This is a genomic window from Stenotrophomonas sp. EMP41 (genome assembly GCF_047495535.1).
Lineage (GTDB): Bacteria > Pseudomonadota > Gammaproteobacteria > Xanthomonadales > Xanthomonadaceae > Stenotrophomonas > Stenotrophomonas sepilia.
This window is the reverse complement of sequence record NZ_CP179923.1, coordinates 4,260,087-4,316,013: the sequence shown is the minus strand read 5'-3', so window position 1 is coordinate 4,316,013 and position 55,927 is coordinate 4,260,087. Positions and strand designations below refer to the sequence as shown.

Below are 55,927 nucleotides of genomic sequence, written 5' to 3'. Positions count from 1 at the left end.
CGGGAATCCTTGTAGCCACGCGTTTCCCATTCGTAATAGGCCAACAAATAGCCACGCACCACTGAGGCGGGTTCACCTTCGGCGTCTGGTTCGGGCCACTCAAGCGCCGGCGCCTCTATCAACGGCGGCGGCAACTGCGCCCCCGCCAACTGCAAACGCGCCACTACGTCTTCGTGCTTGCGGGCATCGGCCATTGCCAGTGCGTTTGTCCCCTCGAAGTTCAACGGTGCGACGGCAGCTCCACTATCCAGCAACAGTTCGACCATCGCGAGATGGCCGCCCGAAGACGCCAACATCAGCGGCGTGTACCTCGATTCCGGCGAAGCAGCATCCAGCAATGCGCCGCGAGCAATCAGCACACGTCCGATTTCCGTATCGCCTGCGTTGGCAGCCCAACCCAGCGCGGTGTAACCCAGTGCAGTGCAGGCGTGCTGGATGTTGGCGCCACGATCCAGTAACCGCTCCACCGAGTCAGCCTTCCCGGCGATCACAGCCGATAGCAGCGGCGTGCGCCCCGTGCCTTTGTGCCGCCACTCGATATCGGCACCCTCATCCAGCAGCGCGTCGATTCGGGCGAGATCCTGCTTCTCAGCTGCTTTGGCCAGAAGATGGGACATGGAGGTGCCACCAGACGGGTGTATGGGCGGTCACCATAAGGCCGCTGGCGCGATGAACTCAACCGCCGCGGCGGCGAACCGGCGTCAGGCTCTGCACCTGGCCGCTGTTGCGCATCATGCACAGGAAACGGCCATCGGGATAATCGATGATCAGTTCCTGGTAATCGCTGCCCACCGGCATCTGGGTCACCAGCGTGCCCTGCGCGCCCTTGCGCATGTTGCAGGCGCGCAACGCGGTATCGCCTGCCGGCGCCGGAGTGGTCACCGAAGACACATTGCGGAACACCGCGCGGCAGCCGCCATTGACCCACACCGAGTGCCGCGACAGGCCCCAGTTCTTGCCTTCCTCGCAGCGGGTGTGGCTGAGCTGGCGCACGATTTCCACATTGCCGCGGGTATTCAGATCGCACGACACCTGCTGCTGCCCGGTGGATTCGCAGGTGACTTCGCGGGGTAGCGCGGCATCCCCGGCGGCAGCGTCGCGAGGGCGAACGCTGTTTGCGGCGGGCGCAGGCGCACCACTGCTACTGACTTGGCAGATGCCATTGGCGCCGCCACGGCCGGTGTAGCTGATCTGCGGCGTGCCGTCATCGCTGCGGCTGATCGACAGGGTGATGCCGCTGTTGGCGTCGCGGGCTTCGAAATAGCGGTCGTTGAAGCGTTTCAGCGTGGCCTCGCGGCCCTGCACGTAGACCGGCCCGCCTTCGTCAGCGTGCACATCGATGCCGCCCGGGCAGCTGGCGTTGAAGAACGGCACGGCGGCCATGGCCGGGGCCACGAACGCGGTGGACAACAGTGCGACGGTGAGCGACAGGGCATGGCGACGCATGTGCGGATCCCGAAGGGGCCCCAGGGTGGGCGTTAGCGGCAGTATGCGGTGGGCGCTGCGGGCGGTCCGTGAGGAATATCAAGATCCGGGCGGTGCGCGTGGGGATTCATGTCTGGTAGCGTGTTCTGGAAGCCCTGCCGGGGAAGTTAAGCCAGCTTTACTTCCTGGGCCATGAAGGGCTATGCGACAGCAATGACGCACCAGGATTCGTCGTTGGTTGCAGCCCCGCGCGATATGTCGCTTCTGGCATTGCGATGCTCGAAACGGGCCAAACGCGATAATTCATTTTTCCTTTCAGATCACCCGATGCCATCGAAACAAACGACTGGCAGGCGGGGATTTCGCGTGCGCATGATGAATCGCCACCTGCACAGGTGGTCGGGTCTTCCAAGCCCGTTTGATTGAAGCTGTATACGCTTGCCAGCCGGCGTCGTCCTCCCAAGAGCGGCGCCGGCTGGCAATCCGTTCGCCGATCGACGGCGGGCGGTGCGTGGGGGCCCTGTGCCCGCCGGCTCATCGATCTCCGGTCTTGGAAGCCACGCATCGCCCGCCACCCTTCTCCGGTGGCATCTCTGTTCCTGCCGAGGATGCCCGCATGTCCAGAACCCGCCACCCGTACCTGACCGCCACTCTCGGCGAGGCGGCTCTACGCCTGCCACCTGAACTGGCGCAGCCATTGGAAGCCGCTTTCGCCGCTGCGAACGAAGCGCCTGCGTCCATCAACCTGCCCAGCTGCCTGCAGCGCATCCGCGCCGGTGATGCCGCCGATGGACAGCCGTGGCAGGGACCGGCAGGCACACCTGGCGACGCCGTGGCTGCTGCACGCAGGGACCGCGCCGCAGTGGGCCTGGTGTCACTGCTGGAGCTGTACCACGCCGCCGAGCGCGTGCGCGTGGACGGGGAAGAGAAGGACGACATCGGCGACGGCACGCGCGAGGGGCTGATGCTGGCCTGCCGGGGGCTGGCGGAGTATGTGGCGTTGCAGGTGGGTGGGAGGTAGCTGGCGAGAGCATCTGCACAACCGCTTGGATTCTACTTCGTTGTGGAATGTTTCCTTGCACTCGCACACGCGCGACTCATTACCGAGGGTGATACTCGACGACATCGACAGATACTCAATACCAAGACCGAAGTCACATCCACCCCTGTCGATCTCATGTCAACTGCTCCGCGTGGTTTCGAAACCACGATGCACCACGCATCCTTCTAGACCAAGGAGAGATCTAGCATGAGAATGAATTCCTAGAGCATATTGGCCGCCTCCACTATCGCATTGGGAAGCGCACTCCTGTTCACAGGTTGCACCCTGAAGAGTGTTCGAGCTTATGGCGAGTGCAGTGGAAAACAAGCAGGTGGCGGAGAGTGCAAGGCGGGTATGGAAGTTATCTGGGAAGGGGACGGTGGTGGGAAGAGGAGCATCTACAACTCCCTGCTGTCGTCTCTCAGCGCACTCCCAGATGCCGCGACGTTTGAGCTGGATACATCCGGATCAACCATACCGTATCCTGCCACGGGCAATGCGGTACTTCGGGTAAAGAACGTCGCTACGGGCGCAATCAGCGCGTCCCAGATGTTTTCATGGGTCAGGACAGGCACAGTGATCCGAGTTGCAGACCCAAACGCCGTGAATGCCTGGATATACGCCAATGTGGGTAATGGTGATGCCTTGAGCTACGACCTGCTCCCCTTCCATTCGGCATACGGTAGTGGCCCGCAGGTTATCGCTGGGCAAGCCAAACAGGAGGGCATTATCAAGGCGAGCTACTACCTGGAGTTCGAAGGACGGGATTGCGTCAACCACCCGTCGCCGCACTTGTGCATGGAGATGTAGTAAACAACAGGAGATGCGGGTGCACCTTGAGCACCCGCACCTTTGGGAGAAGCGATGAAAGGAGTCGTACTCGCCGCATTCGCAACCTCCCTCCTGGCAGGCTGTGCCACACCGATCGGATTGCCACAAGGCATCCCGCCGGATGGCTACACCGAGCTGGTGTCCACGCCTCTCGGGCCATTCCGCTACTTCCGGTCCCTGTCCATTGTTCCGGGGCACAGAAGCTTGCCGCCTCTGGATTCGTTTCAGTGCACGCATACCCAGCACGAAATCGTGCTCATGATGGCTGCAGGATCACAGGTTGATGCTGCAGATACCTGCAAGCGCATTGATGCAGCAGCAAGGTTCTCCGAATCATGGATAGAAGCAAAGGCGAACAGATACAGGATCCTTCTCGCGCCAACGGATACCGCCGCGACTATACAGTCGCGCACTTTTGGATCGTTCTCGGGTGGGAAGACGTTGGCACTTGCGGCTTCGATACATGACGACCGCGAACGGACTGTTGCGAACCTTGTCGATCTGGTCGCACACGAGACATTCCATGCGCTAGGTCATGCCACAAGACACCCTCAGGCGCTTGATGAACGCATCGCCTACTACGCCGGCATCTGCGCACAGCTTCAGGTGAATGGCGTTGTTCGAGAAGATTCGCTGCCTGGAGCCGCCATCGGCACGGACGACGATGCAGTGCAGCTGTCTTCGCAAGCGGCCTATCGCGTCCGTCTCGAGACCTATCCCCTTCTCGCAGATGGCCGCATTCAAATGAATGAGCAATCTGGCGAACGTATGCTCCAGCGTTGCAGCCAACTCAGAAGGGGTCTTACGAGGTCGCGTTGAACATGCCTCCAGACTCACATTATTTCCAGAACAGCAGCGCACAAAAAAACCCGCCATTGCAGCGGGTTGATTGTTCTCCATGGACATGCGCGGATGCCACGAGATCGAAGATGGTGCCGCTTATCCGAATCGAACGGATGACCTACTGTTTACAAGACAGTTGCTCTACCAACTGAGCTAAAGCGGCATGGGTGGTGCACCGGCGGCAGTGCCGCGGTCCGGGGATTCTAGCGCAACCTTGCGCATTCCAGCGACCGGCTCTGTGCTGCCCCGCTGCGCTGCTGGGCCTGGGCCGGCTGCGTACCCGCTGCCAGCTGCCCTTCCAGCCACCACTGGCCGGCGTCGCCGCTGGCGACCAGGCGCGGCTGGAACCCGGCGGCCTGCACCGCCGCCATGCGCCGTTCGGCGCCTTCGCGGTTGCGGTACTGGCCCAGCGCCACGGCGTTGGCCTCCTCGCCCTGGCTGATGATGTAGTAGTCGCTCAGGCCGGCGGCGATGATGCGCTTCACGGTGGCCTGGGCCTCGTCGCGGTTGGCGGCGGCCGGCAGCAGCACCCGGTAACGGGCGCTGCCGCTGGCAGCGGGCTGTTCGCGCAGGCGCACCTGGCTGAGCAGCGCGCCGGCCTTGCCCTGCGCGCTGCTCGCGGCGGCGCGGTCGGCGAACGGGCCCAGCGCGACGCAGCGCGGCGGCTCGGCGGCCGAGGGCGGGGTTATGGGTTTTTCAGGTGCCGGCACGGCTGCGGGCGGTGTTCCCGGCTTGGCAGCGGCAGCAACCGGCGCAGCCTCAGCCACCTGCGGCTTGGGAACTTCCGGCTGGGCCGGCACGGCCGGCGCGGGCGCGGGCGCGGGCGTCGCAGCCACCGCGGTCTTCGCGGCCGGTTCGCGCTCCATCAGCGGTGCGGTCGGGGCGGTGGCAGTGGCCTCGGCTGCGGCATTGGCATCCACGCCACCGGGCACCCAGCGCAGCTCGGCCACGCCAGCGGGTTGCGGTGGCGGCGCAGGCTTCTGTGGTGCATCGCGCAGCAGCCACCAGCAGGCGACGCCAAGGTTGAGGATGGCCAGTACGACGATCAGGGCACGGGTCAGCATGCGCGGATACTAGCGCGCGGGCTGGTGCACCGCCCAGCGGGCGAGGCCATCCAGCACCAGCGAGGGGTGGTAGTCGGCACCGGGCAGCAACGGCATCAGCGCCGGTGCGCCGCCACCGTGCACCAGCAGCGACGGTGCCACACCCAGCAGCGTGTGCGCCTGCTGTGCGCTGCGTTCAATCAACGCCACCGCGGCGCCATCGCAGCCGGAGGCCAACGCATCGGCGGTGTCGTTGGCGAACTCGCTGTAGTCGCCGCCAGTGGCCGGCAGCTGCACCGCACGCGCGTGCAATGCCTCGCGCATGGTGGTGGGCGATGCGGAGATGCGGCCACCGTGGTGCTGGCCGTCGGCGTCGAGCAGATCGATCGTCAATGCGGTACCCACGCCGACCACCAGCACCGGGCGCTGTGCCTTTGCGGCAGCCAGCAGGGCCAGGAAGCGGTCGACGCCGAACTTTTCCGGCTTGGCATAGGCGATGCGCACACCGGCGCATTCGGCGCTGGTGCGCACCACGTGCACATGCTCGAAGCGGCGCTGCAGCTGGTCCAGCATGGCGCTGGTCAGCGACGGTGCCGCTACGCTGGCCACGAACGCGGTGCGGCCGCTGGGCAGGCTGTGCGGCGGCTGCCCGGCCATGCCTTCGGCGCCATGCGCCCAGGCCTGTACGTCACCGGCACGGTCACCCTGCAACGGCGCGAACTTGAAGCGCGAGTTGCCGAGGTCGAACAACCAATCGCTCATGCGGCCCTCACGCTGACTTCGCCGGCGTGCAGCAGGCGTTCCTGGCCATCGATGCGCACGCGCAATGCGCCGTCATCGGCCAGGCCGAGCGCGGTACCGTGCTGCCACTGTCCTTCCAGTTCCACGCGCACTTCGCGGCCGGCCAGCATGTCGAAGGCGGCGTAGCGCGGCAGGAACGGAGCGAGGCCTTCGCGATCGAATTCTTCCAGCGCCGGCAGCAACCGCGCCAGCACGGCAGCAACCACCCCATTGCGGTCCACCGGCTTGCCGGCCAGTGTATCCAGGTCCACCCACGGCTGAGTGATCTGCTCGCCGAACGACGGCGGCATGTGGGTGTTGATGCCGATGCCGATCACCGCGCGCGCCGGGCCGGCGTATTCGCCACCGCCCTCGGCAAGCAGGCCGACCAGCTTGCGCTTGCCATCGACGATCAGGTCGTTCGGCCACTTCAACTGCGCCTGGGTGTAGCCCAGGTCGTGCAGCGCTTCGGCCACGGCGATGCCGGCCACCAGGCTCAACCCGGCCAGGCGGCCCAGGCCGCCGGAGTACAGGCGCATCACCGACAGGTAGATATGCGCGGCCAACGGCGAGGCCCAGGTGCGGCCACGACGGCCGCGGCCGCCGGTCTGGCGTTCGGCCAGCAGGACGCTGACCCCGCGCTGGGGCGCGCTGCACCGCAGCAATTCGGCGTTGGTGGAGTCCACCGTCCAGGCCACCTGCAGGTCGTGCAGCAGGGCCTGGGCATCGGCAGGCAGGCCGGCGCGGATCGCCGCCGGGTCCAGCAGGTCGACCGGGCGGGTCAGGCCATAGCCCTCGCCAGCACGGCCCTCGATGTCCACACCTGCGGCCCTAAGCCCTTGAATACGCTTCCAAACAGCCGCCCGGGTCTGGCCCAGCTCTCGGGCCAGGGCGTCGCCGGACAGGCGACCGGCAGCGAGTTTGGCCAGCAATTGGCGATCGTCCACGGCAGCTTCCACGAAGTCAGGAAGGAATTATGCGGGAAAGCCGCCAGCGACGCCTGCCACGCTGGGTTCCGCCGGGGCTTCCAACGGGGCGCCGGGTTCGGGCTAGAATCGGGAACTCACCCTCCCTTAACGTGGATGTCGTCAATGCGCCGTTATGCCCATTGCCTGATCCTGCTGATGATGCCCTTCGCGGCGTCTGCAACGGCAGCGCTGGACGACAGCCGGGGCGCCTGCGTGTCCTCCAACGGCGATGCCGCCTCGCAGCGCGCGCCGACCGCGACCGCCTCGGCTGCGACCACCAAGCCGGCACCGGTACGCCCTGCGGCCGGCAGTGCCACCAGCACCGGGGGCGGCGGCAGCGACGACGACGTGCTGCAGCGCATCCGTGCGCCGAAGTGGCACAGCTACCTGCCGGGAATGTTCCGCTGATCAAGTCGTTGCTGCAGTGGCTGCGGCCCTCGCCGCGGCCGATCGACGATGCGCTTTGGGAAGACGCCTGCCGCCGCGCGGCCTGGCTGCGCGGCCTGGACGATGAACGCCGCGCGCGACTGCGCGTGCTGGCCACACGCTTCCTGCATGAGAAGACCATTACCCCTGTCGGCGAACTGCAACTGCAGGCTGGCGATGGCGTGCTGCTGGCCGCACTGTGCTGTCTGCCGCTGCTGGAATTCGGCGAAGTGGGGCTGGAAGGCTGGTCGCAGCTGATCGTCTACCCGGATGCGTTCCGCGTGCACCGCAGCCACATGGATGCGGCCGGCGTGCTGCACGAGTGGGATGACGAGCTGATCGGCGAGTCGTGGGACAGTGGTCCGCTGATCCTGTCCTGGGCCGACGTGCAGGCCGACCTGGCCGCGCCGCACGAGGGCTACTGCGTGGCGGTGCATGAGATGGTGCACAAGCTCGATGCGCTGGATGGCGCGATGGACGGCACACCGCCACTGCCGCGGCAATGGCAGCGCGAGTGGGCGGCCACGTTCCAGCGCGCCTACGACGCCTTCTGCGCGCAGGTGGACGCAGGCGAGGAAACGCTGATCGACCCGTATGCGGCCGAGGCGCCGGAGGAGTTCTTCGCGGTGGCCAGCGAGTACCACTTCTCGGCACCGGATCTGCTGCAGCAGGCGTGGCCGGAGGTGGCCGCGCAGCTGCGGCGGTTCTACGGCGAGCCGCCCAGCATCGCAATACGGTAGTGCCGGCCGCTGGCCGGCACCCTCATGCTCTTCGATGGCATTGCTTGGTTGCCGGCCCGCGGCCGGCACTACCGATCAACGAGGTTTACGGCCCCGGCGGCAAGCGCACTTCGAAGCGGGCGCCACCCAGTTCGGCCGAACGGCCCACGGTCAGTTCGCCGCGGTAGTCCTTGATCAGGTCCTGCACGATCGACAGGCCGATGCCGTGGCCCTGCACGCGCTCGTCGCCACGCACGCCGCGCTGCAGTACCTTGCCGATGTCGTCCGGGGCGATGCCCGGGCCATCATCGTCCACCGCCAGCAGCAGGCCGGCGCGGCGCGCGTTCGGCGCCGGCAGCGGCTGCGCGGTCAGCAGCACGCGGCGGTTGGCCCACTTGAAGGCGTTCTCCAGCAGGTTGCCGAGCAGTTCCTGCAGGTCACCCGGTTCGCCGTGGAAGCGTGCGGCCGGGTCGATATCGAATTCGCACAGCACGCCCTTGGAGGCGTAGACCTTTTCCAGGCCACGCACGATTTCCTCGGCATTGGACTCGATCGGCAGCGGCGCGGAGAACAGCTTGTGGCCGGACGAGGCCGCACGTGCCAGCTGGTACGAGACCAGGTTGTTCATGCGCTGCAGCTGCACGTCCAGTTCTTCGCGCAGCGCACCATCGCCAGCGCCGCTGTCCATCTGCGTGCGCAACACCGCAATCGGCGTTTTCAGGCTGTGCGCCAGGTCGGCCAGGGTGTTGCGCTGGCGCTCGAGGTTCTCGCGCTCGCTTTCGATGAAAGCGTTGATGCTGTCGGTCAGCGGTTCCAGCTCGCGCGGGTGGCGCTCGCTCATACGCTCGGTCTCGCCGCGCTGCACCTTGGTCAGCTCGGTGATCACGCGGCGCAGCGGGCGCAGGCTCCACTGCAGGATGACGGTCTGCAGCAGCAGCAGGATCAGGCCGATGCCGCCCAGGTAGAACCAGACGCGGCCACGGAACACGCGCAGCTGCGCACCCAGCGCGCGCGAGTCTTCCATCACGTAGATGGTGTACGGGAATTCGGTGGCGGGGTCGGCGTCGGCGCCCCACACCAGGCCCAGGCCATAGCGGTACACCGAGCCCTGGCTGCCATCGATCTGGATCATCGGCAGTGGGCCTTCGAACACTTCCTGGCGCGGTGCCAGCAGGCCGCCGCCCACGGTGGGCAGCATCGGGCCTTCGGCGGACATCGAATTGCCCTTGCCGTGCGGCATGACCACCTGCAGGTACAGGCCACTGCCAGGTACGTCGAAGCGCGAATCCGGCGGCTGCTCGCGGATGTACAGCGAGCGGTCGCGGGTGAAGTCGATGCCGGCCGCGTAGGAGGTGGCGTAGTTCTTCAGGCGCTCACGCAGGTTCGCCTTCGCTGTATCGGCGAAGGCGGCGTCGAGCGCGTAGCCGGCCAGGGCCAGGAACGCGACCAGGCCCACGGACGCGGCGAGCATCTGGCGCGCCTGCAGTGAGCGCGGCCGCCAGCGTCGGAAGAACCACAGACGGCCGGACATCGTGTTATCGCCAGGGTGAGCCGGCTCAGCCCTCGTTGCGCGGGATCGCGAAACGGTAGCCGCGACCGCGCACGGTCTCGATCGGCTTCAGTTCGCCGTCCGGGTCCAGCTTCTTGCGCAGGCGGCCGATGAAGACCTCCAGCACGTTCGAGTCGCGGTCGAAGTCCTGCTGGTAGATGTGTTCGGTGAGGTCGGCCTTGGAGACCAGTTCACCGGCATGCATCATCAGGTACTCCAGGACCTTGTACTCGTAGCTGGTCAGGTCGACATTGCTGCCGGCCACGCTGACCGTCTGGGCAGCCAGATCCAGGGCGACGGGGCCGCATTCCAGGGTCGGCTTGCTCCAGCCGGCGGCGCGGCGCAGCAGCGCGTTGACGCGGGCCAGCAGCTCTTCGACGTGGAACGGCTTGACCAGGTAATCGTCGGCGCCCTGCTTCAGGCCCTCGACCTTGTCCTGCCAGCTCGAACGCGCGGTCAGGATCAATACCGGGAACTTCTTGCCTTCGTCGCGCAGGGCCTTGATCAGCTCCATGCCCGACATCTTGGGCAGGCCGAGGTCGATGATGCCGACATCGAACGGAACTTCGCGCCCCATGTAGAGGCCTTCCTCGCCGTCCTGCGCAGCATCGACGGCAAAGCCTTCGCGCTTGAGCCGGGCTGCCAGGGTCTCACGCAGCGGGGCTTCGTCTTCGACCAGAAGGATACGCATGAACTCTCCCTAGTGTCCTGGGTGTGGCCCGGAGGCCTGTGGGGTACGGGTTGATAGCGACGACTATCCCTGTTCAGGGGTTATCGCCGCGTAGTGATGACATATCCGACCGCGGCGTGCGCGGCTGTGAACGCGACGGGGCGGGGTCGTCCATGTAGCGGACCCGGCCCCGGTCGTCCATGTACTTCACCCGGTTGATATCACGACCATCGAACGGCACGCGCTCGGCGCCGAGGATGTGGCCGCCGGTGCTGCGCTGCACGCGGCGCACGGCATCGGACAGCGAACGCTCGTCGCCACGGTTGCCGCGCTCTCCCCGATCCATCAATTCCGCCCGTGCCTGCTCGCCGCGCGGCGGCTGTTGCGCCAGCGCCGACGACAGCGGCGCAGCCGACAGCACCACGCAGGTGGCCAGGGCAATGCGGCAATGGAAGGGAGCGGAAGACATCGATGCGATCCTAGCCGAGCAGGGCGATTCGTTCAAAAGTCGTAAATCCGGGAGCCGGGTGCGGGACCCGGCCTTTACAATTCCTTTGCAAATTCTTGGTTTGGGGCAGTGAATCCGGTCTGAACTTTTCCGGCCGCAGCCCTGCGATGTTCAGCTAGGTGAACATTCGGGACGAATCGCCGTCCCTTGTCAAGTCAGGAATGTGACTGCGGTCACGCTGCGGCACGATCGGCTTCGCGCTCGGTGACCGACAGCGCCTGCTCGACCAGGCTCCAGTCGGCGCCCGGGCGGTGCGCGCCCTCGCTCAGCACCTGGCGGAACGCGCGGCCACCGGGCTGGCCGTGGAACAGGCCGAGCAGGTGGCGGGTGATGTGCTTCAGTGCCAGGCCTTCGCCCAGGCGCGCTTCCACGTAGGGACGCAGCGTGCGCAGCAGGTCACCGCGCGCCTGCAACGGGGCGCCGGTCTGCAGCGCCTCCAGCTGATGCAGCAGGTAGGGGTCGTGGTAGGCCGCGCGGCCCAGCATCACGCCATCGACATGCGCGGCCTGCGCCTGCACCGCCTCGATGCTGGCCAGGCCGCCGTTGAGCACCACCGGCAACGCCGGGCGCTCCTGCTTCAGACGGTAGGCCCAGTCGTACTTCAGCGGCGGAACCTCGCGGTTCTCCTTCGGCGACAGGCCCTTCAGCCACGCGTTGCGCGCATGCACCACCACCATTGCGGCACCGGCGGCGACCTGGCGGTCGACGAAGGCGGCGAACACGTCGTAGTCGTTGTCCTCGTCCACGCCCAGGCGGCACTTCACCGTCACCGGGATCTCGACCGCGTCGACCATCGCCGCCACGCAGTCGGCCACCAGCACCGGCTCGCGCATCAGGCAGGCGCCGAAACGCCCGGCCTGCACGCGGTCGGAGGGGCAGCCGCAGTTGAGGTTGACCTCGTCGTAGCCCCACTCCGCCGCGATGCGCGCAGCCTGCGCCAGCAGCGCCGGGTCGCTGCCGCCCAGCTGCAGCGCCAGCGGCTGCTCGCTGCGGTCGAAGCCGAGCAGGCGCTCGCGATCGCCGTGGATGACCGCATTGGCGTGCACCATTTCCGTGTACAGGCGCACACCCGGTGCCAGCACGCGATGGAACACGCGGCAATGGCGGTCGGTCCAGTCCATCATGGGGGCCACGGACAGGCGCAGGGAATCGGCGTAACGGGCGGTGGCGGACGTCATCGGGGTGTTGATCGGGGAGACTGGCATTGCCAGTGAGATCAATAGTTTACACCGGACGGCTGAACGGCGGCGGGTGGCGCCGGGACTGGCCGCTCGACCGGCCCCGGGGTCGCCGCGTGGCTTACAACCCGCGGTTGCGCACCTGTTCCTGCTGCTGCTCCTGCGCACGCTGGTTGAACTGGCTGTCCAGCGCTTCGCTCTGCCGGCTGCTGGCCTCGACCGAGTGCGATACCGCCTGCTGGCGGTCGACGAAGGTCCGCTGCGCCGCCGGGTCGCCCAGCTCGCCCTGCACCGCAAACAGACCGGTGCCGTCGGGGCGGGCCACGACATGGTCGATCTGGCGCATCCCGGACACCTTGCTTTCGTACGCCAGCTGGCCGGCCGCCCGCTCAACCTCCTGCGGGTTGGCGAACAGTGGCTTCAGGCCGGCCTGGGCACGCTGCTGCTCCAGCGCCTGCAGCTTGCCCAGCGCCTGGCCGAAGCGCGCGTTGTCGGCGTGCCCGGCGTCGCGCATGCTGGCCGGCGCCGCCGGTTCGGCCCGGGCCGGTGCCGCCGGCGCGGTACCGGCCTTGACCGCGTTGGGGGCATCGACCTGCGCCAGGGTCTTGCGGCCTGCCTTGCCATCGTCGTCCAGGCCGTTGTTGGCCTGGAACTGCTTGACCGCCGCAAAGGTGTCCTTGCCATACACACCATCGGCGTGCAGCGGCTTGCCATCGGCCCCGGCATAGCCCAGCGCCGCCAGCTTGCCCTGCAAGGCCTTGACCTCATCGCCGCGCTCGCCCTGCTTCAGCACGCCATCGGCCATCGGCGCCTGCTGTGCACTGCGTTCCGCCTGCGCGGCCTCGGGGCCCTGCGCGTGGACCTTGCCGCCCAGGGTGATGCGGTCGTTGAGGATGTCGCCCAGATAGCGACGGTACTGGTCCGGCTCGACTTCGATGTGCGCGTGCACTGCACCCGGCGAGCCCACGTCCGACTGCCGCACCAGCGGCGCACCGTATTCGACGAAATCCCCGGTCTTGTATGGAATGGACCCGCGCGCGCCGTGCAGCACCTGGCCCACCAGTTCGCGGCGCGCGTCGCCGACCGGATGGCTGTAGATGCTGATGGAGTTGGTACCGTCGTTGTTGAGCTGGACGTAGCCGGCGACCGGACTGGGAACCATCAGATTGCGCCCGCCTGACCGGTCGGTCAGGATCAGGTCCTTCTGCACCAGCGGAATGTTGTTGACGTCACCACGCCGGCGCACGGCCTCCAGCTCGCCCTCGACCATCTCCGCGCTACGGTCGACCCGGCTGGCATCGCCCGCGCGAACGGCAGCCGCGTTGGTGTTGGGGTGGTGGATCTTCAGTTCGCGGAACGCTTCTTCGCCACTGATGCCGTGGCGCAGGATGCGGTTACTGCCGCCATTGCCGAACGGCTCTACCACCGAGATGCGCTCGCCGCCGGGTGCAGGTGCCGCGGCCGGTGCAGCAGGCGCAGCGGGTGCGGACGGTGTCGGCGTTGCAGGGCGGTGCTGTGCCGCTTCGGCCTGGATCGCACTGCGTGTGCCTGCGTCGGCCATGCCAGTGACCGGCAGATGGTGCTGTTGCTGGAACGTGTTGATGGCGTGCTGGCTCCCTGTCCCCAGGTAACCATCGGCGGTAATCGCTTTGCCCTGTGCATCGGTCAGCCCCAACGCCACCATGTCAGCCTGCAGTGCGCGTGCCTCGCGATCGATCGCACCCAGCGTTGCCGGACCGGCCTTGCCATCCACCGGGGTCAGGCCATGATCGCGCTGGAACGCTTCGACGGCCTTCCGGGTAGTGGCATCGAACTGTCGGTCGGGATGGATGGCCTGCGCGCCTGCGCCGCCATAGCCCAGTGTGTGCAGGTTGTGTTCCAGCTTTTCCACCGCGCGGCCGCTTGAGCCCTCCTTCAATACCTGCGGACCACCGCCACCGTGCCCGTGCGCTCGCGCCTGTTGCAGCGCCACCTGGATATCCGGGTCGCTGCCTTCGGTGGCGGGCGCGAAATCTCGGCGCCCCACCTTCAGGTGCGCGCGATCCATTTCGGCGGAATGCTGCGCATAGGCATCTTCATACCTGGCAGCGACATCGGCGGCAGCCAACCCGGCATAGGAAGGGGTGCGCTGGCGGATGGCAGCGGCCTGGTCGCGCAGTTCCTGGTAGTCACCACCGCGCTTGAGCACCGCTTCCAGGTCATCCAGCCGACCCGGCAGCTGGTTGGCGGTCTTGGCAATCAATGCGATGGCCTCGAAGCGCTTGTCTTCGGCAATGCCGCTGCCATGCTTGTCCAGCATGGTCATGGCGATATTCGTGGCATTGCGCACCTGCGGGTAATCGATGTGGGTGTGAATCCACTGCTTGCCTTCCGCCGAGCCGGCCCAAGCATTGATGCTGTCACGCGTTGGTGCATCGATGAAGCGGATGGATGAGCGCTTTCCCTCGCCATTGCCGTGGCTGAGCAGATCCGCACGCAGGTCAGGGCGATCATGCGTGAAGGGCAGGTTGTGTGCCTTGGCGTAGGCGCTGGCCTGGTCGATGACCCCATCGACATACGTCGTCTCGCCCGGCTTCAGTTTGCGCTCCTGCGTCGCGCCCAGCGGCCACTCGCCACGTTGGCCGAAATCCACCTGAATGGTGCCCAGTGAATAGCCGCTGTTGTCCCTTACCGCACTGACCGTGCCCCATTGCGGCTCGTTCAGGTGCTTGGTGATGCCAGCAATGCTGAGGTGGTACGACGATCCACCACCTTCGGTGCCGCGTCCGACAGCAAAGAACACCGCGCCGGCAGTGGCGTCCAGGTTGCGGGTGTCAATATTGTTTGGCATGTCTTACTTCCTTGTCCGTGGAGGATTGACCGGTTGCAGTTGCCTGCTGGCGACCGTGGATCAGGGCGTCAGCACCCGCATGTGCAGCTCGACGGCGCGGTTGGCATACCGGTTGATGCGGCACGACTGAGCATCCAGCATCGGCCCCACATGGTCGCTGGAAGGTGCACAGCGCTTTTCGGTATCTGCAGCCCAGTTGGCCTGCTCATCCATCCAGCGGTCCTTGGCCGGGCCGTCGGGGCCGTCCATCAGTCGCGCGACCTGTGCTTCCAGCAGCGCCTTGTGGTGGGCGAGCTCGGCCGTATCGCAGGCTTCCAGCTGGTCGTCCATGCCGCGGGCGTCCTGCACGCAACGGGTGTATTCCGGACGCAGCGTTGCCTGGGTATACGAGGTATCCGGCGGCGCGCTCTGCGCCAGCAACTGGTCGGCACGGTTGGCAACACGGTACAGGCGGCATTCCTGCGCGCCCTGCAGCTGCTGCACGCTGCCGTTGGGAACATCGCGGCAATAACGGTCTGTATCGCTGCGCCAGCTCGCCTGGCTGGCCTGGAACGCCGTCTGGGCAGCGGCGTCGAGCCCGGCCAGCGCCTTGCTGGCCGCCGCTTCGAGACGCGCTTCCTGGTAGGCAAGTTCGTCCTTGCCGCAGGCCTGGAGCTTGCCTGCATCTTCCACCCCATCCACACACCAGCCATAGGCTGGGCGCAGGCGACCCTCGGAATAGGACGCATCCGGGTAGTGGGGGGATTCTGCCGATGCCGGGCCGGAAGGGGCTGTCGCCGATGCCGCAGCAATCGACGCGGGGGCCGCCGTTTCGGTCGATGCCTGGGAAGAAGGCGCCTGGCATGCGGTGAGCGCCAGGCACAGAGCCAGCACTTTCCAATACCCACAGCCGACGCCGACCCGCTCATTGCGCCCAAGCGCGCTCATTTCCTGCATTGCCTGCTTCTCCCTTGCGTGTCGCCAGCCGGTGCCGGCAGGGAGGGGCCGTCCATCGGCCCCATCACGCGGGCAATGCTACGACAGCGCCGGTTTCAGGTGCCTGACCGGATTCAGAATGCGTGCACCTCGTCGCAGAAGCAGGAAGCGTAAGCCTCAATGCCCGCCCGCGCGCCCGCCCACCTGTTCGATCAGCGTCTGGCTAGCCACATTGAGGCCCACCACCACCACCTCCGCCCGATGTGCGGCCAGTTTTTCCTGCGCACGCTCCAGCGCGGCCACGGCGGTCAGATCCCACAGATGGGCATCGCGCAGGTCAATCTGCACCTTCGGTGCTACGTGCTGGTAGTCAAACGCCGCGCCCAGCTGGCCGGCGGAAGCGAAGAACACCTGGCCACGTACGCGGTAGACCTGCGTGTCTCCGGCATCCTCGCACTGCACCTCCAGCATGCGGCCGACCTTGCGGGCGAAGAACAGCGCCGACAGCAGCACGCCACTGAGCACGCCCTTGGCCAGGTCGTGGGTGGCCACGGTGACCACCACGGTCAGCAACATCACCGCCGAGGAACTGCGCGGATGCGTGCGCAGGTCGCGCAGCGAGCGCCAGCTAAAAGTGCCGATGCTGACCATGATCATCACCGCCACCAGCGCAGCCATCGGGATCTGCCGCACCAGGTTGCTGCCGTACACCACCAGCACCAGCAGCAGCACACCGGCCACCAGGCAGGACAGGCGGCCGCGGCCACCAGACGTCACGTTGATGACCGACTGGCCGATCATCGCGCAGCCGGCCATGCCGCCGAGGAAACCGGTGACCGCGTTGGCCACGCCCTGGCCGACGCATTCGCGGTTGCGCTCGCTGGGCGTCTCGGTGATGTCCTCGACGATCTGCAGGGTCATCATCGATTCGAGCAGGCCGACCACGGCCAGCGTGGCCGACACCGGCAGCAGGATGCGCAGCGTTTCCCAGCTGAGCGGTACATCGGGGATGAGGAACTGCGGCAGGCTGTCCGGCAGCTGGCCCATGTCGCCAACACTGCGCACGTCCACGCCAAAGCCGATCACTACGGCGGTGAGCACGACGATTGCCACCAGCGGCGAAGGCACAGCGCGGGTGAGGCGCGGCAGCAGGTAGATGATCGCCAGTGCGGCGGCACACAGCACGTAGACGGTGGGGCCGCGGCCGATCAGTTCCGGCATCTGCGCCAGGAAGATCAGGATCGCCAACGCGTTGACGAAGCCGGTGATGACCGAGCGCGAGACGAATCGCATCAGCGACCCAAGCTTGAACACACCGGCCAGCACCTGCAGCAGGCCGGCCAGGATGCTGGCGGCGAACAGGTACTGCAGGCCATGGTCCTTGACCAGGTCGACCATCACCAGCGCCATTGCACCGGTGGCGGCGGAGATCATGCCCGGCCGGCCGCCAGCGATGGCGGTGACCACCGCGATGGAAAACGCGGCGTACAGGCCGACCTTGGGGTCGACGCCGGCGATGAGCGAGAAGGCGATGGCCTCGGGAATCAGGGCCAGGGCGACGACCATGCCGGACAGCAGATCACCACGGATGTTGCCGAGCCATTGCTGGCGCAGGGGGTAGGACGTTTGCATGGAAAAACTCCGCGCGCACGCGGGCGTGGCCGCGAGGCGCTGCAGTGGAAAGACACGGGATCCTGAGCCGGGCGGGCCGGCTGCCGAGGTGCGGCAAGGGTCAGGGTGGCGTGATCACTGCAGGCGGGAATCGGTACGTGGGAGGGACGCAGTCTACGGCACAGGGCTACCCGGGGACAGCGTCGGCAGGCCGCAACGGCAGCGGAGCATGGCTCCACTCTACAATCGGGGCATGGCCACTCACCGCCCACAGTTCTTCGACCCCGCAACCGAACAGGGCGTGCTGCGCCTGTCGATCGCCGCCTCACTGCTGCTGGCTGCGGCAGCGGTGGTGTTCGGCCTACTGGCCAATTCCTCGCTGATCATCTTCGACGGCATCTACGGCCTGATCGACGTGGTGATGACCTGGCTGTCGCTGCTGGTCGCGCGGCTGATCGCGCTTTCAACCAGCACCGACGCGCTGCAGTCGCGGCTCAACCAGCGCTTCACCATGGGCTTCTGGCACCTGGAGCCGATCGTGCTGGGGGTGAGCGGCACGCTGATGATCGGCGCGGCGCTGTATGCGCTGGTCAATGCGGTGGATGCGCTGATGTCCGGCGGCCGCCACATCGCGCTCGGTCCGGCCATCGCCTTCGCCGGGTTGTCGATCGTTGGCGAAGGTGCGCTGGCCGGGTTCATCCTGCGCGCCAACCGCCGCATCGGTTCGGAGTTCATCGCGCTGGACGCGAAGAACTGGGTGATCGCCGCCAGCATGTCGGCCTGCTATCTGCTGGCCTTCCTCGGCGGCGTGCTGGTGCAGGGCACCTCGCTGGCCTGGGTCGGGCCGTACATCGACCCAGCCATCCTTGCCTTTGTCTGCGTGCTGGTGATGATCGCCCCGCTCGGCACCGTGCGCCGGGCGCTGGCCGGCATCCTGCTGGTCACCCCGCCGGAGCTGCAGGCGCATGTGGATGCGGTGGCACGCGGGATCGTGGCCAGGCACGGCTTCGTCGAGCACCGCAGTTACGTGGCGCAGGTGGGGCGTGGCGAACAGATCGAACTGTTCTTCGTGGTGCCGGAAGACGACCCGCCGCGGCCCTTGGTGGAATGGGACCGGCTGCGCGACGAGATCGGCGACGCGCTGGGCGAGGCTTCGCCGGACCGCTGGCTGACCATCATGTTCACCACCGACCGCGAGTGGACGATCTAGGCCGGCAGGACGATCGATCAAGTTTTTCGTACGCGTTGCAACCCAACGTACGCGGAAAGCGGGCAAAGTAGGCTCCAACGCAACACCCACCCACTGACCAGGAGCATCCCGATGTCCATCGAAAAGGTTCTGTACACCGCCCAGGCCACGTCCACCGGCGGCCGCGAAGGCCGTTCCGTCTCCTCCGACAACGTGCTGGACATCCAGCTGTCGACCCCGCGCGAGCTGGGCGGCGCCGGCGGCCCGGGCACCAACCCGGAACAACTGTTCGCCGCCGGCTACTCGGCCTGCTTCCTGGGCGCACTGAAGTTCGTGGCCGGCCAGGCCAAGGTCGCGCTGCCGGCCGACACCACCGTCACCGGCAAGGTCGGCATCGGCCAGATCCCGACCGGCTTCGGCATCGAGGCCGAGCTGACCATCAACGTGCCGGGCGTGCCGCGCGAGCAGGTGGAAGAACTGGTGCAGAAGGCGCACATCGTGTGCCCGTACTCCAACGCCACCCGCGGCAACATTGATGTAACGCTGATCGTTGCCTGATGCGGTGCTGCCGGCCAGCGGCCGGCAAGACCCGCGCGCGGTGCAAAAAAAATGGGCGGATGCCGGTCGAAACCGGGCATCCGCCCATCCCACCTCGGGTGGCCCCCAGCACGTGGCCGGGGACGCATTCGCTGCGGCGCGCATCCATCCTTCTGGAGAAGAGCCCCCTTGTTGTTCAAGGGGGCGCGCCAACGGCGCGGGGATAAGGTGGAATGCGCGGACCAGCGACCAGTTACTGGTCGCTGGTGATCAGCTGCACGACGCTGGAGAAATCCAGTTTGCCGCGGCCGGCCTGATGGTTCATCGAGTACAGGTTGCGCGCCACTTCGCCCAGTGGGATCGAGGCGCCGACGCTCATCGCCGCTTCCACCGCCAGGCCCATGTCCTTCAGCATCAGATCGCTGCCGAAGCCACCGCTGTAGCCGCGCGAGGCCGGCGCATTCTCCAGCACGCCCGGCCACGGGTTGCACACTTCGGTGGCCCAGCTGCGGCCGGTGCTGACCGCCATCATCTGCGACAGCACCTTCGGGTCCAGCCCGTGCGCCACGCCGAGGGCGATGGCTTCGCCGGTCACCGCCATGATCACGCCCAGCGCCATGTTGTTGCACAGCTTGGCGACCTGGCCGGCACCGCTGGCGCCGACATGGAAGATGTTCTTGCCCATCGCCTGCAGCACCGGGCGGGCGCGTTCCAGCGCGTCCTCTTCGCCACCGACAATGAAGGTCAGGGTGCCGGCCTGGGCACCGGCGGTACCGCCGGAGACCGGTGCGTCGATCATCTGCAGGCCACGCGCGGCGGCCGCTTCCGAGACCTTGCGGGCACTGGCCGGTGCGATCGTGCTGCAGTCGATGACCAGTGCACCGGCGGGGATTGCGGCAAGAATGCCGTCGTCGCCCAGGTACACGCCTTCGACGTGGCGGCTGGCCGGCAGCATCGAGATCACCACTTCGGCATCGGCCAGGGTGTCGCGTGCCGACGACGCCGCGCTTGCACCGGCATCGACGGCGGCCTGCACCGCGGCCGGCACCAGATCGAACACGCGCACGCTGTGGCCGATCTTGACCAGATTGGCGGCCATCGGGCCACCCATGTTGCCCAACCCGATGAATGCAATGCGGCTCATGCAAGGCTCCTTTCAACAAGGGGAGTGCCCAGGTCGGCCAGCGGATGCGCGGCATCGGCCCAGGGGGAAGCAAAGAAGGTGTCGGACCACGCGCAGGTGGCCTCGGCCAGGGTGGCCGGGTTCCACTGCGGATTACGGTCCTTGTCGATCAGCAGCGCGCGGATGCCTTCGGCGAAATCACCATGGGCGGCGCAATGCAGGGCGACGATGTACTCCAGGCGGTAGATCGCGGCGAGATCCTGGCCGGCACTGCGGCGTTGCAGCTCGTACGCCAACCGTGCTGACCCCGGTGCACCGGCGGCGAGGGTTTTCTGTGCCGCCTGCAACCACGCATCATCGGTCTGCAGGCCGGCAATGCGCGCGACAATGGCTTCAAGGTCATCGCCTTCGCACAACGCATCGACCTGCGCCGCGTTGGCCAGCAGCGGACCGGTGGCGGCATCGCTGGCATGCGACTGCAGCAGATGGGTCAGGCGTTCGTGGTTGTGTGCGGGGTCACTGGACCAGGCCACCTGCAGCAGCGCATCGAACACCGCACTGCGGCGCTCTTCGGGCACATGTACATCGGCCAGGCCAGCGTAGATGGCATCGCCCGGGTTGAGCAGCGCCCCGGTCAGCGCCAGGAACAGCCCACCCTTGCCCGGCACGCGCGGCAGCAGCCAGCTGCCACCGACATCAGGGAACAGGCCGACGGTGATTTCCGGGAAGGCCAGCTTGGAGCGCTCGCTGACCACACGATGGCTGGCGCCGGACATCAGACCGATACCGCCGCCCATCACGATGCCGTGGCCCCAGCACAGGATCGGCTTGGTATAGGTGTGAATGAGGTAATCAACGCGGTACTCGACGTCGAAGAACTCGGCGGCATAGGCGTTTTCGCGGATGTCGCTGCGGCCGGCCTCACGGAAGGCGACCATGGCCTTGTACAGGCTGTGCAGGTCGCCGCCGGCGCAGAACGCCTTTTCGCCGGCACCCTGCAGCACCACCATGGCGATGCCGTCGTCGTCGGCCCAGGCGTTCAACTGCGCCAGCAGCAGGTGTGCCATCGGCAGCGAGAAGCCATTGAGCGTGCGCGGCGCGTTGAGCGTGGCGATGCCGATGCGCATGCCGTTACCGGCCACGCGCTCCTCGAACAGCACCGGTGCGTCGTCGGCAGCGGTGTCGGTGCTCATGCGTTCTTCCACTGCGCGGCGCGCTTTTCCAGGAAGGCAGTCACGCCTTCGACCTGGTCAGCGGTGTCGAACAGGTCGACGAAGGCTTCGCGCTCGGCCACCAGCGCCGAGGCGTGGGTGCCGGTGCGGGTGGCCTGTACCAGGGTCTTGCAGGCGGCGATGCTGGTCGGGCTCTGCTTGCCGGCCTTTTTCGCCCATTCCAGCGCCAGTGCCTTGGCTTCGCCCTTGCCGACCTTTTCTTCGACCAGGCCGATGCGCAGCGCGGTCTCGGCGTTGATGCGCTCACCCAGCAGGATCATGCGCTTGGCCCAGCCCTCGCCGACCAGGCGCGGCAGGTTCTGGGTGCCACCGGCGCACGGCAGCAGGCCGACGGTGGCCTCCGGCAGCGCGACCTGGGCGTGCTCTTCGATGATGCGCAGGTCGCAGGCCAGTGCGCATTCCAGGCCTCCGCCCATGGCGTAGCCGTTGATCGCGGCGATCGACACGCCACGGAAACCGGACAGCGCCTCGAAGGCTTCACCGAAGCGGCGCGCGGCCTCACGTGCGGCGGCCTTGTCGCCAGAGGCGAACTGGTTGAGATCGGCACCGGCGGAGAAGAACTTCTCGCCGTCACCGGTGATCACCAGTGCGTAGACGTCACGGTCTGCGTTGAGCGCGCCGACCAGGTCGCGCAGCGCCGACAGGCTGTGCACGGTCCAGGTATGCGCCGGCGGGTTGTTCAGGGTGACCACGGCGGTGTGGCCATCGACCTCGACCTTCAGGCCCACGTGCTCCTGGGTACGCCAATCCTTCATCGCAGTTCCTCTTCGGTGTTGAGCAGGTGGCGGGCAACGATCACCCGCATGATCTCGTTGGTGCCTTCCAGGATCTGGTGCACGCGGCAGTCACGCAGCAGGCGCTCGATCGGGTACTCGCGGATGTAGCCGTAGCCACCATGGATCTGCAGCGCTTCGTTGCAGACGTTGAAGCCCGCATCGGTAGCAAAACGCTTGGCCATCGCGCACCACACGTTGGCATCGCTGGCACCGGCATCGAGCTTGCGCGCGGCGGTGTGCACCATCTGCCGCGCGGCCACCAGCTGGGTGACCATGTCGGCCAGCTTGAACTGCAGCGCCTGGAACTCGGCCAGCGCCTTGCCGAACTGGCGGCGCTCGCCCATGTAGCGGCGCGCGGCATCCAGCGCGCCCTGCGCGGCACCCAGCGAGCAGGCGGCAATATTGATGCGGCCACCATCAAGCCCCTTCATCGCCAGCTTGAAGCCGCCGCCTTCCTCTCCCAGAAGGTGGCTGGCCGGCACGCGGACGTTTTCGAAGGTGATGCCGCGGGTGGGCTGGCTGTTCCAGCCCATCTTCTCTTCCTTGCGGCCGAAGCTGATGCCTGGCAGGTCCGACGGCACCGCGATCGCGCTGACACCGCCGGCACCAGCACCGCCGGTACGCGCCATCACCACCAGCAGTTCGGTGGCCCCGGCGCCGGAAATGAAGGCCTTCGAGCCGTTCAGCACGAAATGGTCGCCCTCACGCACGGCGGTGGTCTTCAGCGAGGCCGCATCGGAACCGGCGCCCGGCTCGGTCAGGCAGTACGAGGCCAGCTTGTTGCCCGAGGACAGGTCGCTGCCCCAGGCGTCGCGCAGGGCCGGCTGGCCCCACGTGGACACCATCCACGAGGCCATGTTGTGGATGCTGATGTAGGCCGCAGTCGACGGATCGACGTTGGCGAGCTCCTCGATGACGACGGCGGCGTCCAGGCGGCTCAGGCCGCTGCCGCCCACTTCCGGGTCCATGTACAGACCGCAGAAGCCCAGTTCACCGGCCTTGGCGATCGCCTCGCGCGGAAAGATGCCCTCCGCATCCCATCGCGCGGCGTGCGGCGCCAGTTCGGCCAGTGCGAAGTCGCGCGCAGCCTCGCGGTACGCCTGCTGTGCTTCGTCCAGTTCCGTCGTCATCGAGTGGCTCATGGCTGCTCCTGCGCTTACTTCAGGCTGATCGTGGTGTTGACGCCGTGGCTCAGCGTCTCGTCGTCGAACCAGCGCGCGGTGACCGTCTTGGTCTGGGTGTAGAACAGCACCACCTGCTTGCCGTACGGGCCCAGGTCGCCCAGCTTGGAGGCGCGCGAACCGGTGAACGAGAACAGCGGCACCGGCACCGGGATCGGCACGTTGATGCCGACCTGGCCGACGTCGATGTCTTCCTGGAACTTGCGCGCGGCCGCGCCGGACTGGGTGAACAGTGCGGTGCCGTTGCCGTTCGGGTTGCTGTTGACCATCGCGATGGCGTCTTCCAGCGTCTCCGCTTCGAGGATGACCAGCACCGGCCCGAAGATTTCTTCCTGGTAGATGCGCATGTCGGTGGTGACACCGGCAAAGATGGTCGGGCCGACGAAGTTGCCCTTCTCGAAGCCATCGACCTGCGGCTTGCGGCCATCGAGCACCAGCTTGGCGCCCTGCTCCACGCCCGAGGCGATCAGGCCTTCCACGCGCTCGCGGGCGCTGCAGGAAATGACCGGGCCGACGTCGGTACCGGACACGGTGCCGGCGCTGACCTTCAACGTCTTGGCCTTTTCGACCAGGTCCTGCACCCAGTTGCGCGCCTCACCGACCAGCACCAGGGTGGAGGCGGCCATGCAGCGCTGGCCCGCGGCACCGAAGGCGGCACCGACCATCGCGTTGAGGGTCTGTTCCTTGTTGGCGTCCGGCAGCACCACGGCGTGGTTCTTGGCGCCCATCATGCACTGCACGCGCTTGCCGGCCAGCGAGGCGCGGTTGTAGACGTGGGTACCGACGCGGGTGGAACCGACGAACGACACGGCCTTGATGTCCGGGTGGTCGCAGATCGCGTTGACCACGTCCTCGCCACCGTGGACGACGTTCAGCACGCCCTTCGGAATGCCGGCTTCCAGCGCCAGTTCAACCAGGCGCATGGTGACCATCGGGTCCTGCTCGGACGGCTTGAGGATGAAGGTGTTGCCCGTTGCAATCGCCATCGGGAACATCCACAGCGGGATCATCGCCGGGAAGTTGAACGGGGTAATGCCGGCGCACACGCCCAGCGGCTGCATGATCGTGTAGGTATCCACGCCATTGGCCACGTTGTTGGCCAGCTCGCCCAGCTGCAGGTTGCCGATGGCGGCGGCGTGCTCGACCACTTCCAGGCCGCGGAACACATCGCCTTCGGCGTCGGGCAGGGTCTTGCCCTGTTCGGCGGTGAGGATGTGGGCCAGCTCGCTCATGTTCTCGCGGATCAGCTGCTGGTACTTCAGGAAGATGCGCGCGCGGGTGCCGATCGGGGTCTTGCGCCAGGTCTTGAAGGCTTCCTTGGCGGCGGCGACGGCGGCGTCCACTTCGCCGGTGGTGGCGAACGGCACCTTGGCCAGCACGTCCTGGGTGGCCGGATTGATCACGTCCTGCCAGTGGGAGGTGGCCGATTCAACGAACTGGCCATCGATCAGCATGCGGATACGGGGCGCTGCAACAGTCATGACGACAATCCCACGGGGTGCGAAAGATGCTTGGCATTATTCACAGCACCCGTCTCGATTTCTGGGCTGAATCCGCTTAATCTGGCCAACACGCCCCACGATTCCTGTTAATTCTGTGAATCTCTCAGCTCCCCAGCGGCAACTCGGCCTGCGCCTGCTGCGGCTGCGCGAACAGCGCGGCTACAGCCAGGTTGACCTGGCGCGTGCGCTGGGGCTGTCGGCCAGCTACCTGAACCAGATCGAGCGCAACAAGCGCCCACTCACACCAGCGGTGCAGAAGAAGCTGGGCGAGGTATTGGGCGACGTTTCCGCACTGTTCGACGAGGATGAACCCGCCGCGCTGCAGGAAGCGCTGGGCGAGACCCTGCGCGACCTGGGCCTGGCCGAAGTCAGCGCGACCGAACTGCGCGCCCTGGCGGGCAACCTGCCGCAGGTCAGCCGCGCGCTGCTGGACCTGCATCGCCGCCATCTGGCACTGCGCGAACATGCCGCCGCGCTGGAGTTCCAACTGGGCGAGCCCGGCGCCGGCAGCACCCTGCCCGCCGGTGACCAGGTGCGTGAGTTCTTCAACCGCATGCACAACCACATTCCCGAACTGGACGAGCTGGCCGAACGCCTGTTCGCCGAGTGGGGGCTGTCGCCCGGGCATGTGGCGCCACGCCTGCGCCAGCTGCTGGCCGACCGCCACGGCGTGCTGGTGGAAGTGGCCGCGCTGCAGGCCGGGCGCGAGAAGCGCCAGTACGACGCCGGCACGCGCCGGTTGTGGCTACCCGATTATCTGGAACCGGGCCAGCAGGCGTTCCAGATGGCCGCCGAACTGGCCCTGCACGGCTACCTGCCGCAGATCGATGCGGTGGTGGCGCGTGCCGGCTTCACCGATGACGCACGCATCGCGCAGGCGCGGGTGGGTCTTTCGAACTACTTCGCCGGCGCGCTGGTCATGCCCTACATGCGCTTCCTGCGTGCGGCCGAGGCCAGCAGCTACGACATCGAACTGCTGGCGCACCAGTTCGGCGTCGGCTTCGAGGCGGTCTGCCACCGGCTGAGCACGCTGGCACGGCGCAGTGCGCCCGGCCTGCCGTTCTTCTTCATCCGCGTGGACCGCGCGGGCAACGTATCCAAGCGCCATTCGGCCACCGATTTCCACTTCTCGCAGGTGGGCGGTTCGTGCCCGCTGTGGATCGTCTACGAAGCGTTCAACCAGCCCGGTCGCATCCTTACCCAGACCGCGCGCATGCCCGACGGGCGCCGCCATTTCTGGCTGGCGCGGCAGGTCAGCAGTGGCCCGGTCGGGCATGGCCAGCCCCGCAAGACCTTCGCGGTGGCGCTGGGCTGCGATCTGCAGCATGCCGAGCGACTGGTGTATTCACTGGGGCTGGATGTGCAGAGCCCGGGCAACTCGGTATCGATCGGACCGGGTTGCCGGGTGTGCCCACGCGAGGACTGCATGCAGCGCGCGTTCGCGCAGCTGCCGGGGAGGTAGGGGGGTTTGCAGGGCTGCGCCCTGCACCTGCGGTAGTGCCGGCCGCTGGCCGGCAACCTCAAAAGCAGAAGCGGGCATTCCGGGAGATGGCGGGGTGGATCCGGTTGCAGGGGACGCTGCAAGTACCCCTCCGGGGCCCGGCCCAGCCGCTGGCGGCTGTGCGTTCGGGCGCTTGCGAAGCAGTGCTTCGCAAGCAAAGCGCCCTCACCCATGTAAGCCCGGTCGCCGCTTGCTCGTGTGCGCTGTCCTGCGCACACGGCAAGACCGGGGTTGGGCGTCCTGCCCAACCCGCCCGAGGCACGCCTCGGGCCCATGCGGCTCACGCCCCTGCAACCGGACCCACCCCACCTTCGACAGTTTCCGCGGCTGTTGGAACGGCACGGGGTCAGATCCCGTTGCCACGCAACGGGCTCTGACCCCATTAGGTGCCAACCCTGGTTGGCGCGTTCTAGTCCCAGAACACGGTCAGTACGCGGTGGCCTCCCGAGGGCACGGGTGCGTCGATGTGTTGGCCGTACGGCCAGCCTTCGCCCACGCCGTCGCACTCCAGACCCTGCAGCCAGCCTTCCACGGTCTCGACGTCGGCACTGGTCAGCACGTGCACGTTCTCCGCGGCAGGCCATTCGCTGTCGTCGTCCAGTGCGCTGCCCCAGTCCTGGTGCAGCCCCACGTAGACACCTTCCACTTCGGGCTTTTCGGCAATCGCAGCGAGGCGTGCGTACAGCTCGGCAATCGGCGGGCGGCCGTAGCCCCACTGGTTCGGTGCAATGCACTCTTCGAAATCGTTCCCTTCGAAGTACGCGGCCAGTGGCACAACCGGCAGGTGCTCCGGGTCGCGGATATCGAGGCGTTCAAGCAGATCCAGCAGTTCCTGACGGGCAGACATCCAAAACTCCTTGCAGCGAGACGCGCAATTGTATCGGCGCCGATCAGTAGATCGGCGTCACCTTCATCTGCGGCAGCGGGCGCGGTGCGCCATCGGTCAGGTCCGGGCCCAGGTCTTCCCAGGTTCGGCCCTGCTCGACCATCTGCGCCCACAGCTGCTGCGAGCCGCGACGCTTGTCTTCCGAGCCCAGCTTGTACGACGGCGGTGCCGGCTCGCCACGGGCAACCATCGAGTACGCCGCGCGGTAGGCCAGCACCTGCTGCGCCGGGTCGTCGGTACGCGCCACTTCCAGTGTGTAGCGCTGGTAGGCCGAGGCCAGGTTGCGCCAGCGGATCCAGTAGTGGTTCCCGAACGAGAACGAACAGAAGCGCGCGCCCGCCAGGCTGCCCTTGTCGGCGATGCGGGTCAGCACCTCCTGCGGCATGTCCAGGTTCATGCCACCCTCGTCGCCCTGCAGGCTCACGTGCACGATGCGGTCGCGATAACCCGGTGCGCGCGCCTGCAGCAGGTCGCGCCAGTTCTGCATGGTCGCCACGACGGCGAACAGGAAGCGCCCCAGTTCGGCTGCGGCCAGCGGCGTGGCAATGGACTGGTAATGCCGTTGCCAACCGTGGCGGTTTTCGGTGGGCAGGAACACGGCACGTTCCAGCGCCTGTCGGCCATCACTGCCGCGACCCACGTCTTCGGCATGCTGCGGGTAGACCAGGTTGATGGCGAAGGTCGGCCAGCGCGGTAGCGCGGCATCAAACAGATGGATCGGGAAGTTGCTGCTGATGCCGCCATCGGAGAACCAGCAGATGCGGAACGCGGTGATCACAGGGCCGCAGGTCTGCCCGGCGCTGGTCAGCCCTTCCATGCTGTCGGCCACGTTGTGCTCCGGGTCGGCTGCCGGCGCGGTCGGTTCGCAGCGGCGTTCGCGGCGCGAGGGCTCATGCAGCGGCACCGCGCTGATCAGCAGCGGGAAGCTCAGGCTCATGCGCGTGGCCACCAGCACCGGCAGCTTCGGGCCCTGCGGCAAGTGGTAGTACCGGCGCCCTTCCACCTCCAGCGGCGGACCGGCTTGCGTCACCAGCCACTGCACCACGCTGGCGGGAAACAGCTGCTCGAACTCCTCGCGCAGGAACCAGAACTGCGCGCCGCCCAGCGGCAGTGTGCGCGGCTCGTTGTGCGACACGCAGGTGGTGATCATCTGCAGGCTGATCGCATGCGGGCTGTCCGGCTCGCCGGCATAGCGCGGCGCGTCGTGCAGGTCGGCAAAGGTCAGCGGTGCATCCAGCGGCTTGCCGGACAACTGCTGCAGGCACTCGTGCAGCCACTCGGTCAACGCCGGCTTGCGTGCATCACGGCCGAGGCCGCTGCACAGGCCCAGCAGGTTGCGCCGCGCCACCCGCGCCACCCGCAGCGCGGCTCCGGCCACGCCTGCACCGTAGGCGCACAGCAGCGACGGCAGCAGCGTCGCGGCCACGCCGCTCCAGCCCCCGCCCCACCAGCCCAGGCCGAGCAGCAGCGCCAGCGACACCAGCACTTCCAGCGGCGCGATCTCGAATACCGCCACCGCCAGGCACAGCAGCTTGTGCGGCAAGCTGGCATTGCCGGTCAGCACCACCAGCAGCCGATAGGCCGCGCGCGCGCCCCGCGCCGGTTGGAACAGGCTGTAGATGAACCCCCGCCGCGACAACTGCGCCGACACTGCCGACAGCCCGCCATAACCGGCATCACCGGGCAGGTGCTCGCCGGCCTGCTGGCGGCGATCACCGCATGCCGCCGCAGCCGCCACCGCCGCAGCGATGGCGCCGGCAGAGGTGCCGCCAATGCTCTTGAACCGGTACTCGCGTGCCAGCGCCAGTACCGCATTGGGGTACACGATGCCGCTGGTGATGCCGCCTTTCATGACCAGATCGCAGTACTTGTCCGCCACCGTCTTGCCCCCGAGCATGCCGTCCGCCGCGTGGATGCCAGTATGGCGCAGCGGCTTCTCAGGGCCTGAGAACACCACCGCAGTCCGGGCAGGAATCTGCGGCGTTCAGCAGATGGCAGGCCTGCAGGCTTGACCGGCCCCGCCATCGGCGTAGCATCTGCAGCAAGCCAAGGGACAGACCCGCGGCTGCCACAACGACATGAGGGATTCTCATGGAATTCGACTATCTCGTCTTCATCGGGCGATTCGAGCCCTTCCACAACGGCCACGCCGCCGTTGCCCGCCTGGCGCTGAGCCGGGCCCGCAAGCTGATCTTCCTGGTCGGCTCTGCCGATACTCCCCGCAGCCTCCGCAATCCCTGGACCGTGGCCGAACGCGCCGTGATGATCCAGGCCGCCCTCGATGGCCACACCGACCGCCTGCTGATCCGCCCGCTGCGTGACCACCTGTACAACGAAGCACAGTGGATCGCCAACGTGCAGCGCCAGGTGGCCGACGCCCTGCGCAACGACGGTGCCGCCGCCGATGCAAAGGTGGGCCTGATCGGCATGGACAAGGATGCCTCCAGCTACTACCTGCGGGAGTTCCCGCAATGGCCGCTGGTGGACGTGCAGCACACCGCCACGCTGTCGGCCACCGAACTGCGGCGTTACCTGTTCGAGGCCGGCGACGTCGACTTCCACGGCGCGCTGCTGATGCTGCGTGGCAATGTGCCGGCGCCGGTGTTCGACATGCTCGAAGCGTTCCGCAAGAGCGCGCCTGCGTATGCCCAGCTGGTGGCCGAGTACCGCTTCATCGAACAGTACAAGGCCGCCTGGAAGGATGCACCCTACGCGCCCACCTTCGTCACCACCGATGCGGTGGTGGTGCATTCAGGCCACGTGCTGCTGGTGCGTCGCCGTTCGGAACCCGGCAAGGGGCTATGGGCGCTGCCCGGCGGTTTCGTCGGCCAGGAGCAGAGCCTGCTGGACAGTTGCCTGCGCGAACTGCGCGAGGAAACCCGTCTGAAGATTCCGCTGCCGGTGCTGAAGGGTTCGCTGAAGGGCCAGCAGGTCTTCGACCACCCCGACCGCAGCCAGCGCGGCCGCACCATCACCCACGGTTTCCACTTCGAATTCCCGGCCGGCGAACTGCCGCCGGTGCGCGGTGGCGACGACGCCGACAAGGCGCGCTGGATACCGGTGAGTGAGGCGTTGGACATGGGCCCGCAGCTGTTCGAAGACCACCTGCACATCCTGGAGTATTTCCTCGGCCGCGGCTGACAGGCCCGGCCTCCCCGCCGGCGGATAGACCGCTGGTGTCACTCGACGCGAAGGAGCTTCCGTCATGCACTACCTCGATAATCTTCTCCTCAATACCGACAGCTACAAGGCCAGCCATTGGCTGCAGTACCCGCCGGGTACCGATGCCACGTTCTTCTATGTGGAATCACGTGGCGGCCTGCACGATCGCACGGTGTTCTTCGGCCTGCAGGCGATCCTCAAGGAGGCGCTGGCACGACCGGTCACCCACGCCGACATCGACGAGGCTGCTGCGGTATTCGCCGCGCACGGCGAACCGTTCAACGAGGCCGGCTGGCGCGATATCGTCGACCGGCTTGGCGGCCACCTGCCGGTGCGCATCCGCGCCGTTCCCGAGGGTAGCGTGGTGCCCACCCACCAGGCACTGATGACCATCGAGTCGACCGATCCGGCTGCGTTCTGGGTGCCGTCGTACCTGGAAACGCTGCTGCTGCGCGTGTGGTACCCGGTCACCGTGGCCACCATCAGCTGGCATGCACGGCAGACCATTGCTGCGTTCCTGCAGCGGACCAGCGACGATCCGCAGGGGCAGCTGCCGTTCAAGCTGCACGACTTCGGCGCGCGCGGGGTATCGAGCCTGGAATCGGCCGCGCTGGGCGGTGCCGCACACCTGGTCAACTTCCTCGGCACCGACACCGTATCGGCCCTGTGCCTGGCCCGTGCCCACTATCACGCGCCAATGGCCGGTTATTCGATTCCCGCCGCCGAGCACAGCACCATCACCAGCTGGGGCCGCGAGCGCGAAGTGGACGCCTACCGCAACATGCTGCGCCAGTTCGGCACGCCGGGCGCGATCGTGGCAGTGGTGTCGGACAGCTATGACATCTACCGCGCGATCAGTGAGCACTGGGGCACGACGCTGCGCGATGAAGTGATCGCCTCGGGCGCCACCCTGGTCATCCGTCCCGACTCGGGCGACCCGGTGGAGGTGGTGGCCGAAAGCCTGCGCCGGCTGGATGAAGCCTTCGGCCACGTGATCAACGGCAAGGGCTACCGCGTGCTCAACCACGTGCGGGTGATCCAGGGCGATGGCATCAACCCGGATACGATCCGCGCCATCCTGCAGCGCATCACCGGCGACGGCTATTCGGCCGACAACGTGGCCTTCGGCATGGGCGGCGCGCTGTTGCAGCGGCTGGACCGCGACACCCAGAAGTTCGCACTGAAGTGCTCGGCGGCACGGGTCGACGGTGAGTGGATCGACGTCTACAAGGATCCGGTCACCGATGCGGGCAAGACCAGCAAGCGCGGCCGCATGCACCTGTTGCGCCGCCTGGACGATGGCAGCCTGCATACGGTGCCACTGCCGGCCAACGGCGACGACACCCTGCCGGACGGCTTCGAGGACGCAATGGTGACCGTGTGGGAGAACGGCCGCCTGCTGCACGACCAGCGGCTGGACGACATCCGGGCCCGGGCGGCGGCGGGGCGCTGAAGGCGTTTCCGGGGGTCAGAGCCCGTTGCGGGGCAACGGGATCCGACCCCGGGCCTTGACCCCTGCGGCCAACCGGTCCACTTTGCACACGCCGAAGGTATCCCTCCCATCGCTCCGGCGCTGGGAAGGATTCAAACGGGAATCCGGTGAAGGCGCCTGGCGCGCCCATTCCGGAGCTGCCCCGCAGCGGTGAATGGAAACGAATCCTGCCAACAGCACTGGGCTCGCGCCTGGGAAGCGGCAGGGAGTAGGTGGGCTGCGGCCCGTGTCCATCAGCCCGAAGACCGGCCCCGGCCGGGGGACACGACCGTCCCCTGATTCGACCTGGACTCTCCGCGGGGAGGGTGCCGGGGCCATCGCCAGCCTGCATGCGCAGGCGGCATGGCCGCGCGCGTCCTGTTCACGGTAACCGGCCAGACCGCTTCCACGCCCTGACGCACGCCACGATGACCGAGTTCCAACGCCCCACCCTTACCCTGCCCGCCGATGGCAAGCGCCTGCTGCTGCATTCGTGCTGCGCGCCGTGCTCGGGCGAAGTGATGGAGGCGATCACCGCTTCCGGGATCGACTACGCGATCTTCTTCTACAACCCCAACATCCACCCGGTGAAGGAGTACGAGCTGCGCAAGCAGGAGAACATCCGCTTCGCCGAGCAGCACGGCATCCCGTTCATCGACTGCGACTACGACACCGACAGCTGGTTCAGCCGTGCGCGTGGCATGGAAAACGAGCCCGAGCGCGGCATCCGCTGCACGATGTGCTTCGACATGCGTTTCGAGCGCACCGCGCTGTACGCGCATGAACACGGCTACGACACCATCAGTTCGTCGCTGGGCATCTCGCGCTGGAAGAACATGGCGCAGATCAACGACTGCGGCATCCGTGCGGCTTCGCGCTATGAAGGCCTGCAGTACTGGGACTACAACTGGCGCAAGGGCGGCGGTGCCAGCCGCATGATCGAGATCAGCAAGCGCGAGCAGTTCTACCAGCAGGAGTACTGCGGCTGCGTGTACTCGCTGCGCGATGCCAACCGCCATCGCCGTGAGAACGGCCGCGAGCGGATCAGGATCGGCCTGCTGTACTACGGGCAGGACGCTGGGACGCCGCAGGGCGATTGACGTGCAGGCATGGGGCGGCCACGCTGGTCGCCCCTTCTGATGTAGTGGATCTGCCATGACCGCCGTGCCCGCCGATGTCGCCCTGCTGGTGATCGACCTGCAGCCGGACTTCATGCCGGGCGGTGCGCTGGCCTGCGACCAGGGCGATGCGCTGGTGGCGCCGATTGCCGACCTGTTGGCGCAGCGCCGCTACCGCACCGTGGTGGCGACCCAGGACTGGCACCCGGCCGACCACGCCTCGTTCGCCAGCCAGCACCCCGGCAAGCGACCGTTCGAGACCATCCTGCTGCACGCGCAGCCACAAGCCCTGTGGCCCGACCATTGCGTGCAGGGCAGCGATGGCGCCGCGCTGCACCCGGGCGTGGACTGGACCACGGCCGACCTGATCCTGCGCAAGGGCACCCGCCCACAGGTGGATTCGTACAGCGCCTTCCGCGAGAACCACGGCCCCGATGGCGAGCGCCCGGCCACCGGCCTGGCCGGCTGGCTGCACGAGCGCCGCATCCGTGAAGTGCACGTCTGTGGCCTGGCCCGGGACTACTGCGTGCTGTGGAGCGCGCAGGACGCGGTGAAGTCCGGTTTCCGGGTGAAGTTCCTGTGGGACCTGACCCGGCCGGTGACCGAAGCCAACAACGCGATGGTGCGCGAAGCGCTGGGCAAAGCGGGGATCGCGATCATCTGACGCGTGGTCGCCGGTGGTAGTGCCGGCCGCTGGCCGGCAACGCCTGGAGCCCTGCAGTTGCCGGCCAGCGGCCGGCACCACCGGATCACACCCGTGGGTAGCGCCGGGCCATGCCCGGCGAACCCCGAAGGGGCAGCACGTTACCGGAACACCACCGTGCGGTGCCCGTTGAGCAGGATGCGGTGCTCCACATGGCGGCGCACCGCGCGCGCCAGCACCAGCGATTCGGTATCGCTGCCCAGCCGCACCAGCTCGCGCGGCGCCATGGCGTGGTCGACGCGGGCCACGTCCTGTTCGATGATCGGGCCTTCGTCCAGATCCTCGGTGACGTAGTGCGCGGTGGCACCGATGATCTTGACTCCGCGCGCGTGCGCCTGGTGATACGGCTGCGCGCCCTTGAAGCTGGGCAGGAAGCTGTGGTGGATGTTGATCGCACGGCCGGCCAGCGCGCGGCACAGCGTGGGTGACAGGATCTGCATGTAGCGCGCCAGCACCACCAGGTCGATGCGCTCACGCTCGACCAGGTCGATGATCTGCTGCTCCTGCACCGCACGCGTATCGGCGGTCACCGGCAGGTGGTGGAACGGTACCTGGTAGGACGCGGCCAATGGCGCGAAGTCGGCGTGGTTGGACGCCACTGCCGCGATATCGACCTTCAGCTGGCCGCTGTGGGCACGGAACAGCAGGTCGTTGAGGCAGTGCCCCTGCTTGCTGACCAGCACCAGCAGGCGTGCGCGGCGGCGGCCGTCATGCAGCTGCCAGTCCATGCCGAAGCCTTCGGCAAGTTTGGCCATCGCGGCATGCACGGTCTCCAGCGGCAGGCTGGCATCGCGGTCGAAATGCACGCGCAGGAAGAAGCGGCCACTTTCCTCGTCGCCGAACTGCTGGGCGTCGAGAATATTGCAGCCGTGGTCGAACAGCAGGCCGGACACGCGGTAGACGATGCCGGTACGGTCGGGGCAGGACAGGGTGAGGATGGAATCGGGGCGCATCGCCACAGTGTAGGGCAGCTTCCTGCCCAGCAGCCGGATCATCACCGATGCAACCGAACCGCTTGGTTCAGTCCCAAGCGATACTTGGCCATCACCGTGGCAAGCTGGTCGGTCATGAACCTGTTGCAACTGATCCGCAGCTTCACCCGCACCGCAGAGACCGGCAGCATTGCCGCCGCGGCCCGCATCCTTGGCATCAGCGCCACCGCGGTCGGCCAGAACATCAACCGGCTGGAAGCGCATCTGGGCGTACGGCTGCTGAACCGGAGTACGCGCCAACTGGCCCTCAGCGAGGCTGGCGCGCTGTACCTGGCGCAGGTGCGCCACATCGAGGGCGACCTGGCGCGCGCGCAGGCGATGGTCACCTCCGGTGATATCGAACCGGCCGGGCCCCTGCGCATCGCCAGCAGCAGCGCGTTCGGCCGCCACGTGCTGGCACCGTTGCTGCCGTCACTGCAGCAACGCTACCCGCAGCTGCAGCTGGAACTGCGGCTGACCGACCGTGCCGTGCAGCATGGTCCAGAGGCGGTGGATGCCAGCATCCGCATCGGCGCGCAGCTGGAAGACGGTGTGGTCGCACGGCAGCTGGCGCGCGTGCCGTTCGTGTTCTGCGCCTCGCCGGCCTACCTGCAGGCCCATGGCACCCCGCAGGAACCCTCGGATCTGGGCAGCCATCGCGGGCTGCTGCACCGCTTCCCCACCGATGGCCGGCCGTTGCGCTGGGGCCTGCTGAAGGACGGCCAACGCGTGGACGCCGCGCTGCCGCCGAGCATGGTCTGCGATGACATCGATGCGCTGGCGTCGCTGGCGGCGGCGGGTGCCGGCATCACACGATTGGCTGCGTTCGTGGCCGAGCCCTACCTGCGCGACGGCCGACTGCAGGCGGTGTTCGGTACCGACAGCGCGTGGCGGCCGGAACCGATGGACGTCTATTTCTGCGTCAGCGACCGCCGCGACTTCACCGCCAAGATCCGCGCGCTGTTCGAGCACCTGCAGGCCGGCATGGCGCCGGCCTGGCGGGTGTGAGCCTCAGCGCGCCTTGAACACGCCACGCGCATCGCGCGGCTCGCAGCGCAGGTACTGCGGCGCCGGTTCCACGCTGTCGCGCAATGCGGCGGCGGCGTGCCACGGCCAGCGCGGGTCGTAGAGGATGCCGCGCGCCAGGGCCACGGCATCAGCGTGGCGATGGCGCAGGATCGACTCGGCCTGTTCCGGTTCGGTGATCATGCCCACCGCGATCACCGGCATGCGTACCTTGGCCTTGATCGCTGCGGCGAACGGCACCTGGTAGCCGGGACCGACGGTGATCTTCTGCCGCTCGTCCAGGCCACCGCTGGAGACATGCAGGAAGTTGCAGCCGCGCGCGTCCAGCACCTGGGCCAGCGCTTCACTCTGCACCAGGTCCCAGCCGCCATCGACCCAGTCGCTGGCGGAAATGCGTACGCCCACGGCGATCTTGTCCGATACCGCCGCACGCACAGCGTCGAATACTTCCACCAGCAGGCGCAGGCGGTTCGGCAGCGAGCCGCCATAGCCGTCGGTGCGGCGGTTGCTCAGCGGCGACAGGAACTGGTGCAGCAGGTAGCCGTGCGCGGCATGCAGCTCGATCAGCTCGAAGCCCAGGCGCTCGGCGCGCACCGCACTGGCGGCGAAGGCGGCGATGACCTCGGCGATGCCGGCCTCGTCCAGCTCCTGCGGTGCCGGATCGCCGGCATGGAACGGCAGCGGCGACGGCGCCACGGTGGACCAGCCACGCGCATCGTCGGCTGGCAACTGGCCGCCGCCGTCCCACGGGCGCTTCACCGAGGCCTTGCGGCCGGCGTGGCCGAGCTGGATGCCCAGCGGCATCGGCGACCAGCGGCGGACGCTGGCCAGCACCTGTGCCAACGCGGCTTCGGTACCGTCGTCCCACAAGCCCAGGTCGGCCCAGCTGATGCGGCCGCGCGGCTCGACCGCAGTGGCTTCCAGGATCAGCAGGCCGGCGCCGGACTGCGCCAGGTTGCCCAGGTGCATGGCGTGCCAGTCGCTGGCGCGACCGTCTTCGGCGGAGTACTGGCACATCGGCGCGATGACGATGCGGTTGGACAGGGTCAGGGGGCCGAACGAGATCGGCGAGAACAGCTGGGTCACGGCGATGCGGGGGACAGGCGGATAGAGGGGGCGTATTGCACCGCCGCACGGCCTGCGAATCAACCGTCTGGATGGATCGCTGTTTCGCGTGACCTGCAGCAGCCGAGCGTGCGCTCGGCCCTACAGAAGCCCTCGCCCCTTGTAGAGCCGAGCCCATGCTCGGCTCAGCGCGAAGCCCAGGCGGCCAGCGCTTCAGCGCAGTCCCGCTCATCCTTGAACAACAGCAGGTCGTCGGCTCGGGTGCGGCCGCGGTTCAGCGCCGCCACCGGCACCCCTGCCTTCGCCGCCGCCTGCACGAAGCGGAAGCCGGAATAGACCATCAGTGACGAGCCCACCACCAGCACGGCGTCGGCCTGCTGGAGGTGATCGTGCACCGCCGCCACCCGTTCACGCGGCACGTTCTCGCCGAAGAACACCACATCCGGCTTCAGCAGGCCGCCGCAGTACGGGCAATCGGGCACCACGAACGTGGAGAAATCGGTCTCCAGATCGGCATCGCCATCGGGCGCGATGCCGGCCTCCAGCGCATCCCAGCCTGGATTGGCGTCCAGCAGCCGCTGCTGGAAATCCTCGCGGCCGCTGCGGCGCTCGCAGCCCATGCAGCGCACCCGGTCCAGGCGGCCATGCAGGTCGATGACATTGTGGCTGCCGGCACGCTGGTGCAGGCCGTCCACGTTCTGGGTCAGCAGCAGCTGCAGCTTGCCGCTGTTTTCCAGTGCGGCCAGGGCCTGGTGGGTACCGTTGGGCCGGGCCAGGCCGAAGCGCGGCCAGCCCAGCAGGCTGCGCGCCCAGTAGCGCTGGCGGGTACCCGCTTCGCCCATGAACGCCTGGTAGGTTACCGGCGGGGTGCGCTTCCACTGGCCGTCGGCATCCCGGTAATCGGGAATGCCCGAGGCGGTGCTGCAACCGGCGCCGGTCAGCACGAACAGGCGCCGGGCGCGGTCGATGAAGTCGGTCAGCGGCGAGGTCATGGCTGCCAGATGGGGGCGCCGCAGCGCCCGTGCAAGCGCCGGCTCAGGCGGCCGGCAGCGGCGGCACCGCGATCGGGTGGCCGTCCTCGTCCAGCGCGATCATCACGAAGTGGCCGCGGGTACACAGCTTGCGCTCGCCGCTATGCAGGTCCTCGGCGACCAGTTCCACCTCGACCTTCATCGAGCTGCGGCCGACTTCGACAATGCGGCCGATGGTTTCCACCATCTGGCCAATGCGGATCGGCAGCTTGAAGTCGACCTGGTCGCTGCGCGCGGTCACCACGGTGCGGCGCGAATAGCGGGCGGCGGCCAGGAAGGCGGCCTTGTCCATCCACGCCAGTGCCTGGCCACCGAACAGGGTGCCGAGGTGGTTGGTGTGGTTGGGGAAGACGATTTCGGCCATGCGCACTTCGGTGGGCGGCACGGTCTCGGGGATCGGGGTCATGGGGGTGCTTCGGTGTGGGGTGCGGCAATTTTAAGCCAGGCCCCGTGCAGGCAGCGCTACACTGCGCCACGCCCACTGCCAGGACCGCCCATGCCCGCACTTTCCGACCTGTTGGCGTTTGCGCTGGTTTCGCTGGCCATGGTGCTCACGCCCGGGCCGAACATGATCTACGTCATCTCGCGCTCGATCTGCCAAGGGCCGCTCGCCGGGCTGATCTCGCTGGGCGGGGTGGCGCTGGGCTTCGTGTTCTACATGCTGTGCGCGGCGCTGGGCATCACCGCCCTGCTGATGACCGTGCCGTTCGCCTATGAGGCGCTGCGCATCGGTGGCGCGCTGTACCTGCTGTACCTGGCCTGGCAGGCGCTCAAGCCCGGCGGCCGTTCGCCGTTCGCGGTGCGTGACCTGCCGCAGGACAGCCCGCGCAAGTTGTTCACGATGGGATTCCTGACCAATCTGCTGAACCCGAAAGTGGCGGTGATGTACCTGTCGCTGCTGCCGCAGTTCCTGCACCCGGACAGCGAAGGCAGCGTGCTGATGCAGTCGATCGTGCTGGGCTCCACCCAGATCCTGGTGAGCGTCAGCGTGAACGGCATGATCGCGCTGACCGCCGGCAGCATCGCCGGCTTCCTGGCCGCACGCCCCACCTGGCAGAGGGTGCAGCGCTGGCTGATGGGCACGGTGCTGGCCGGGCTGGCGGTGCGCATGGCGGTGGAAGGGCGGCGCTAGCCGCTCCTTGTAGCGTCGAGCCGTGCTCGACTGCTGTTTGCGGAGATCAGTCGAGCATGGCTCGACGCTACAGAAACGAAAAACCCCGGCGCTGGCCGGGGTTTTTCGTTGCGACAGGCCTGACCGCTTCGATCAGAAGTTCATGTCGAAGGCGACTTCGCCCTGCACGCCGACCTGGTAGGCCGAGACGCGGCGTTCGAAGAAGTTGGTCAGTTCCTGCACGTCCTGCAGTTCCATGAACGGCAGCGGGTTGCGCACGTTGTACTTCTTTTCCATGCCCAGCTTGGCGAAGTGCTGATCGGCACAGTGCTGCAGGTACTGGCGCATGTCACGGGTCGAGATGCCGGCCACGCCGCCGGACAGGACGTCCTCGGCGAACTGCACTTCGCATTCGATGGCTTCGGCCAGCATGTCGTAGACCTGCTGCTTCATCTCGTCGTCGAACAGGTCCGGCTCTTCCTCACGCACCACGCGCACCGACTCGAAGGCGAACTCCATGTGCGCGCTCTCGTCGCGGAACACCCAGTTGGTGCCCGAGGCCAGGCCCGGCAGCAGGCCGCGCGAACGGAAGTAGTACACGTAGGCGAACGCGGCGAAGAAGAACAGGCCTTCGATGCATGCAGCGAAGCAGATCTGATTGAGCAGGAACTGGCGGCGCTGTTCGCGGGTCTCGATGCGGGTCAGGCTCTGGATCGAGTCGATCCACTTGAAGCAGAAATCGGCCTTCTTCTTGATCGAGTCGATGTTCTCCACCGCCGAGAACGCCTTGGCGCGCTCTTCCGGATCCGGCAGGTAGTTGTCGAGCAGGGTCAGGTAGAACTGCACGTGCAGCGCTTCTTCATACAGCTGGCGCGACAGGTACATGCGCGCTTCCGGTGCATTGAGATGCTGGTACAGGTTCAGCACCAGGTTGTTGGACACGATCGAGTCGCCGGTGGCGAAGAACGCGACCAGGCGGTGGATCAGGTGGCGCTCGCCCGGCGACATCTTGCTGTGCAGGTCGGTGATGTCGATCTGGAAGTTGATCTCTTCCACCGTCCAGGTGTTCTTGATCGCATTCCGGTACATGTCATAGAACTGCGGGTAGCGCATCGGGCGCAGGGTCAGTTCAAAACCGGGATCGAGCAGCATCTGCTTGGGCTTGTCGGCCATGGGTGTTTCCTTGAATTCTCGGGTCAAAACGCCGGGCATGGCCCGGCGCTACCTTGGTGTTTCCGTGCTGCAGCCGAGCATGGCTCGGCTCTACAGGTGCGAGGTGTTCGAGTGCCGGCCAGCGGCCGGCACTACCGCGCGGCGGTGCCGCTCTTACTGGCACGCCTCGCAGGCTTCCGGGTTTTCCAGCGAGCAGGCGATGGCTTCGTCCGGGCTGAACACCTTGGCCGGTGCGGCGGCACTCACCGTGGTCTTGGCGATCTTGGTGGCAGGGCGCGAACGCAGGTAGTAGGTGGTCTTGATGCCCTGCTTCCAGGCGTACATGTACATGGAGGACATCGCGCCGATGTTCGGGCTTTCCATGAACAGGTTGAGCGAGGCCGACTGGTCGATGAAGGCGCCACGCTCGGCGGCCATGTCGATCAGCGAACGCATCGGCAGTTCCCACGCGGTGCGGTAGACCTCACGCAGCGTTTCCGGGATCTGTGGCAGACCCGCGATGGAGCCTTCGGCCAGCTTGATGGCATCGCGCATTTCCGGCGTCCACAGGCCCAGCTTCTTCAGCTCGTTGACCAGGTAGCGGTTGACCTGCAGGAAGTCACCGGACAGGGTCTCGCGCTTGAACAGGTTGGACACCTGCGGCTCGACGCACTCGTAGCAGCCGGCGATCGAGGCGATGGTCGCGGTCGGCGCGATTGCGATCATCAGCGAGTTGCGCAGGCCGTGTTCCTTGATGCGCTCACGCAGGGCATCCCAGCGCGCAGTGTCTTCCGGCACCACGTTCCAGGCGTCGAACTGCAGTTCGCCGCTGGCGGCACGGGTGTCGTTGAACGACGGGTGCTTGCCGCGTTCCTGGGCCAGCTCGCAGGACGTTTCCAGCGCGTGGAAGTAGATCGCTTCGGCGATCTTCTTCGACAGCGCGCGGGCTTCGGCGCTGTCGAACGGCAGGCGCTTGCGGAAGAACACGTCCTGCAGGCCCATGCAGCCCAGGCCGACCGGACGCCAGCGCAGGTTGGCGCGGCGGGCGGTTTCGATCGGGTAGAAGTTCAGGTCGATGACGCGGTCGAGCTGGCGCACGGCCAGGCGCACGGTCTCGGCCAGCTTCTCGAAGTCGAACTCGTTGTGCTCGTCGAAGTGGTTGCCCAGGTTGATCGAACCCAGGTTGCACACTGCGGTTTCATCGTTGGAAGTGACTTCCAGGATTTCGGTGCACAGGTTGGACAGGTGGATCACGTTGCCCGGACGCAGGGTCTGGTTGCTGGCGCGGTTGCACTTGTCCTTGAAGGTCATCCAGCCGTTGCCGGTCTCGGCCAGCGTACGCATCATGCGGGCGTACAGCTTGCGCGCGGAGATGGTGCGGTTGGCCTTGCCCTGGGCTTCGGCCTGCAGGTAGGCAGCCTCGAAGGCTTCGCCGAACAGGTCGGTGAACTCCGGCACGACGCGCGGATCGAACAGCGACCATTCCTGGTCGGCCTCGACGCGCTTCATGAACAGGTCCGGCACCCAGTTGGCCAGGTTCAGGTTGTGCGCACGGCGGGCTTCGTCACCGGTGTTGTCACGCAGTTCGAGGAAGTCCTCGATGTCGGCGTGCCAGGTTTCCAGGTACACGCAGGCCGCGCCCTTGCGCTTGCCGCCCTGGTTCACCGCGGCCACGGACGAATCCATGGTCTTCAGCCACGGCACGATGCCGTTGGAGTGGCCGTTGGTCGACTTGATCAGCGAGCCACGCGAACGCACGCGGGTGTAGCTGACGCCGATGCCGCCGGAGAACTTCGACAGCTGGGCGATGTCGCCGTACTTGGCATAGATCGACTCCAGCGAGTCCTGCGGCGAGTCCAGCAGGAAGCACGAGGACAGCTGCTCGTGGGTGGTGCCGGAGTTGAACAGGGTCGGGCTGGACGGCAGGTAGTCCAGGTTGCCCATGCGCTTGTACAGCGCCAGGGTCTCAGACACGTCCTCGCTCAGCGCGCTGGCGATGCGCAGGAAGAACTGCTGCGGGGTTTCGATCACCTTGCGGGTGTGCGGATGGCGCAGCAGGTAACGGTCGTACAGGGTACGCAGGCCGAAGTAATCGAAGTTCAGGTCCAGCGCGCCGTCGATGGCGTCGTTGAGCTTGCGTGCATTGGTCTGCACGAAGTTCAGCAGGCGGTCGTTGATCAGGCCGACTTCATGGCCGCGGCTGACCGACTGCGAGAAGGCGTAGATTTCCTGGCCCGAGACTTCCTTGGCGATGTAGTTGGCCAGCAGGCGCGCAGCGAGGCGGCCGTACTCGGGCTCTTCACCGATCAGCAGGGCGGCGGTGCGGATGGACAGTTCGTCCAGCTCGCGGGTGGTGGCACCGTTGTACAGGCCGGAAATGGTGCGGGTGGCCACGCGCATCGGGTCAACGGCGTGCAGGCCTTCGGAGGAACGCTGCACCGCGCGCACGATCTTGTTCAGGTCCACCAGCTCGGTGGTCCCGTTGCGCTTGGTCACACTCATCGCGTTGGCCGTCGGCGGCGACGTCAACAGGAATTCGCTTTCCTTCTCGATGGTGGCGCTGGATTCGGTGCTCACGGCGTATGTCCTCTTGGCGTGATTGGGGGTGCTCGATGCATCGGGGTGACGCAGCCCGGGACATGACGGCCCAGGATGGCAGGACGGCGTCGCAGGGGATGAGACCCTGCGCCTGCCACTGCCGTTGACGATCGCCGATGGAGACTGCGGCCAACCCCCAGACGTGGGGTTGCTGCGACCGACGGCCACAAGATAGTGGGGGTAGTGGGGTCCGTCAACGCCAAATGTAGTGAAATTCGGCAATCCCTTGCGCCGCAAGGATCGTGCCATCTGCGCCCGGATCGGACGCTTCAGACCTGCCGGAACGGGCTGCGCAGTCAAGCCCGAAAGGCGTCATTGCGGTGGCACAACGCACCGCGGAAACGGAACAATGACAGCTTCACATGACAGTGATGAAACTGGCTAGGGACAACCCTGTGGATAGATCGTGGGCAGCCGGTGGGAATCCGGTGGATGCCGGGATCACCCGCCGGGCAGCGACGCGAGGCCGTATGTGGCGGCCAGGCCGTAGGAGCGGCCGCAGGGAAACGCCGTTGCGCCCTATCCCCCGATCATTGCCGGCCAGCGGCCGGCACTACCGGAATCCCAGGGTGGTCGTGCCGGCCGCTGGCCGGCATTGCATTCGCGCGGCACCCCTCACGCCCGGTGCGGGGTGCCCAGGTACTCAGCGCTCTGCATCTCGATCAGGCGCGAGGCGGTGCGCTCGAACGCGCCCTGCAGGCGCTGCCCGGTGTACAGCTCGACCGGCGAGGTGCTGGCGGTGCAGACCAGATTGACGTGGCGGTCGTACAGCTCGTCGATCAGGTTGACGAAGCGGCGCGCGGCATCCTCGTTCAGGCGATCGAAGGCGGGAATGCCGCCCAGCAGCACCGTGTTGAACTCGTGCGCGATCTCGATGTAGTCCGACGGCCCGCGCGGGCCCTCGCACAGCGCGGCGAAATCGAACCAGGCGATGCTCTTGCCGCGGCCGCGGACCGGAATCTTGCGGCCCTCGATCTCGATGTTGCCGGGCTTGGCCGGCTGGCCGCCGCTCAGTTCGCTCCAGCGCGTGGCCAGCCAGTCGTCGCTGTCGGCGGCCAACGGTGCGCGGTACACCGGCGAGCGGGTCAGCGCGCGCATCCGGTAGTCCTCGGTGCCTTCGGCGTACAGCTCCACGCAGAAGCGCTGCAACAGGCCGATGGCCGGCAGGAAGCTCTCGCGCTGCAGGCCGTTGAGGTACAGGTTCTCCACTGCGGTGTTGGAGGTGGTCACCAGGGTCACGCCCTCGGCGAACAGGCGCTCCAGCAGCCGCGCCAGCAGCATCGCATCACCGATGTCGGTGACGAAGAACTCGTCCAGCACCAGCACGCGCAGGTTGCTGCGCCATTCCTGGGCGATCTTCGCCAGCGGGTCGCTCTGGCCCTGGTGCTCGCGCAGGCGCTCATGGACGCTGCGCATGAAGCGGTGGAAGTGCGTGCGGTACTTCTGCTTGATCGGCAGCCCGTCGTAGAACAGGTCGACCAGGAAGGTCTTGCCACGGCCGACGCCGCCCCAGAAGTACAGGCCCTTGACCGGTTCGGGCTTCTTCCAGAACGAGGACAGGCGGTCCAGCCAGCCATCCTCGGCACTGTCCAGCAGGCCCAGGTGGATGCGGTCCAGTTCGGCCAGCGCTGCGTGCTGGGCCGGGTCGTCCTGCCAGTCGCCACGGGCAACCCCTTCCGCGTACCGCTGCGACGGGGTCAGCTCGGTTGCACTCATGCCGCCGCGCCCAGCCAGTGCTTCACGCCGTGGGTCAGCGCGCCGCGCAGATCGATCAGTTTGCGATGGAAGAAATGGCTGGTCTCGGGCATGCGCACCAGCTCATGCGGGAAATCCAGCGTGTCCAGCCACTGGTAGACGGCCTGCGGGTCGACGATCTCGTCCTGCTCGCCCTGGATCACCAGCCAGCGCGCCGGCGGTGCGATGCCATCGAAATCCCAGCGGCCGGCCGGTGGCGCGATCGAGATCAGCGCTTCCGGCTGCAGCGCGGCAGCGGCCTTCAGCGAAACGAACGCGCCGAAGCTGAAACCGGCCAGCCACAGGCGGTCGTGCGGGCGCTGGCTGCGCACCCAGGCGGCGACCGCCTTCAGGTCATCCTGCTCGCCCACGCCGCCATCGAAGGTACCGGCCGAAGCGCCGACGCTGCGGAAGTTGAAGCGCACCGTGGCGATGCCCAGCTCGCGCAGGGTGGTGGCGGTCATGGTGACCACCTTGTTGTGCAGGGTGCCGCCTTCGGTGGACAGCGGATGGCAGACGATGGCCACGATCGGCTGCACCGGCACATCGGCCTTGGGCAGGTCGACGACCACTTCCAGCGGGCCGGCCGGGCCATCCAGTTGGAGACAGGCGGTTTCGCCGGGGGCGACGGGGAACGGGGGCTTGTGCATGGCACCATGATACCGTCCCCCGCCCCTGCCCTGTGCCCGCCCCATGCTCTACCTGTCTTTGGCCGTGATCTGCAGCGTGCTGGTTTCGGTGCTGTTGAAGGTGGCCGGACGCCGCCAGCTGGATGTCGCGCAGATGGTCACCTGGAACTATCTGGTGGCGGCAACGCTCACCGCCGTGGTGCTGCAGCCGCCGCTGGATGCGCTGCGCGCGCCGCATGCGCCGTGGCCGTCATTGCTGGCGCTGGCGGTGGTGCTGCCCTCGATCTTCCTGGTGCTGGGCCGCGCGGTGGCGGTGGCCGGCATTGTCCGCAGCGATGTGGCACAGCGGTTGTCGCTGCTGCTGTCACTGGCTGCCGCCTTCCTGTTCTTCGGTCAGACCGCGACGCCGTGGAAGCTGGCCGGGCTCGGCCTGGGCCTGCTGGCGATGGTGGCGATCAGCCTGCGCCCGCGCGGCCCGGCGGTGGCGTCCTCGCCCGGCGGTTGGGGCTGGCTGCTGGGCGTATGGGCCGGGTTTGCGGTGGTGGACGTGCTGCTCAAGCAGGTGGCGCTCTCGGGCACGCCGTCGATGGCGGCGGTGCTGACCAGCTTCAGCGTGGCCTTCGTGCTGATGCTGGCCCTGCAGCTGTGGCGGCATGTCAGTGGCCGCAGCCGGCTGGCCTGGCACAACCTGGGGGCGGGTGCGCTGCTGGGCCTGCTCAATGGCGGCAACATCCTGTTCTATGTGCATGCGCACCAGTCGATGCCGGACAACCCGGCCACTGTGTTCGCCGGCATGAACATCGGCGTGGTGGTGCTGGGTGCACTGGTGGGCGTGTTTGCCTTCGGCGAGGCCACCACGAAGTGGAACCGCGCCGGCCTGGCGCTGGCGGTGCTGGCGATCGGGTTGATCGCCTGGGGGTGAGCGTTGGTTGCGGCGGGCCATTTCCGCGCCCGCGGTGGGATGTCACTTTTCTTTTCGCGCGAAAAGAAAAGTAACCAAAAGAAACGCGCCGCCAGCCGCGAGCCGGTGCTGTGCACCGGTTCCCTGCACTTGTCGGTGAATCAGGGGACAGCGCCGAACTCGCTGCGCTCAGACATCGGCGCCTCTTCGCCCCTGATTCACCTGCGATGCTCGGCTCGCTTGGAGGCGGACTGGTAGATCAAAAGCAACGGCAGCATCCGTGCCGATCAAGGTCCCTCCCAGAGCAGATCCCCGCCGAACCTTATCTGTCGAAGCCCAGCAGCAGCGGGTCGTGGTCGGAGCTGCGCCACGGGCCCTGCACGTTGCGGCCCTGATAACCGCTGGCGTCCTGCTCATCGGCATTGCTGTGCCATTCGGCGGCGCCGCGCAGGCGCCTGGCCATGCCCGGGCTCAGCAGCGCGTGGTCGAGGCGGCCGGTGTAGCCGTTGTAGACGTAGCTGTAGGGATGCTCGACCTTGGCAACCTTGAACGCGTCCTGCCAGCCCAGGTCGTGCAGGGTGCGGATCGGGTCTTCCATCGCGTAGGCATTGAAATCGCCGAGCAGCACCGCGTCCTTTGTACCGGTACCGGTCGGGTCGGTCTGCAGCCAGGCATGCAGCTGCTGCGCCGAGGTCACGCGGGTGGCGTTCCAGCAGCCCTGGTTGTCGTTGCGGTCGGCGTCGGCGCCGCTTGCGTCGCGGCAGCCCTTCGACTTGAAGTGATTGGCCACCACCACGAACGGCGCGCCCTGCCTGCCCTGGAAGGCCTGCGCCAACGGTACGCGGCTGTGCTCAACGAACGGGCCGCCGGTCAACGTGGCCGGCGTGCCGACCGGCTGCAGGCGTGAGCTGCGGTAGATGATGCCGACCCGGATCGGGTTGTCGCCGGGGCCGTTGCCGGCATCGACGAAGCGCCAGTCGCCCTGCGCGCCGCGGTCGCGGTTGAGCGCATCGACCAGTTCGGCGATGGCCGACTGCGGGCCGTAGCCGTCGTTCTCCAGCTCCATCAACGCGGCGACGTCGGCGCCCAGCGCGTTGACCGTGGTGACCAGCTTGGCCACCTGCGCCTTGTGCTCGTCCAGCGTGCGGGCGCCGCGCAGGGTCGGGAAGCCGCCGCCCTGGCCATCACCGTTGAAGAAGTTCTCCAGGTTGAAGGCGGCCACGTGCAGGCTGCCCGGCACCGTCGGCACCGCCGGGCGCTTGAGTTCCGGCAGTTTCAGCACACCCTCGACCTGCAGGCGCGGATGGCCCTGCGCGTCCACGCGCACGATGCCCTGCACGTCGCGCAGCTGCATGCCGGTGCGCAGCACCGGGCTCCCCGGCAGGTACGCCACGCTGGCCGGATCGCGGGCATCACTGCCATCTTCCAGCACCAGGCGGCGGCGCTGGTTGTCGGCCATCACCTGCTCGTAGCCGGCGGTGCCCGGCGCGGCCACTTCGGTCGGCTGCCAGAGGCGGCCATCGAACGCCACCGTGAGCTGGCCGAAGTGCTCCAGGCCATCGCTACCGGCCAGGGTGAGCGGTGCGGCGATGCGCACGCGCTGTCCATCCAGCGCGCGCCAGTCGGCTGGCGCGGCGGTCAGCACCACGCTGGCGCTGCTTCGCGCAGCGGGCGGCGTCGCGACCGGCGTGGCCTGCGGCTGGGCCTGGGCGATGGCGCCGGCCGGCAGCAGCAGGGACAGGGCAAGGGCGAGGGAGCAGCGGCGCATCGACGGGCGATTCCTGGGACGAGGGCGCACAGACTAACCCTGAAATGCGAAACCCCGCCTGCGGGCGGGGTTTTGACCTTGGTGGGCAAAGCCTGGGTCGTGCCGGCCGCTGGCCGGCAATCTCATGACCTTCGTGCGGTGTGTGGTTGCCGGCCAGCGGCCAGCACTACCGCTTACTTCAGATTGGCCAGCATCCAGTCCACGGTGGCGTGGATCTGTTCTTCCGTCAGGGCCGGGTTGCCGCCCTTGGGGGGCATGATGCCGCCGTCGGGGCCGGTATAGCCCTCGATGGCGTGCTTGTAGAGCGTGTCCTTGCCCTGCGCGATGCGCTTGTCCCAGTGCGAATGGTCCAGCGTCGGTGCCATGCCCACGCCGGTGGTGTGGCAGGCGGTGCACAGGTTGTCGAAGATCACCTTGCCATCCTTGGTGCCGCCGTAGGCCACCTGCGACGCGGCCTTGGCCAGCGCGGCGGCCTTGGCGGCGGCCTGCGCGGCAGCGCCGGTACTGCCGGCATAGACCGCGCCGGTGGGCGAGATGCGCTGTTCGGTGCGCTTGGCCGCGGTCGGCGACACCTCGGGCGGAATCCGGGTGTGGATGTAGGCGGCAAGGAGGATGAGGCCGAGGGTGATGGTCGCCAGCAGCGCGATCACCATGGAGAAGCGTTTCAGGAACTCCAGATCGTAATTCCGCACTCTTCGTTACCCCTGGCTGATAGTCGTTGGACCACGGCTGAGCGACTGCGTGATGGGCCGAGTATAGAACGCACTTTGCGTGCGACAACAGGCGTCACTGCTGATGCGGCGCAGCATGCCGGGGGCTGGGGTCAGATCCCTTTTGCGCCGCAAAAGGGATCTGACCCCAGCAACAGAAGCCGGCCAGCGGCCGGCGCTACCGAATTGCCGGGGCGCCGATCGCGCGCAGGCAGAAGCTGCAGATCGCATCCACCAGCGCGTCTTCGTCGCGGTGCGCTTCGCGGCTGGGTGCGGTCGGGCCGACCATCGCTTCGGTGAAGGCACCCACCAGGCAGGCGGCGGCCACATGCGCGTCCTGCGCAGGCAGCTCACCGGCCGCCACGCCCTCCTCCACCAGCCGCAGGAACACGTCGCCGAATGCGCGACGACCGCGCATGCGCTCGGCTTCCACATCCGGGTCGACCGGTTCGACGATGAAGGCGTGCGCGAGCCCCGGCCCGGCCAGGGCACGGCGGACGAAGGCGGTGATGGCCAGCCGCAGCCGCTCGCTGGCTGCCTCCGGGCCACTGGCGATCCGCTCCATGATTGCGACCTCGTGGGCCACGGCAGCATTGAGGACTTCCACGAACAATTCGGCCTTGGACGGGAAGTGGCGATAGATCAGGCCGGTGGACACCCCGGCCTGGGTCGCCACGGCCGTCACCGGGGCATTGCGCCAGCCGCCCGTGGCGACCAGCTCGCGGGTGGCCAGCAGGATCCGTTCACGGGCGCCCGCCAGGCGTTCTTCCATCAATGCAGAGCGTTTATAGGCCATGTTCTGATTCTAGTTTCAATTTTTGAATTCGTATTCACTTCTTACCCGAACCCCGCTACGCTGGGGCCATCGCCCGTGTGGGTGACGGTCCTGCAGACCGCCGCCCACTCCCCCGCCGGGTGCGTCCATTCCTGCCATCCCGCCGTGGAGCCACCACAATGCACGTGCCATCCCTGAACTTCGATCTTGGCGAAGACATCGACCTGCTGCGCCAGAGCGTGGCCCATTTTGCCGCCGCCGAGGTCGCTCCGCTGGCTGCCGAGGCCGATGCCAGCAACCAGTTCCCACTGGCGCTGTGGCCGAAACTCGGCGAACAGGGCCTGCTCGGCCTCACCGTGGAAGAAGCATACGGCGGCACCGGCATGGGCTACCTCGCCCACGTGGTGGCGATGGAGGAAATCTCGCGTGCCTCCGGCGGCATCGGCCTGTCCTATGGCGCGCACTCCAACCTGTGCGTGAACCAGCTGCGCAAGAACGGCAACGAAGAACAGAAGCAGCGCTTCCTGCCCGGACTGTGCAACGGCAGCCTGGTCGGCGCGCTGGCGATGAGCGAGCCGGGTGCCGGTTCGGACGTGGTGTCGATGAAGCTGCGCGCGGACAAGCGCGGCGACCGCTACGTGCTCAACGGCAACAAGATGTGGATCACCAACGGCCCGGATGCCGACGTGCTGGTGGTCTACGCCAAGACCGACATGGAAGCCGGCGCCAAGGGCATCACCGCATTCCTGGTCGAGAAGGGCATGAAGGGCTTTTCCACCGCGCAGAAGCTGGACAAGCTGGGCATGCGTTCTTCGCCCACCTGCGAGCTGGTGTTCCAGGACTGCGAGATTCCTGAAGAGAACGTGCTGGGCCAGGTCGGCGGTGGCGTGCGCGTGCTGATGTCCGGCCTGGACTACGAGCGCGTGGTGTTGTCCGGTGGCCCGCTGGGCCTGATGGCCGCGGCCATGGACGTGGTGATGCCATACGTGCACGAGCGCCACCAGTTCGGCGAGCCGATCGGCAGCTTCCAGCTGATCCAGGCCAAGATCGCCGACATGTACGTGGGCCTGGGTGCCTGCCGCGCGTATGTCTATGCCGTGGCACGCGCCTGCGACCAGGGCCGCACCACCCGCCAGGACGCCGCCGGTGCCATCCTGTACGCCGCCGAGAAGGCCACCTGGCTGACCGGCCAGGCGATCCAGATCCTCGGCGGCAACGGCTACATCAACGAATACCCGACCGGCCGCTTGTGGCGCGATGCCAAGCTGTATGAGATCGGCGCCGGCACCTCGGAGATCCGCCGCATGCTGATCGGCCGCGAACTGTTCCAGCGCACCCTGTAAGGCCACTGCGATGACCGTATTGAGCACCCAGCTGCAACCGGGCAGCGAAACGTTTGAAAGCAACCGCGCGGCCATGCAGGCCGTGGTCGACGACCTGCATGCCACCCTTGCCCGCACCGCGCTGGGTGGCAGCGAAGCCGCACGCGCCAAGCACACCGCGCGCGGCAAGCTGCTGGTGCGTGACCGCATCGACGCGCTGCTCGACCCCGGCAGCGCCTTCCTGGAAATCGCGCCGCTGGCCGCGCACGGCATGTACGAAGACGCCGTGCCGGCCGCTGGCGTAGTGGCCGGAATCGGCCGCGTGAGCGGCGTGGAATGCGTGATCGTGGCCAACGATGCCACGGTCAAGGGCGGCACCTACTACCCGATGACGGTGAAGAAGCACCTGCGCGCGCAGGAGATCGCCGAGCAGAACCACCTGCCGTGCATCTACCTGGTCGATTCCGGTGGCGCGTTCCTGCCGCTGCAGGACGAAGTCTTTCCCGACCGCGACCATTTCGGCCGCATCTTCTACAACCAGGCCAACCTGTCGGCGCAGGGCATTCCGCAGATCGCCTGCGTGATGGGCAGCTGCACCGCTGGTGGTGCCTATGTGCCAGCGATGAGCGACGAGACGGTGATCGTGCGCGAGCAGGGCACGATCTTCCTCGGCGGCCCGCCGCTGGTGAAGGCTGCCACCGGCGAAGTGGTGACGGCCGAGGAACTGGGCGGTGCCGATGTGCACACGCGCATCTCCGGCGTGGCTGACCACATGGCCGACAACGACCTGCAGGCACTGGCACGGGTGCGCGCGATCATCGCCCAGCTCAACTGGCGCAAGCCGGAATCGGCAATGGCGGTGCAGCCGACCGAAGAACCGCTGCTGCCAGCACACGAACTGTACGGGGTGATCCCGGCCGATACGCGCAAGCCCTACGACGTGCGCGAAGTGATCGCGCGGCTGGTCGATGGCTCGCGCTTCGATGAGTTCAAGCCGCGCTACGGCGCAACGCTGGTCACCGGCTTCGCTCATCTGAACGGCTACCCGATCGGCATCATCGCCAACAACGGCATCCTGTTCTCCGAGTCGGCACTGAAGGGCGCGCACTTCATCGAGCTGTGCACCCAGCGCAACATCCCGCTGGTATTCCTGCAGAACATCACCGGCTTCATGGTCGGCCGCAAGTACGAACAGGGCGGCATCGCCAAGGACGGTGCCAAGCTGGTGATGGCGGTGGCCTGTGCCAGGGTACCGAAGTTCACCGTGGTCATCGGCGGTTCGTTCGGTGCCGGCAACTACGGCATGTGCGGCCGTGCATACTCGCCGAACTTCCTGTGGATGTGGCCGAACGCGCGCATCGGCGTGATGGGTGGCGAACAGGCCGCCAGCGTGCTGGCCACGGTCAAGCGCGATGGCATCGAGGCCAAGGGTGGCCAGTGGCCGGCAGCGGAGGAAGACGCGTTCAAGGCACCGATCCGCGACCAGTTCGAGCAGCAGGGCCACCCGTACTACGCCAGCGCGCGCCTGTGGGACGACGGCGTGATCGATCCGGCCGACACCCGCCGGGTGCTGGCGCTGGCGCTGTCGGCCAGCCTCAACGCCGCCCCGCAGCAGACGCGCTTCGGCGTGTTCCGCATGTAATCCATGCCATGACCGAGCACGCTCCCATGAAGCCCGTTGCCATGTTCACCAAAGTCCTGATCGCCAACCGCGGCGAAATCGCCTGCCGCGTCATCGCCACCTGCCGCCGCCTCGGCATCGCCACCGTGGCGGTGTATTCCGATGCCGACCGCAATGCACGCCACGTACGCCTGGCCGACGAGGCCATCCACATCGGCCCGGCCGCCGCGCGTGAGAGCTACCTGCGCGGCGACGCGCTGCTCGACGCCGCACGCCTGACCGGCGCGCAGGCGATCCACCCGGGTTACGGCTTCCTGTCCGAGAATGCCGACTTCGCCGATGCCTGCGCCGCCGCCGGCGTCACCTTCATCGGGCCGCCGGCCAGCGCGATCCGCGCGATGGGTGACAAGAGCGCCGCCAAGGCATTGATGGCCAAGGCCGGTGTGCCGCTGACGCCGGGCTACCACGGCGACCAGCAGGAACCGGCGTTCCTGCGCGCGCAGGCCGATGCCATCGGCTACCCGGTACTGATCAAGGCCAGCGCCGGTGGCGGTGGCAAGGGCATGCGCAAGGTCGAACGCAGCGAGGACTTCGTCGATGCACTGGCCAGCTGCCAGCGCGAGGCCGCCTCGGCATTCGGCAACGACCATGTGCTGGTCGAGAAGTACGTCGAGCGCCCGCGCCATATCGAGATCCAGGTGTTCGGCGACAGCCACGGTGATGCGGTCTACCTGTTCGAGCGCGATTGCTCGGTGCAGCGCCGCCACCAGAAGGTGCTGGAAGAAGCGCCCGCCCCGGGCATGAGCCCCGAACGCCGTGCTGCGATGGGCAAGGCCGCGGTCGATGCCGCGCGCGCGGTGGGCTACGTCGGTGCCGGGACGGTGGAATTCATCGCCGGCCCGGACGGCGATTTCTACTTCATGGAAATGAACACCCGCCTGCAGGTCGAACACCCGGTCACCGAGTACATCACCGGCACCGACCTGGTGGAGTGGCAGCTGCGCGTGGCCTCGGGCCAGCCGCTGCCGCTGCGCCAGGAGCAGCTGGCGATCCACGGCCACGCCATCGAGGCGCGGCTGTATGCCGAAGACGCCGACCGCGGCTTCCTGCCGTCCACCGGCACCCTGCGCCGCCTGCGCCTGCCGGCCGCGTCGGCCCACGTGCGCGTCGATACCGGTGTCGAGGAAGGCGACAGCATCACGCCGTACTACGATCCCATGATTGCCAAGCTGATCGTCTGGGACGTGGACCGCGACGCCGCGCTGCGCCGCATGAGCCAGGCCCTGGCCGACTGCCAGGTGGTGGGCGTGACCACCAATGCCGGTTTCCTGCGCCGCCTGGTGAACACCGATTCGTTTACCCACGCCAAGCTGGATACCGCGCTGATCGAACGCGAGCAGGCCGCATTGAGCCGGGTGGGTGACAGCGATGATGCGCTGTGGCTGCTGGCGGCGGTGGCCGCCGTGGCCACTACTGCAGGTGCAGCCAGCGATGCGCGCGACCCGCATTCGCCGTGGCAGGCGCAGGACGGCTGGCGCCTTGGCGCGCCCGCGCCGCGCGTGCTGCCGCTGCAGCAGGGCGAACGCCGGCACACGCTGAAGGTGTGGGCGCAGGCCGATGGCTGGCGTGTGCAGTGCGATGACGCAGCACCCGTGCAGGTGATCGGCACAGCCGATGAGCGGGGGCTGGCGGTGCAGCTGGGCGACCGCCGCGGGTCGCTGCAGCTGCTGCGCGACGGTGACCAGCTGTACCTGTTCGGCACCGACGGCCAGCACCGTTTCACCCTGCATGATCCGGTGGGCGAATCGGACCACGCCGTGGCCGATGCCGGCAGCCTGCTGGCACCGATGCCCGGGAAGATCGTGGCCACGCTGGTCGCCGCCGGTACCGAGGTCAAGCGCGGCACGCCGCTGGTGGTGCTGGAAGCGATGAAGATGGAGCACACCCTGCAGGCACCGGCCGACGGCATGGTGAAGGGCTACCGCGCCAAGGCCGGTGACCAGGTCGGCGACGGCGCGGTGCTGGTCGATTTCGAAGCGACGTGAACGCCGGGGTGGCGACCGCTCAGCGGTCGTCGCCCGTTGCAACCCGCCCGGCGGGATCGAATTCGGCCGTGCCCAGCGTGGCACTGCGCCAGCCCAGGCCACAGATGGCCATCGCGCTCTGGCCGATGCCGTCGAAGCCGAAGGCACGATCGACATCGGCATCGTTGATGGCCGCTGTCACGAACGCCGCCAGCCCGCGCTCGGTCGCACACAGATACAGCAGCTGCGAGATGTGGCCGACATCCAGCGTGACCGCACGATGCGCCTTGGCGTGGTTGCGGTACTTCCAGAAGCAGCGGTCATAGCGCGGCGCCAGCACCAGCAGCGCCGGCGCATCGGCGAACCACGCCTGCCCGGACAGCATCCGCCGCGCCAGCGCCGGCAATGCATCGGGCGGCGGCGAGGGCAACGGCAGTACCGCGTGCTGCACGGGGTGGTAGTGGTATAGCCCAGGTGCCAGCCCCTTTACGTTCTGTACCAGCAGGAAACCTTCGGTGGGATGCAGGCCGCCGCCGGAGGGCACGTTCTTCTTTAGGAACTCGGTATCGCGCTCGACCTTCTGCACCGCGTGCGCCATCAGCGTGCGCTGCAGCACCTGGGCCAGCAGCGGCAGCGGCAGCGCGCGCTGCGGGTCGAAATTGCGGCAGGTGGTGCGGCGCGCCAGCAGTGCGTCGAACGCGGCCTCTTCGCTGCGCGGCAGCGGCTGGTAGTCGCCCTGCATGGGCTGCACCACCGGCGGTGGCGGCCCGAGGCGCTGGCGCAGGCCGGCAGCGGTGTCCAACCCCTGCCGGCGCATGTCCTCCACGCTGTCCACGGCCTGCCAGCGTGCATGGCGATGGGCCAGTGCAGCCAGCGGCCACCACTGGCTGCGCCGCAGCGCCTCGTCGCGCAGCTGGTGCCCCACCTCGCTCGGCGGGTCGGTCAGCAGCAGGCCCTGCTCGACCAGGCGGGCCAGCATCGCCGGGGAGGCATCGGCGGGCGGTTCGCTCCAGCGGTGCGCGCTGAGCTCGCCCAGCAGCTGGCGCTCCTCGGCGTCCACCGGCAGTGGCTGGTCCAGATGCGCGGCCAGCGCCACCCAGCTGATCTGGCTGTCCATCTCGGCATGGCCGGCCAGCATCGCGCGCAGGTCCAGGGTGACTGCCTCGCGGGGCTCGAACATCAGGCTGGCGCAGCGGCGCAGGCGCATGGGTTTCCTTCCTTCTGCCGCACAACCGGCATAGCAGCAACGACCGCGGCGCGGCCAACTTTAGCGATGTGCACAGCGCGGCCCTCAATGGCAGGCTGTCGCGGCCGATACGAGAAACTCCACCTACGGACGATCCCCATGAGCACCCATCCCCGCCTTTCCGCCGCAGACGCCAGCCTCCTGCTGGACCACCTGATCGGCAATGACGACTTCCGCAGCCACTTCACCGCGTCGCCAGCCAAGGCGCTGGCCTCGATCGGGCTGGACGGTGCCGTTGGCGAGAACGACTGCATGAAGATCGGCACCCTGGCCTCGGTCGAAGAGCTGAGCCAGGTGCGTGACGGGCTGCAGGCCCACCTGTCCGGGTCGGTGGCGGCCATGACCGTGGTGTTCTGCTTCGAAGCCGGCAAGGTCGGCGAGCGCATCGACGGCTGACCCGCCATCAGGGTGCGCCGGCCGTGGCCGGCGTGCCCCACGTGGAGACGTCATGCACGTTCAGCGGTTGCCACACCTGCAGGGCGGTGACCTCGGCAATGGCCTGGCCGCGATGCTGGGCCAGCCAG

The 55,927-nt window shown here is 67.4% G+C and carries 51 protein-coding genes, 1 tRNA gene and 1 riboswitch (2 of these 53 only partly in view); of the genes, 19 read left to right on the top strand and 33 right to left on the bottom strand.

Features of this window, described 5'->3' with window-relative positions; translation table 11 throughout:
- Together ACMGRF_RS19715 and ACMGRF_RS19710 are read right to left on the bottom strand one after the other, a co-directional pair.
- Positions 1-617: the 5' portion of an ankyrin repeat domain-containing protein gene (locus ACMGRF_RS19715; RefSeq protein ID WP_262257535.1), read on the bottom strand. The gene continues 328 nt to the left of window position 1, outside the view; only the first 617 of its 945 coding nucleotides appear in the window; its start codon is at positions 615-617; its stop codon lies off the left edge, out of view.
- A gap of 58 nt (positions 618-675) precedes the next feature.
- A complete protein-coding gene (locus ACMGRF_RS19710; RefSeq protein WP_414485506.1) occupies positions 676-1,446 on the bottom strand; it encodes a DUF3011 domain-containing protein in 771 nt (256 codons plus the stop codon).
- A gap of 595 nt (positions 1,447-2,041) precedes the next feature.
- Here ACMGRF_RS19710 and ACMGRF_RS19705 point away from each other — a divergent pair.
- From ACMGRF_RS19705 to ACMGRF_RS19695, 3 genes are all read left to right on the top strand, one after another.
- Positions 2,042-2,446: a hypothetical protein gene (locus tag ACMGRF_RS19705; protein ID WP_049438548.1), complete on the top strand. Its 405-nt coding sequence runs from the start codon at positions 2,042-2,044 to the stop codon at positions 2,444-2,446.
- A 375-nt stretch (positions 2,447-2,821) separates the two neighbouring features.
- Positions 2,822-3,277, top strand: a complete 456-nt coding sequence (locus ACMGRF_RS19700; protein WP_049412586.1) for a hypothetical protein — start codon at positions 2,822-2,824, stop codon at positions 3,275-3,277.
- Positions 3,278-3,331: 54 nt separating this feature from the next.
- The gene (locus tag ACMGRF_RS19695; RefSeq protein ID WP_152904764.1) at positions 3,332-4,117 is read left to right on the top strand and encodes a hypothetical protein; all 786 of its coding nucleotides are present in this window, start codon (positions 3,332-3,334) and stop codon (positions 4,115-4,117) included.
- A gap of 111 nt (positions 4,118-4,228) precedes the next feature.
- On the opposite strand, the gene ACMGRF_RS19690 is transcribed toward ACMGRF_RS19695, so the two are convergent.
- The 4 genes from ACMGRF_RS19690 to birA form a co-directional block, all read right to left on the bottom strand.
- A tRNA-Thr gene (locus ACMGRF_RS19690) sits at positions 4,229-4,304 on the bottom strand.
- 40 nt (positions 4,305-4,344) lie between these two features.
- On the bottom strand, positions 4,345-5,205 hold the full coding sequence (locus ACMGRF_RS19685; RefSeq protein ID WP_180879337.1) for an SPOR domain-containing protein: 861 nt from the start codon (positions 5,203-5,205) through the stop codon (positions 4,345-4,347).
- Positions 5,206-5,214: 9 nt separating this feature from the next.
- Entirely contained in the window at positions 5,215-5,946 is a 732-nt protein-coding gene (locus ACMGRF_RS19680; protein ID WP_099488059.1) for a type III pantothenate kinase, read from the bottom strand.
- Complete coding sequence (gene birA / locus ACMGRF_RS19675) at positions 5,943-6,911, bottom strand: bifunctional biotin--[acetyl-CoA-carboxylase] ligase/biotin operon repressor BirA (RefSeq protein WP_099488192.1); 969 nt, start codon at positions 6,909-6,911, stop codon at positions 5,943-5,945. The genes ACMGRF_RS19680 and birA overlap by 4 nt, the downstream gene beginning before the upstream one ends.
- Positions 6,912-7,055: 144 nt before the next feature.
- Here birA and ACMGRF_RS19670 point away from each other — a divergent pair, with 144 nt between their 5' ends.
- Together ACMGRF_RS19670 and ACMGRF_RS19665 are read left to right on the top strand one after the other, a co-directional pair.
- Positions 7,056-7,340, top strand: coding sequence for a hypothetical protein (locus ACMGRF_RS19670; protein ID WP_049412595.1), 285 nt, complete (start codon positions 7,056-7,058; stop codon positions 7,338-7,340).
- Positions 7,307-8,098, top strand: coding sequence for a zinc-dependent peptidase (locus tag ACMGRF_RS19665; RefSeq protein ID WP_198994679.1), 792 nt, complete (start codon positions 7,307-7,309; stop codon positions 8,096-8,098). The genes ACMGRF_RS19670 and ACMGRF_RS19665 overlap by 34 nt, the downstream gene beginning before the upstream one ends.
- Before the next feature lie 85 nt (positions 8,099-8,183).
- Here the strand turns inward: ACMGRF_RS19665 and ACMGRF_RS19660 are convergent, their stop codons facing one another.
- From ACMGRF_RS19660 to ACMGRF_RS19630, 7 genes are all read right to left on the bottom strand, one after another.
- On the bottom strand, positions 8,184-9,608 hold the full coding sequence (locus tag ACMGRF_RS19660) for a sensor histidine kinase (RefSeq protein WP_014645620.1): 1,425 nt from the start codon (positions 9,606-9,608) through the stop codon (positions 8,184-8,186).
- A gap of 25 nt (positions 9,609-9,633) precedes the next feature.
- Positions 9,634-10,317, bottom strand: coding sequence for a response regulator transcription factor (locus ACMGRF_RS19655; RefSeq protein ID WP_004136763.1), 684 nt, complete (start codon positions 10,315-10,317; stop codon positions 9,634-9,636).
- 73 nt (positions 10,318-10,390) lie between these two features.
- On the bottom strand, positions 10,391-10,765 hold the full coding sequence (locus ACMGRF_RS19650) for a hypothetical protein (protein WP_049412599.1): 375 nt from the start codon (positions 10,763-10,765) through the stop codon (positions 10,391-10,393).
- Positions 10,766-10,977: 212 nt separating this feature from the next.
- The gene (dusA, locus tag ACMGRF_RS19645) at positions 10,978-12,009 is read right to left on the bottom strand and encodes a tRNA dihydrouridine(20/20a) synthase DusA (RefSeq protein WP_049412601.1); all 1,032 of its coding nucleotides are present in this window, start codon (positions 12,007-12,009) and stop codon (positions 10,978-10,980) included.
- A gap of 94 nt (positions 12,010-12,103) precedes the next feature.
- Positions 12,104-14,812: a peptidoglycan-binding protein gene (locus ACMGRF_RS19640; RefSeq protein WP_180879416.1), complete on the bottom strand. Its 2,709-nt coding sequence runs from the start codon at positions 14,810-14,812 to the stop codon at positions 12,104-12,106.
- 60 nt (positions 14,813-14,872) lie between these two features.
- Positions 14,873-15,484, bottom strand: coding sequence for a lysozyme inhibitor LprI family protein (locus ACMGRF_RS19635; protein ID WP_180879418.1), 612 nt, complete (start codon positions 15,482-15,484; stop codon positions 14,873-14,875).
- A gap of 420 nt (positions 15,485-15,904) precedes the next feature.
- A complete protein-coding gene (locus ACMGRF_RS19630; protein WP_414485505.1) occupies positions 15,905-17,359 on the bottom strand; it encodes a SulP family inorganic anion transporter in 1,455 nt (484 codons plus the stop codon).
- A 208-nt stretch (positions 17,360-17,567) separates the two neighbouring features.
- Here ACMGRF_RS19630 and ACMGRF_RS19625 point away from each other — a divergent pair, with 208 nt between their 5' ends.
- The gene (locus tag ACMGRF_RS19625) at positions 17,568-18,548 is read left to right on the top strand and encodes a cation diffusion facilitator family transporter (RefSeq protein WP_099488069.1); all 981 of its coding nucleotides are present in this window, start codon (positions 17,568-17,570) and stop codon (positions 18,546-18,548) included.
- A 111-nt stretch (positions 18,549-18,659) separates the two neighbouring features.
- On the top strand, positions 18,660-19,085 hold the full coding sequence (locus ACMGRF_RS19620) for an organic hydroperoxide resistance protein (protein WP_004153735.1): 426 nt from the start codon (positions 18,660-18,662) through the stop codon (positions 19,083-19,085).
- Between the two features lie 232 nt (positions 19,086-19,317).
- Here ACMGRF_RS19620 and mmsB read toward each other — a convergent pair whose 3' ends face one another.
- The 5 genes from mmsB to ACMGRF_RS19595 are packed head-to-tail and all read right to left on the bottom strand — an operon-like array spanning position 19,318 to position 24,857.
- A complete protein-coding gene (mmsB, locus tag ACMGRF_RS19615) occupies positions 19,318-20,208 on the bottom strand; it encodes a 3-hydroxyisobutyrate dehydrogenase (protein WP_414485504.1) in 891 nt (296 codons plus the stop codon).
- On the bottom strand, positions 20,205-21,380 hold the full coding sequence (locus tag ACMGRF_RS19610; protein WP_414485503.1) for an enoyl-CoA hydratase/isomerase family protein: 1,176 nt from the start codon (positions 21,378-21,380) through the stop codon (positions 20,205-20,207). Before ACMGRF_RS19610 ends, mmsB begins: the two co-directional genes overlap by 4 nt.
- Positions 21,377-22,174: an enoyl-CoA hydratase gene (locus ACMGRF_RS19605; protein WP_049438560.1), complete on the bottom strand. Its 798-nt coding sequence runs from the start codon at positions 22,172-22,174 to the stop codon at positions 21,377-21,379. Before ACMGRF_RS19605 ends, ACMGRF_RS19610 begins: the two co-directional genes overlap by 4 nt.
- Positions 22,171-23,337 carry an acyl-CoA dehydrogenase family protein gene (locus ACMGRF_RS19600; protein WP_049412613.1) on the bottom strand — a complete coding sequence of 389 codons (1,167 nt, stop codon included), beginning with the start codon at positions 23,335-23,337 and terminating at the stop codon, positions 22,171-22,173. Before ACMGRF_RS19600 ends, ACMGRF_RS19605 begins: the two co-directional genes overlap by 4 nt.
- A gap of 14 nt (positions 23,338-23,351) precedes the next feature.
- Complete coding sequence (locus ACMGRF_RS19595; protein WP_049412616.1) at positions 23,352-24,857, bottom strand: CoA-acylating methylmalonate-semialdehyde dehydrogenase; 1,506 nt, start codon at positions 24,855-24,857, stop codon at positions 23,352-23,354.
- A 115-nt stretch (positions 24,858-24,972) separates the two neighbouring features.
- Between ACMGRF_RS19595 and ACMGRF_RS19590 the strand changes: the two genes are divergently transcribed.
- A complete protein-coding gene (locus ACMGRF_RS19590; protein WP_049412618.1) occupies positions 24,973-26,340 on the top strand; it encodes a helix-turn-helix domain-containing protein in 1,368 nt (455 codons plus the stop codon).
- 448 nt (positions 26,341-26,788) lie between these two features.
- On the opposite strand, the gene ACMGRF_RS19585 is transcribed toward ACMGRF_RS19590, so the two are convergent.
- Complete coding sequence (locus ACMGRF_RS19585) at positions 26,789-27,226, bottom strand: hypothetical protein (protein ID WP_263467849.1); 438 nt, start codon at positions 27,224-27,226, stop codon at positions 26,789-26,791.
- 43 nt (positions 27,227-27,269) lie between these two features.
- A complete protein-coding gene (locus tag ACMGRF_RS19580; protein ID WP_049415821.1) occupies positions 27,270-29,162 on the bottom strand; it encodes a patatin-like phospholipase family protein in 1,893 nt (630 codons plus the stop codon).
- 194 nt (positions 29,163-29,356) lie between these two features.
- Between ACMGRF_RS19580 and ACMGRF_RS19575 the strand changes: the two genes are divergently transcribed.
- From ACMGRF_RS19575 to pncA, 4 genes are all read left to right on the top strand, one after another.
- Positions 29,357-30,406: a bifunctional nicotinamide-nucleotide adenylyltransferase/Nudix hydroxylase gene (locus tag ACMGRF_RS19575; protein ID WP_049415811.1), complete on the top strand. Its 1,050-nt coding sequence runs from the start codon at positions 29,357-29,359 to the stop codon at positions 30,404-30,406.
- 64 nt (positions 30,407-30,470) lie between these two features.
- A complete protein-coding gene (locus ACMGRF_RS19570) occupies positions 30,471-31,880 on the top strand; it encodes a nicotinate phosphoribosyltransferase (protein WP_414485502.1) in 1,410 nt (469 codons plus the stop codon).
- 78 nt (positions 31,881-31,958) lie between these two features.
- Positions 31,959-32,188, top strand: a riboswitch (cobalamin riboswitch).
- 138 nt (positions 32,189-32,326) lie between these two features.
- Positions 32,327-32,998 carry an epoxyqueuosine reductase QueH gene (locus ACMGRF_RS19565; protein WP_414485501.1) on the top strand — a complete coding sequence of 224 codons (672 nt, stop codon included), beginning with the start codon at positions 32,327-32,329 and terminating at the stop codon, positions 32,996-32,998.
- A gap of 55 nt (positions 32,999-33,053) precedes the next feature.
- The gene (gene pncA / locus ACMGRF_RS19560) at positions 33,054-33,680 is read left to right on the top strand and encodes a bifunctional nicotinamidase/pyrazinamidase (protein ID WP_414485500.1); all 627 of its coding nucleotides are present in this window, start codon (positions 33,054-33,056) and stop codon (positions 33,678-33,680) included.
- A 140-nt stretch (positions 33,681-33,820) separates the two neighbouring features.
- On the opposite strand, the gene purU is transcribed toward pncA, so the two are convergent.
- Entirely contained in the window at positions 33,821-34,672 is an 852-nt protein-coding gene (gene purU / locus ACMGRF_RS19555; RefSeq protein WP_049415819.1) for a formyltetrahydrofolate deformylase, read from the bottom strand.
- A 114-nt stretch (positions 34,673-34,786) separates the two neighbouring features.
- On the opposite strand from purU, the gene ACMGRF_RS19550 reads away from it, so the two are divergent.
- Positions 34,787-35,698, top strand: a complete 912-nt coding sequence (locus ACMGRF_RS19550; RefSeq protein WP_049438538.1) for a LysR family transcriptional regulator — start codon at positions 34,787-34,789, stop codon at positions 35,696-35,698.
- A gap of 3 nt (positions 35,699-35,701) precedes the next feature.
- Here the strand turns inward: ACMGRF_RS19550 and ACMGRF_RS19545 are convergent, their stop codons facing one another.
- The 3 genes from ACMGRF_RS19545 to ACMGRF_RS19535 form a co-directional block, all read right to left on the bottom strand.
- Positions 35,702-36,802 carry an NADH:flavin oxidoreductase/NADH oxidase gene (locus ACMGRF_RS19545; RefSeq protein WP_100479031.1) on the bottom strand — a complete coding sequence of 367 codons (1,101 nt, stop codon included), beginning with the start codon at positions 36,800-36,802 and terminating at the stop codon, positions 35,702-35,704.
- A gap of 164 nt (positions 36,803-36,966) precedes the next feature.
- Complete coding sequence (locus tag ACMGRF_RS19540; RefSeq protein WP_100479032.1) at positions 36,967-37,773, bottom strand: NAD-dependent protein deacetylase; 807 nt, start codon at positions 37,771-37,773, stop codon at positions 36,967-36,969.
- 43 nt (positions 37,774-37,816) lie between these two features.
- Positions 37,817-38,218 (bottom strand): acyl-CoA thioesterase, encoded by a 402-nt coding sequence (locus ACMGRF_RS19535; protein ID WP_021203756.1) that lies wholly within the window; start codon positions 38,216-38,218, stop codon positions 37,817-37,819.
- 90 nt (positions 38,219-38,308) lie between these two features.
- Between ACMGRF_RS19535 and ACMGRF_RS19530 the strand changes: the two genes are divergently transcribed.
- On the top strand, positions 38,309-38,944 hold the full coding sequence (locus tag ACMGRF_RS19530) for a LysE family translocator (RefSeq protein WP_111191095.1): 636 nt from the start codon (positions 38,309-38,311) through the stop codon (positions 38,942-38,944).
- Between the two features lie 132 nt (positions 38,945-39,076).
- On the opposite strand, the gene ACMGRF_RS19525 is transcribed toward ACMGRF_RS19530, so the two are convergent.
- From ACMGRF_RS19525 to ACMGRF_RS19510, 4 genes are all read right to left on the bottom strand, one after another.
- A complete protein-coding gene (locus ACMGRF_RS19525) occupies positions 39,077-40,096 on the bottom strand; it encodes a ribonucleotide-diphosphate reductase subunit beta (RefSeq protein WP_049429771.1) in 1,020 nt (339 codons plus the stop codon).
- Between the two features lie 153 nt (positions 40,097-40,249).
- A complete protein-coding gene (locus ACMGRF_RS19520; RefSeq protein WP_049415794.1) occupies positions 40,250-42,652 on the bottom strand; it encodes a ribonucleoside-diphosphate reductase subunit alpha in 2,403 nt (800 codons plus the stop codon).
- 636 nt (positions 42,653-43,288) lie between these two features.
- Positions 43,289-44,389 (bottom strand): cell division protein ZapE, encoded by a 1,101-nt coding sequence (zapE, locus tag ACMGRF_RS19515; RefSeq protein WP_049415791.1) that lies wholly within the window; start codon positions 44,387-44,389, stop codon positions 43,289-43,291.
- Positions 44,386-45,057 carry an alpha/beta hydrolase gene (locus ACMGRF_RS19510; protein WP_049415788.1) on the bottom strand — a complete coding sequence of 224 codons (672 nt, stop codon included), beginning with the start codon at positions 45,055-45,057 and terminating at the stop codon, positions 44,386-44,388. The genes zapE and ACMGRF_RS19510 overlap by 4 nt, the downstream gene beginning before the upstream one ends.
- Positions 45,058-45,100: 43 nt before the next feature.
- Between ACMGRF_RS19510 and ACMGRF_RS19505 the strand changes: the two genes are divergently transcribed.
- A complete protein-coding gene (locus ACMGRF_RS19505) occupies positions 45,101-45,958 on the top strand; it encodes a hypothetical protein (RefSeq protein WP_099496109.1) in 858 nt (285 codons plus the stop codon).
- A gap of 301 nt (positions 45,959-46,259) precedes the next feature.
- Here the strand turns inward: ACMGRF_RS19505 and ACMGRF_RS19500 are convergent, their stop codons facing one another.
- From ACMGRF_RS19500 to ACMGRF_RS19490, 3 genes are all read right to left on the bottom strand, one after another.
- A complete protein-coding gene (locus ACMGRF_RS19500) occupies positions 46,260-47,705 on the bottom strand; it encodes an ExeM/NucH family extracellular endonuclease (protein WP_049413496.1) in 1,446 nt (481 codons plus the stop codon).
- Positions 47,706-47,878: 173 nt separating this feature from the next.
- Positions 47,879-48,397 carry a c-type cytochrome gene (locus ACMGRF_RS19495; RefSeq protein ID WP_005420711.1) on the bottom strand — a complete coding sequence of 173 codons (519 nt, stop codon included), beginning with the start codon at positions 48,395-48,397 and terminating at the stop codon, positions 47,879-47,881.
- 196 nt (positions 48,398-48,593) lie between these two features.
- Positions 48,594-49,211 carry a TetR/AcrR family transcriptional regulator gene (locus ACMGRF_RS19490; protein WP_049413500.1) on the bottom strand — a complete coding sequence of 206 codons (618 nt, stop codon included), beginning with the start codon at positions 49,209-49,211 and terminating at the stop codon, positions 48,594-48,596.
- A 158-nt stretch (positions 49,212-49,369) separates the two neighbouring features.
- Between ACMGRF_RS19490 and ACMGRF_RS19485 the strand changes: the two genes are divergently transcribed.
- Genes ACMGRF_RS19485 through ACMGRF_RS19475 form a run of 3 tightly spaced genes read left to right on the top strand, consistent with a single transcriptional unit; the run spans position 49,370 to position 54,178 of the window.
- The gene (locus tag ACMGRF_RS19485) at positions 49,370-50,533 is read left to right on the top strand and encodes an isovaleryl-CoA dehydrogenase (protein ID WP_014035590.1); all 1,164 of its coding nucleotides are present in this window, start codon (positions 49,370-49,372) and stop codon (positions 50,531-50,533) included.
- Positions 50,534-50,543: 10 nt separating this feature from the next.
- The gene (locus tag ACMGRF_RS19480) at positions 50,544-52,154 is read left to right on the top strand and encodes a carboxyl transferase domain-containing protein (RefSeq protein ID WP_099496107.1); all 1,611 of its coding nucleotides are present in this window, start codon (positions 50,544-50,546) and stop codon (positions 52,152-52,154) included.
- Positions 52,155-52,162: 8 nt separating this feature from the next.
- Positions 52,163-54,178, top strand: coding sequence for an acetyl/propionyl/methylcrotonyl-CoA carboxylase subunit alpha (locus ACMGRF_RS19475; RefSeq protein ID WP_414485499.1), 2,016 nt, complete (start codon positions 52,163-52,165; stop codon positions 54,176-54,178).
- A gap of 19 nt (positions 54,179-54,197) precedes the next feature.
- On the opposite strand, the gene ACMGRF_RS19470 is transcribed toward ACMGRF_RS19475, so the two are convergent.
- Positions 54,198-55,364, bottom strand: a complete 1,167-nt coding sequence (locus tag ACMGRF_RS19470) for a putative peptide maturation dehydrogenase (protein ID WP_134709091.1) — start codon at positions 55,362-55,364, stop codon at positions 54,198-54,200.
- 138 nt (positions 55,365-55,502) lie between these two features.
- Between ACMGRF_RS19470 and ACMGRF_RS19465 the strand changes: the two genes are divergently transcribed.
- A complete protein-coding gene (locus ACMGRF_RS19465; protein WP_005420725.1) occupies positions 55,503-55,799 on the top strand; it encodes an NHLP-related RiPP peptide in 297 nt (98 codons plus the stop codon).
- 7 nt (positions 55,800-55,806) lie between these two features.
- Here the strand turns inward: ACMGRF_RS19465 and ACMGRF_RS19460 are convergent, their stop codons facing one another.
- Positions 55,807-55,927: the 3' portion of a putative peptide modification system cyclase gene (locus tag ACMGRF_RS19460; RefSeq protein WP_414485498.1), read on the bottom strand. The gene runs 2,372 nt beyond the window's last position; the window shows 121 of its 2,493 coding nt (coding positions 2,373-2,493); the start codon falls outside the window, past its right edge; it ends in the stop codon at positions 55,807-55,809.

Bases quoted from the DNA above. Each gene is read 5' to 3' on its own strand.
- ACMGRF_RS19710 (WP_414485506.1), bottom strand. From the start codon at position 1,446: ATGCGTCGCCATGCCCTGTCGCTCACCGTCGCACTGTTGTCCACCGCG.
- ACMGRF_RS19705 (WP_049438548.1), top strand. From the start codon at position 2,042: ATGTCCAGAACCCGCCACCCGTACCTGACCGCCACTCTCGGCGAGGCG.
- ACMGRF_RS19700 (WP_049412586.1), top strand. From the start codon at position 2,822: ATGGAAGTTATCTGGGAAGGGGACGGTGGTGGGAAGAGGAGCATCTAC.
- ACMGRF_RS19695 (WP_152904764.1), top strand. From the start codon at position 3,332: ATGAAAGGAGTCGTACTCGCCGCATTCGCAACCTCCCTCCTGGCAGGC.
- ACMGRF_RS19685 (WP_180879337.1), bottom strand. From the start codon at position 5,205: ATGCTGACCCGTGCCCTGATCGTCGTACTGGCCATCCTCAACCTTGGC.
- ACMGRF_RS19680 (WP_099488059.1), bottom strand. From the start codon at position 5,946: ATGAGCGATTGGTTGTTCGACCTCGGCAACTCGCGCTTCAAGTTCGCG.
- ACMGRF_RS19670 (WP_049412595.1), top strand. From the start codon at position 7,056: ATGCGCCGTTATGCCCATTGCCTGATCCTGCTGATGATGCCCTTCGCG.
- ACMGRF_RS19660 (WP_014645620.1), bottom strand. From the start codon at position 9,608: ATGTCCGGCCGTCTGTGGTTCTTCCGACGCTGGCGGCCGCGCTCACTG.
- ACMGRF_RS19655 (WP_004136763.1), bottom strand. From the start codon at position 10,317: ATGCGTATCCTTCTGGTCGAAGACGAAGCCCCGCTGCGTGAGACCCTG.
- ACMGRF_RS19650 (WP_049412599.1), bottom strand. From the start codon at position 10,765: ATGTCTTCCGCTCCCTTCCATTGCCGCATTGCCCTGGCCACCTGCGTG.
- dusA (WP_049412601.1), bottom strand. From the start codon at position 12,009: ATGCCAGTCTCCCCGATCAACACCCCGATGACGTCCGCCACCGCCCGT.
- ACMGRF_RS19640 (WP_180879416.1), bottom strand. From the start codon at position 14,812: ATGCCAAACAATATTGACACCCGCAACCTGGACGCCACTGCCGGCGCG.
- ACMGRF_RS19630 (WP_414485505.1), bottom strand. From the start codon at position 17,359: ATGCAAACGTCCTACCCCCTGCGCCAGCAATGGCTCGGCAACATCCGT.
- ACMGRF_RS19625 (WP_099488069.1), top strand. From the start codon at position 17,568: ATGGCTCCACTCTACAATCGGGGCATGGCCACTCACCGCCCACAGTTC.
- ACMGRF_RS19620 (WP_004153735.1), top strand. From the start codon at position 18,660: ATGTCCATCGAAAAGGTTCTGTACACCGCCCAGGCCACGTCCACCGGC.
- mmsB (WP_414485504.1), bottom strand. From the start codon at position 20,208: ATGAGCCGCATTGCATTCATCGGGTTGGGCAACATGGGTGGCCCGATG.
- ACMGRF_RS19610 (WP_414485503.1), bottom strand. From the start codon at position 21,380: ATGAGCACCGACACCGCTGCCGACGACGCACCGGTGCTGTTCGAGGAG.
- ACMGRF_RS19605 (WP_049438560.1), bottom strand. From the start codon at position 22,174: ATGAAGGATTGGCGTACCCAGGAGCACGTGGGCCTGAAGGTCGAGGTC.
- ACMGRF_RS19600 (WP_049412613.1), bottom strand. From the start codon at position 23,337: ATGAGCCACTCGATGACGACGGAACTGGACGAAGCACAGCAGGCGTAC.
- ACMGRF_RS19595 (WP_049412616.1), bottom strand. From the start codon at position 24,857: ATGACTGTTGCAGCGCCCCGTATCCGCATGCTGATCGATGGCCAGTTC.
- ACMGRF_RS19585 (WP_263467849.1), bottom strand. From the start codon at position 27,226: ATGTCTGCCCGTCAGGAACTGCTGGATCTGCTTGAACGCCTCGATATC.
- ACMGRF_RS19580 (WP_049415821.1), bottom strand. From the start codon at position 29,162: ATGCTCGGGGGCAAGACGGTGGCGGACAAGTACTGCGATCTGGTCATG.
- ACMGRF_RS19575 (WP_049415811.1), top strand. From the start codon at position 29,357: ATGGAATTCGACTATCTCGTCTTCATCGGGCGATTCGAGCCCTTCCAC.
- ACMGRF_RS19570 (WP_414485502.1), top strand. From the start codon at position 30,471: ATGCACTACCTCGATAATCTTCTCCTCAATACCGACAGCTACAAGGCC.
- ACMGRF_RS19565 (WP_414485501.1), top strand. From the start codon at position 32,327: ATGACCGAGTTCCAACGCCCCACCCTTACCCTGCCCGCCGATGGCAAG.
- pncA (WP_414485500.1), top strand. From the start codon at position 33,054: ATGACCGCCGTGCCCGCCGATGTCGCCCTGCTGGTGATCGACCTGCAG.
- purU (WP_049415819.1), bottom strand. From the start codon at position 34,672: ATGCGCCCCGATTCCATCCTCACCCTGTCCTGCCCCGACCGTACCGGC.
- ACMGRF_RS19550 (WP_049438538.1), top strand. From the start codon at position 34,787: ATGAACCTGTTGCAACTGATCCGCAGCTTCACCCGCACCGCAGAGACC.
- ACMGRF_RS19540 (WP_100479032.1), bottom strand. From the start codon at position 37,773: ATGACCTCGCCGCTGACCGACTTCATCGACCGCGCCCGGCGCCTGTTC.
- ACMGRF_RS19535 (WP_021203756.1), bottom strand. From the start codon at position 38,218: ATGACCCCGATCCCCGAGACCGTGCCGCCCACCGAAGTGCGCATGGCC.
- ACMGRF_RS19530 (WP_111191095.1), top strand. From the start codon at position 38,309: ATGCCCGCACTTTCCGACCTGTTGGCGTTTGCGCTGGTTTCGCTGGCC.
- ACMGRF_RS19525 (WP_049429771.1), bottom strand. From the start codon at position 40,096: ATGGCCGACAAGCCCAAGCAGATGCTGCTCGATCCCGGTTTTGAACTG.
- zapE (WP_049415791.1), bottom strand. From the start codon at position 44,389: ATGAGTGCAACCGAGCTGACCCCGTCGCAGCGGTACGCGGAAGGGGTT.
- ACMGRF_RS19510 (WP_049415788.1), bottom strand. From the start codon at position 45,057: ATGCACAAGCCCCCGTTCCCCGTCGCCCCCGGCGAAACCGCCTGTCTC.
- ACMGRF_RS19505 (WP_099496109.1), top strand. From the start codon at position 45,101: ATGCTCTACCTGTCTTTGGCCGTGATCTGCAGCGTGCTGGTTTCGGTG.
- ACMGRF_RS19500 (WP_049413496.1), bottom strand. From the start codon at position 47,705: ATGCGCCGCTGCTCCCTCGCCCTTGCCCTGTCCCTGCTGCTGCCGGCC.
- ACMGRF_RS19490 (WP_049413500.1), bottom strand. From the start codon at position 49,211: ATGGCCTATAAACGCTCTGCATTGATGGAAGAACGCCTGGCGGGCGCC.
- ACMGRF_RS19485 (WP_014035590.1), top strand. From the start codon at position 49,370: ATGCACGTGCCATCCCTGAACTTCGATCTTGGCGAAGACATCGACCTG.
- ACMGRF_RS19480 (WP_099496107.1), top strand. From the start codon at position 50,544: ATGACCGTATTGAGCACCCAGCTGCAACCGGGCAGCGAAACGTTTGAA.
- ACMGRF_RS19475 (WP_414485499.1), top strand. From the start codon at position 52,163: ATGACCGAGCACGCTCCCATGAAGCCCGTTGCCATGTTCACCAAAGTC.
- ACMGRF_RS19470 (WP_134709091.1), bottom strand. From the start codon at position 55,364: ATGCGCCTGCGCCGCTGCGCCAGCCTGATGTTCGAGCCCCGCGAGGCA.
- ACMGRF_RS19465 (WP_005420725.1), top strand. From the start codon at position 55,503: ATGAGCACCCATCCCCGCCTTTCCGCCGCAGACGCCAGCCTCCTGCTG.